This is a genomic window from Nocardia sp. NPDC004654 (assembly GCF_040609595.1).
Taxonomy (GTDB): Bacteria; Actinomycetota; Actinomycetes; order Mycobacteriales; family Mycobacteriaceae; genus Nocardia.
Map to the genome: position 1 here is coordinate 575,695 of NZ_JBEXKI010000001.1, position 55,771 is coordinate 631,465.

Annotated in this window: 54 protein-coding genes (2 of these 54 running past the window's edge); 29 read left to right on the forward strand and 25 right to left on the reverse strand. The window is 67.9% G+C overall.

All coding sequences use genetic code 11. From position 1 onward, the window contains the following. Positions 1 to 927 carry the 5' portion of a transglycosylase domain-containing protein gene (locus ABZV58_RS02560; protein ID WP_354999007.1) on the reverse strand. It extends 1,260 nt beyond the left edge of the window, so 927 of the gene's 2,187 nt are visible here — the first part of the coding sequence; the start codon lies at positions 925 to 927; its stop codon lies beyond the left edge, outside the window. Between the two features lie 808 nt (positions 928 to 1,735). Continuing rightward, positions 1,736 to 2,155, reverse strand: a complete 420-nt coding sequence (locus ABZV58_RS02565) for a DUF5318 domain-containing protein (protein ID WP_162272772.1) — start codon at positions 2,153 to 2,155, stop codon at positions 1,736 to 1,738. A 148-nt stretch (positions 2,156 to 2,303) separates the two neighbouring features. On the opposite strand from ABZV58_RS02565, the gene ABZV58_RS02570 reads away from it, so the two are divergent. From ABZV58_RS02570 to ABZV58_RS02595, 6 genes are all read left to right on the forward strand, one after another. Further along, entirely contained in the window at positions 2,304 to 3,380 is a 1,077-nt protein-coding gene (locus ABZV58_RS02570; RefSeq protein WP_354998410.1) for a DUF1707 domain-containing protein, read from the forward strand. Next, positions 3,377 to 4,165: a DUF1707 domain-containing protein gene (locus ABZV58_RS02575; RefSeq protein ID WP_354998411.1), complete on the forward strand. Its 789-nt coding sequence runs from the start codon at positions 3,377 to 3,379 to the stop codon at positions 4,163 to 4,165. Before ABZV58_RS02570 ends, ABZV58_RS02575 begins: the two co-directional genes overlap by 4 nt. Before the next feature lie 114 nt (positions 4,166 to 4,279). After that, positions 4,280 to 4,837, forward strand: a complete 558-nt coding sequence (locus tag ABZV58_RS02580; protein WP_067786837.1) for a PadR family transcriptional regulator — start codon at positions 4,280 to 4,282, stop codon at positions 4,835 to 4,837. Then, positions 4,830 to 5,930, forward strand: a complete 1,101-nt coding sequence (locus tag ABZV58_RS02585) for an inositol-3-phosphate synthase (protein ID WP_354998412.1) — start codon at positions 4,830 to 4,832, stop codon at positions 5,928 to 5,930. Before ABZV58_RS02580 ends, ABZV58_RS02585 begins: the two co-directional genes overlap by 8 nt. A 180-nt stretch (positions 5,931 to 6,110) precedes the next feature. Then, a complete protein-coding gene (sigJ, locus tag ABZV58_RS02590; RefSeq protein ID WP_354998413.1) occupies positions 6,111 to 7,052 on the forward strand; it encodes an RNA polymerase sigma factor SigJ in 942 nt (313 codons plus the stop codon). 81 nt (positions 7,053 to 7,133) lie between these two features. Continuing rightward, complete coding sequence (locus ABZV58_RS02595; protein ID WP_354998414.1) at positions 7,134 to 8,318, forward strand: FAD-dependent oxidoreductase; 1,185 nt, start codon at positions 7,134 to 7,136, stop codon at positions 8,316 to 8,318. Positions 8,319 to 8,435: 117 nt separating this feature from the next. Here ABZV58_RS02595 and ABZV58_RS02600 read toward each other — a convergent pair whose 3' ends face one another. Further along, positions 8,436 to 9,101 (reverse strand): TetR/AcrR family transcriptional regulator, encoded by a 666-nt coding sequence (locus ABZV58_RS02600; RefSeq protein ID WP_354998415.1) that lies wholly within the window; start codon positions 9,099 to 9,101, stop codon positions 8,436 to 8,438. Positions 9,102 to 9,181: 80 nt separating this feature from the next. Here ABZV58_RS02600 and ABZV58_RS02605 point away from each other — a divergent pair, with 80 nt between their 5' ends. Continuing rightward, entirely contained in the window at positions 9,182 to 9,676 is a 495-nt protein-coding gene (locus ABZV58_RS02605) for a DUF3237 domain-containing protein (protein WP_354998416.1), read from the forward strand. A 99-nt stretch (positions 9,677 to 9,775) separates the two neighbouring features. On the opposite strand, the gene ABZV58_RS02610 is transcribed toward ABZV58_RS02605, so the two are convergent. The 6 genes from ABZV58_RS02610 to ABZV58_RS02635 form a co-directional block, all read right to left on the reverse strand. Further along, positions 9,776 to 10,201, reverse strand: a complete 426-nt coding sequence (locus ABZV58_RS02610) for a GyrI-like domain-containing protein (protein WP_067786841.1) — start codon at positions 10,199 to 10,201, stop codon at positions 9,776 to 9,778. Between the two features lie 9 nt (positions 10,202 to 10,210). Beyond that, positions 10,211 to 10,792: a GyrI-like domain-containing protein gene (locus ABZV58_RS02615; RefSeq protein ID WP_354998417.1), complete on the reverse strand. Its 582-nt coding sequence runs from the start codon at positions 10,790 to 10,792 to the stop codon at positions 10,211 to 10,213. Positions 10,793 to 10,967: 175 nt separating this feature from the next. After that, complete coding sequence (locus ABZV58_RS02620; RefSeq protein WP_354998418.1) at positions 10,968 to 13,250, reverse strand: transglycosylase domain-containing protein; 2,283 nt, start codon at positions 13,248 to 13,250, stop codon at positions 10,968 to 10,970. A gap of 395 nt (positions 13,251 to 13,645) precedes the next feature. After that, positions 13,646 to 14,515 (reverse strand): carbohydrate ABC transporter permease, encoded by an 870-nt coding sequence (locus tag ABZV58_RS02625; RefSeq protein ID WP_354999008.1) that lies wholly within the window; start codon positions 14,513 to 14,515, stop codon positions 13,646 to 13,648. Positions 14,516 to 14,559: 44 nt separating this feature from the next. Then, positions 14,560 to 15,516, reverse strand: a complete 957-nt coding sequence (locus tag ABZV58_RS02630; RefSeq protein WP_354999009.1) for a sugar ABC transporter permease — start codon at positions 15,514 to 15,516, stop codon at positions 14,560 to 14,562. Positions 15,517 to 15,639: 123 nt separating this feature from the next. Next, on the reverse strand, positions 15,640 to 16,941 hold the full coding sequence (locus ABZV58_RS02635; RefSeq protein WP_354998419.1) for an ABC transporter substrate-binding protein: 1,302 nt from the start codon (positions 16,939 to 16,941) through the stop codon (positions 15,640 to 15,642). A 517-nt stretch (positions 16,942 to 17,458) separates the two neighbouring features. On the opposite strand from ABZV58_RS02635, the gene ABZV58_RS02640 reads away from it, so the two are divergent. Next, positions 17,459 to 18,304, forward strand: coding sequence for a DUF2786 domain-containing protein (locus ABZV58_RS02640; protein ID WP_354998420.1), 846 nt, complete (start codon positions 17,459 to 17,461; stop codon positions 18,302 to 18,304). Positions 18,305 to 18,431: 127 nt separating this feature from the next. Further along, positions 18,432 to 18,944, forward strand: coding sequence for a TIGR04338 family metallohydrolase (locus ABZV58_RS02645; protein ID WP_354998421.1), 513 nt, complete (start codon positions 18,432 to 18,434; stop codon positions 18,942 to 18,944). Positions 18,945 to 19,095: 151 nt separating this feature from the next. Here ABZV58_RS02645 and ABZV58_RS02650 read toward each other — a convergent pair whose 3' ends face one another. Further along, positions 19,096 to 20,067 (reverse strand): o-succinylbenzoate synthase, encoded by a 972-nt coding sequence (locus ABZV58_RS02650; RefSeq protein ID WP_354998422.1) that lies wholly within the window; start codon positions 20,065 to 20,067, stop codon positions 19,096 to 19,098. Between the two features lie 129 nt (positions 20,068 to 20,196). Here ABZV58_RS02650 and ABZV58_RS02655 point away from each other — a divergent pair, with 129 nt between their 5' ends. After that, on the forward strand, positions 20,197 to 20,499 hold the full coding sequence (locus ABZV58_RS02655) for a hypothetical protein (protein WP_354998423.1): 303 nt from the start codon (positions 20,197 to 20,199) through the stop codon (positions 20,497 to 20,499). Positions 20,500 to 20,572: 73 nt separating this feature from the next. Here the strand turns inward: ABZV58_RS02655 and ABZV58_RS02660 are convergent, their stop codons facing one another. Next, positions 20,573 to 21,742, reverse strand: coding sequence for a thiolase family protein (locus ABZV58_RS02660; RefSeq protein ID WP_354998424.1), 1,170 nt, complete (start codon positions 21,740 to 21,742; stop codon positions 20,573 to 20,575). Positions 21,743 to 21,852: 110 nt separating this feature from the next. On the opposite strand from ABZV58_RS02660, the gene ABZV58_RS02665 reads away from it, so the two are divergent. After that, positions 21,853 to 22,356 carry a helix-turn-helix domain-containing protein gene (locus ABZV58_RS02665; protein ID WP_354998425.1) on the forward strand — a complete coding sequence of 168 codons (504 nt, stop codon included), beginning with the start codon at positions 21,853 to 21,855 and terminating at the stop codon, positions 22,354 to 22,356. Positions 22,357 to 22,518: 162 nt separating this feature from the next. Here ABZV58_RS02665 and ugpC read toward each other — a convergent pair whose 3' ends face one another. Beyond that, the gene (gene ugpC, locus ABZV58_RS02670) at positions 22,519 to 23,610 is read right to left on the reverse strand and encodes a sn-glycerol-3-phosphate ABC transporter ATP-binding protein UgpC (protein ID WP_354998426.1); all 1,092 of its coding nucleotides are present in this window, start codon (positions 23,608 to 23,610) and stop codon (positions 22,519 to 22,521) included. 437 nt (positions 23,611 to 24,047) lie between these two features. Between ugpC and ABZV58_RS02675 the strand changes: the two genes are divergently transcribed. The 5 genes from ABZV58_RS02675 (at position 24,048) to ABZV58_RS02695 (ending at position 27,286) form a co-directional block, all read left to right on the forward strand. Beyond that, a complete protein-coding gene (locus ABZV58_RS02675; RefSeq protein WP_354998427.1) occupies positions 24,048 to 24,383 on the forward strand; it encodes a hypothetical protein in 336 nt (111 codons plus the stop codon). A gap of 164 nt (positions 24,384 to 24,547) precedes the next feature. Then, entirely contained in the window at positions 24,548 to 24,970 is a 423-nt protein-coding gene (locus tag ABZV58_RS02680) for an Imm1 family immunity protein (RefSeq protein ID WP_354999010.1), read from the forward strand. A 198-nt stretch (positions 24,971 to 25,168) separates the two neighbouring features. Continuing rightward, positions 25,169 to 25,507, forward strand: coding sequence for a hypothetical protein (locus ABZV58_RS02685; RefSeq protein WP_354998428.1), 339 nt, complete (start codon positions 25,169 to 25,171; stop codon positions 25,505 to 25,507). 160 nt (positions 25,508 to 25,667) lie between these two features. Further along, complete coding sequence (locus tag ABZV58_RS02690) at positions 25,668 to 26,087, forward strand: hypothetical protein (protein ID WP_354998429.1); 420 nt, start codon at positions 25,668 to 25,670, stop codon at positions 26,085 to 26,087. Between the two features lie 404 nt (positions 26,088 to 26,491). After that, a complete protein-coding gene (locus ABZV58_RS02695) occupies positions 26,492 to 27,286 on the forward strand; it encodes an LLM class F420-dependent oxidoreductase (protein WP_354998430.1) in 795 nt (264 codons plus the stop codon). Between the two features lie 18 nt (positions 27,287 to 27,304). Here ABZV58_RS02695 and ABZV58_RS02700 read toward each other — a convergent pair whose 3' ends face one another. Then, positions 27,305 to 28,561, reverse strand: coding sequence for a cytochrome P450 (locus ABZV58_RS02700; RefSeq protein WP_354998431.1), 1,257 nt, complete (start codon positions 28,559 to 28,561; stop codon positions 27,305 to 27,307). A 392-nt stretch (positions 28,562 to 28,953) separates the two neighbouring features. On the opposite strand from ABZV58_RS02700, the gene ABZV58_RS02705 reads away from it, so the two are divergent. The 3 genes from ABZV58_RS02705 (at position 28,954) to ABZV58_RS02715 (ending at position 31,985) form a co-directional block, all read left to right on the forward strand. After that, positions 28,954 to 30,747 carry an ABC transporter substrate-binding protein/permease gene (locus tag ABZV58_RS02705; protein WP_354998432.1) on the forward strand — a complete coding sequence of 598 codons (1,794 nt, stop codon included), beginning with the start codon at positions 28,954 to 28,956 and terminating at the stop codon, positions 30,745 to 30,747. A 3-nt stretch (positions 30,748 to 30,750) separates the two neighbouring features. Then, positions 30,751 to 31,476 carry an amino acid ABC transporter ATP-binding protein gene (locus tag ABZV58_RS02710; RefSeq protein WP_354998433.1) on the forward strand — a complete coding sequence of 242 codons (726 nt, stop codon included), beginning with the start codon at positions 30,751 to 30,753 and terminating at the stop codon, positions 31,474 to 31,476. A gap of 212 nt (positions 31,477 to 31,688) precedes the next feature. Beyond that, complete coding sequence (locus ABZV58_RS02715) at positions 31,689 to 31,985, forward strand: hypothetical protein (protein WP_354998434.1); 297 nt, start codon at positions 31,689 to 31,691, stop codon at positions 31,983 to 31,985. A gap of 81 nt (positions 31,986 to 32,066) precedes the next feature. Here ABZV58_RS02715 and ABZV58_RS02720 read toward each other — a convergent pair whose 3' ends face one another. The 4 genes from ABZV58_RS02720 to ABZV58_RS02735 form a co-directional block, all read right to left on the reverse strand. After that, a complete protein-coding gene (locus ABZV58_RS02720; RefSeq protein ID WP_354998435.1) occupies positions 32,067 to 33,329 on the reverse strand; it encodes a hypothetical protein in 1,263 nt (420 codons plus the stop codon). 163 nt (positions 33,330 to 33,492) lie between these two features. After that, positions 33,493 to 35,004 (reverse strand): tetratricopeptide repeat protein, encoded by a 1,512-nt coding sequence (locus ABZV58_RS02725; RefSeq protein WP_354998436.1) that lies wholly within the window; start codon positions 35,002 to 35,004, stop codon positions 33,493 to 33,495. Beyond that, positions 35,004 to 35,996 (reverse strand): hypothetical protein, encoded by a 993-nt coding sequence (locus ABZV58_RS02730; RefSeq protein ID WP_354998437.1) that lies wholly within the window; start codon positions 35,994 to 35,996, stop codon positions 35,004 to 35,006. The genes ABZV58_RS02725 and ABZV58_RS02730 overlap by 1 nt, the downstream gene beginning before the upstream one ends. Beyond that, complete coding sequence (locus ABZV58_RS02735) at positions 35,996 to 37,726, reverse strand: hypothetical protein (RefSeq protein WP_354998438.1); 1,731 nt, start codon at positions 37,724 to 37,726, stop codon at positions 35,996 to 35,998. The genes ABZV58_RS02730 and ABZV58_RS02735 overlap by 1 nt, the downstream gene beginning before the upstream one ends. Before the next feature lie 134 nt (positions 37,727 to 37,860). On the opposite strand from ABZV58_RS02735, the gene ABZV58_RS02740 reads away from it, so the two are divergent. The 3 genes from ABZV58_RS02740 (at position 37,861) to ABZV58_RS02750 (ending at position 41,479) form a co-directional block, all read left to right on the forward strand. Further along, positions 37,861 to 38,397: a lipoprotein LpqH gene (locus ABZV58_RS02740; RefSeq protein ID WP_354998439.1), complete on the forward strand. Its 537-nt coding sequence runs from the start codon at positions 37,861 to 37,863 to the stop codon at positions 38,395 to 38,397. A gap of 125 nt (positions 38,398 to 38,522) precedes the next feature. After that, positions 38,523 to 39,326 (forward strand): hypothetical protein, encoded by an 804-nt coding sequence (locus ABZV58_RS02745; RefSeq protein ID WP_354998440.1) that lies wholly within the window; start codon positions 38,523 to 38,525, stop codon positions 39,324 to 39,326. Between the two features lie 86 nt (positions 39,327 to 39,412). After that, entirely contained in the window at positions 39,413 to 41,479 is a 2,067-nt protein-coding gene (locus tag ABZV58_RS02750; RefSeq protein ID WP_354998441.1) for a PhoX family phosphatase, read from the forward strand. A gap of 87 nt (positions 41,480 to 41,566) precedes the next feature. On the opposite strand, the gene ABZV58_RS02755 is transcribed toward ABZV58_RS02750, so the two are convergent. Next, on the reverse strand, positions 41,567 to 42,292 hold the full coding sequence (locus tag ABZV58_RS02755; protein WP_354998442.1) for a glycoside hydrolase family 25 protein: 726 nt from the start codon (positions 42,290 to 42,292) through the stop codon (positions 41,567 to 41,569). Positions 42,293 to 42,392: 100 nt separating this feature from the next. Between ABZV58_RS02755 and ABZV58_RS02760 the strand changes: the two genes are divergently transcribed. After that, positions 42,393 to 42,650 (forward strand): hypothetical protein, encoded by a 258-nt coding sequence (locus ABZV58_RS02760; protein ID WP_354998443.1) that lies wholly within the window; start codon positions 42,393 to 42,395, stop codon positions 42,648 to 42,650. Beyond that, the gene (locus ABZV58_RS02765; protein ID WP_354998444.1) at positions 42,647 to 43,072 is read left to right on the forward strand and encodes a hypothetical protein; all 426 of its coding nucleotides are present in this window, start codon (positions 42,647 to 42,649) and stop codon (positions 43,070 to 43,072) included. Before ABZV58_RS02760 ends, ABZV58_RS02765 begins: the two co-directional genes overlap by 4 nt. A gap of 61 nt (positions 43,073 to 43,133) precedes the next feature. On the opposite strand, the gene ABZV58_RS02770 is transcribed toward ABZV58_RS02765, so the two are convergent. Beyond that, on the reverse strand, positions 43,134 to 44,471 hold the full coding sequence (locus ABZV58_RS02770) for a glycogen debranching protein (protein ID WP_354998445.1): 1,338 nt from the start codon (positions 44,469 to 44,471) through the stop codon (positions 43,134 to 43,136). 206 nt (positions 44,472 to 44,677) lie between these two features. On the opposite strand from ABZV58_RS02770, the gene ABZV58_RS02775 reads away from it, so the two are divergent. Further along, positions 44,678 to 45,379, forward strand: coding sequence for an SDR family oxidoreductase (locus ABZV58_RS02775; protein WP_354999011.1), 702 nt, complete (start codon positions 44,678 to 44,680; stop codon positions 45,377 to 45,379). A gap of 173 nt (positions 45,380 to 45,552) precedes the next feature. Here ABZV58_RS02775 and leuS read toward each other — a convergent pair whose 3' ends face one another. After that, a complete protein-coding gene (gene leuS, locus ABZV58_RS02780; RefSeq protein ID WP_354998446.1) occupies positions 45,553 to 48,399 on the reverse strand; it encodes a leucine--tRNA ligase in 2,847 nt (948 codons plus the stop codon). A 114-nt stretch (positions 48,400 to 48,513) separates the two neighbouring features. Here leuS and ABZV58_RS02785 point away from each other — a divergent pair, with 114 nt between their 5' ends. Beyond that, positions 48,514 to 48,921, forward strand: coding sequence for an SdpI family protein (locus ABZV58_RS02785; protein WP_354998447.1), 408 nt, complete (start codon positions 48,514 to 48,516; stop codon positions 48,919 to 48,921). A gap of 72 nt (positions 48,922 to 48,993) precedes the next feature. After that, entirely contained in the window at positions 48,994 to 49,254 is a 261-nt protein-coding gene (locus ABZV58_RS02790) for a hypothetical protein (RefSeq protein ID WP_354998448.1), read from the forward strand. A 350-nt stretch (positions 49,255 to 49,604) separates the two neighbouring features. Here the strand turns inward: ABZV58_RS02790 and ABZV58_RS02795 are convergent, their stop codons facing one another. The 5 genes from ABZV58_RS02795 to ABZV58_RS02815 are packed head-to-tail and all read right to left on the reverse strand — an operon-like array spanning position 49,605 to position 54,444. Continuing rightward, a complete protein-coding gene (locus ABZV58_RS02795; RefSeq protein ID WP_354998449.1) occupies positions 49,605 to 49,991 on the reverse strand; it encodes a cupin domain-containing protein in 387 nt (128 codons plus the stop codon). Positions 49,992 to 50,034: 43 nt separating this feature from the next. Continuing rightward, on the reverse strand, positions 50,035 to 51,069 hold the full coding sequence (locus ABZV58_RS02800) for an aminotransferase class I/II-fold pyridoxal phosphate-dependent enzyme (RefSeq protein ID WP_354998450.1): 1,035 nt from the start codon (positions 51,067 to 51,069) through the stop codon (positions 50,035 to 50,037). Then, positions 51,066 to 52,109 (reverse strand): 3-oxoacyl-[acyl-carrier-protein] synthase III C-terminal domain-containing protein, encoded by a 1,044-nt coding sequence (locus tag ABZV58_RS02805; RefSeq protein ID WP_354998451.1) that lies wholly within the window; start codon positions 52,107 to 52,109, stop codon positions 51,066 to 51,068. The genes ABZV58_RS02800 and ABZV58_RS02805 overlap by 4 nt, the downstream gene beginning before the upstream one ends. Positions 52,110 to 52,117: 8 nt before the next feature. Next, positions 52,118 to 52,777, reverse strand: coding sequence for an SRPBCC family protein (locus ABZV58_RS02810; RefSeq protein WP_354998452.1), 660 nt, complete (start codon positions 52,775 to 52,777; stop codon positions 52,118 to 52,120). Then, positions 52,774 to 54,444: a thiamine pyrophosphate-binding protein gene (locus ABZV58_RS02815; protein ID WP_354998453.1), complete on the reverse strand. Its 1,671-nt coding sequence runs from the start codon at positions 54,442 to 54,444 to the stop codon at positions 52,774 to 52,776. Before ABZV58_RS02815 ends, ABZV58_RS02810 begins: the two co-directional genes overlap by 4 nt. Positions 54,445 to 54,606: 162 nt before the next feature. Between ABZV58_RS02815 and ABZV58_RS02820 the strand changes: the two genes are divergently transcribed. Together ABZV58_RS02820 and ABZV58_RS02825 are read left to right on the forward strand one after the other, a co-directional pair. Beyond that, positions 54,607 to 55,122: an EXLDI protein gene (locus ABZV58_RS02820; protein ID WP_354998454.1), complete on the forward strand. Its 516-nt coding sequence runs from the start codon at positions 54,607 to 54,609 to the stop codon at positions 55,120 to 55,122. A 133-nt stretch (positions 55,123 to 55,255) separates the two neighbouring features. Then, positions 55,256 to 55,771, forward strand: partial view of an ATP-binding cassette domain-containing protein gene (locus tag ABZV58_RS02825; protein WP_354998455.1) — the 5' portion only. 462 nt of this gene lie beyond the right edge of the window; the window shows 516 of its 978 coding nt (coding positions 1–516); it begins with the start codon at positions 55,256 to 55,258; the stop codon falls past the right edge of the window.

Below are 55,771 nucleotides of genomic sequence, written 5' to 3' on the forward strand. Positions count from 1 at the left end.
GGTCCGCAGCTGCTCGGGCTCGCCCTGCATCTTGCTCGTCGCGGCGTCGACCGCGGCCTGCTGCGCCTTCGGATCGATGGTCGTGGTGATCTGCAGACCCGCGGTGTTGAGCTGCTGCTCGCTGATGCCCGCCTCCGAGAGCTCCTCGAGCACTCGGGTCTTGATCAGGCCCTCGGGACCGGAATCCAGCGTCTTGTCCTGGGTCTGCGCGACGGGGGTCACCTGCGGGTACTGCATGCCCTGCCGGTCAGCGGGCTTCAGGTTGCCGCCGTCGACCATGCCGTCGAGCACGTAGTTCCAGCGCGTCTTGGCGCCCTCCGGGTTCTTCTCCGGATCGAGCAGCGACGGCAGCTGAATGGTGGCGGCGAGCACCGCGCCCTCGGCGACGGTCAGATCCTGGACCGGCTTGCCGAAGTAGGCCTTGGACGCCGCGTCGATGCCGTACGCGCCGCGACCGAAGTAGATGGTGTTCAGGTAGGCGGCGAGGATCTCGTCCTTGCTCCACTGCCGCGCCATCTTCGCCGAGATGACCAGCTCGTGCATCTTTCGGGTGAGCGAGCGTTCGTCACCGACCAGCGCGTTCTTCACGTACTGCTGGGTGATCGTCGAACCACCGCCCGCGCTCTCCTTGCCCATGACGTTGTCGCGGGCCGCGCGCACGAAGCCGGAGATCGAGAAGCCGGGGTTGGTGTAGAAATCCCGGTCCTCGGCCGCGATGACCGCGTTGCGCACGTGCGGCGGGATCTGCTCGATGGTCACGTCGGTGCGGTTGCCCTGCGGCGGAACCACCTTGCTCAGCACCGTGCTGCCGTCGCTGGCGTAGATCATCGCGACCTGGTTGGTCTTCAGGTCGCCGGGCTGCGGCACCGACACCGTGCTGTAGGCGACGAGGAAGACGGCGCTCGGCACCACGATGGCCAGGGCCATGCACACGTAGAGGGTCCGGCGGATCAGCTTCCACGGAATCCGCTTCGCACCGGGTCGCTTGCCCGCCCCGCCGGAACCACCGTCACCGCCGCCGTTGCGGCGCGGCGGCGGGCCCGAGGGCGGCTGACCCGACTGGGCGCGGCGCTCCCCGGTGACGGGACCGTTCGGACGACGATCGCGGTCGATCGCGGGCCGCTGGCCGGTGTTCGGCCGCGCGCCGCCCGCGGGACGGACGGCGGCGCTCGGACCGGACCGCCGGTCGCGCTCGGCGACCGCCTCGCTCAGCGAGCTGGGTCGCGGCGCGCCCTGCGGATTCTGGCCGGGCCGCTGAATGCGCTGGGTCGCGCCCGCGGCGCCACCGGGCGGCTGCGGACGACCCTCCGGCGGACGACCCTCCGGCGGACGACCCTGCGGGGGACGACCTTGCGGAGGACGGCCCTGGGGCGGCGGGCCGGGACGGTGCGGCGGCTGCTGACCGCGCGCGCCACCGTTGGGTCCACCCTGCGGACCGCCGGGACGCGGGCCGCCCTGCGGGCCACCCGGGCGCGGACCGCCCGGGGGCGGCAGCGGACGGAAACCGGGCGGCGGCGCTTGGCGCTGGCCTGGTGACGGGTTCGGAGCCGGTTGTGAACTTCGCTGAGTACGGCCGCCGTGCGGTTCATCGCCGTAGGGGGAAGTCTCGTAAGGCGAATTCACTGACAAGATCTCCATAACTCGTATCGGTCAGGCTGGCTCGGTGCGGTCACGGGCACCGCAGCGGACACGTGTGGGCTCCGCATGTCACCCAACGGGCAGATGACCAGGCACATCACTCGGCGGCGGTACGTCGGTTCGCTCGGGTACCCGTACGGCGACGCGTGGGCGCCGGGGCGTTGCCGAGCACGTAGGACTGCACCAGATGATTCCAGCTGCAGCTGCGGCATACCTCGACGACATGAACCGAGAACTCCTCGCGAGTCTCGGCGAGGCGCGTGAGCTCCTCGGGTGTGCGAGCCGAACCAGCCACCGGTCCTAGGCCGTCGCCGTAGACCCAGGATACGAGGGTGAGCTGTTCTTTCCGGCAGATAGGGCACGTGACCTCGCTCCCCCGACCGTGGAACTTCGCCGCACGCAGGAGATAGGGATTTGCATCACACACCTCGGCGACATCGACCCGGCCCGCATAGACGTCAGCCAGCAGCGACCGGCGCCGGAGCGCGTAGTCGACCACCTGCCGCTGAATTCGCACGCCAACCAGAGTAGCGGGGCGCGGGCGCGAGCGCCTCGGTCCACCGGGCTTATCTAGGCCGCGCGGGGCATTGGTTCGGGCGGCGCACCGGCCTTCGTCGATAGGGATTTCGCCGGTGGCGAGGGTCGGGGCCGTCTACGATTCGGTGGTGTCCACCGGGAATGACGGGCGCATGCGAGCGCGAGACATCGATCGAGTCCATGCGTGCGGGGTGTTGGACGCGGCCTATGCGGAGGGGCAGCTCGGGGGTGAGGAGTATCGCGAGCGAACGGCCAAGGCATCCGCGGCGAAAACACTCGGTGAGCTGGCGCGTTTGACGTCCGATCTCCAGGTCCCGGCGGCCGCGCGAGATCTGACGCCACGCGGCGTGTCACGGAAACCGTTGGGACGTGGTCGATCCCGTGCGGGTTACGCCGGTCACACCCGGGCGCGAAATGTCGATCGCGCCAACACCGTTCGGGCGCTGGACAGCGCACTCGGCGACGGGCAGCTCAGCGCCGAGGAACACGAGGCGGCGACCGAACTCGCCTCGGAGGCGAAAACGCTCGCTGAGTTGGCGGAATTGGTCGCGGATCTGCAGCGCGCCGCCGCGCCGTCGCCCACTCCGCCGCGGTCGCGCCGTCGGCTCTTGTTCCGGGTCGCCGTAGGTGTCACGGCGGTGCTCGGCGTGTGGGCGGGTTACGTCGCCGCGGGACGCGACGATGCCGGGGTGACGGCGACGTCTCGCCAGACGCTCGATCCGAATTCGGTGCAGCCCTTGGTGCTGCCGACGCCCGAACTCGACACGGTCGCGGGCATGACGCTGTTCCGCGACCGGTATCGCGAGAAGTTCGGCGACACCATCGTCGACGAACTCGCGCTGCACCAGAATTTCGCCTCGGTGCAGCGGGTCGCGCCGGAGGGCCCGCGGTGGTCCGTCGACTGGGACTACTGGGGCGGATTCGAGCGGCGGCACGACACCGTCACGACGCGCGATCCCGACACCCGGACGGTGGACCTGGCCGTTCTCGATGTCGCGGCGATCGGCAAGGTGCTCGCCGACGCGCCCGGGTTGACCAAGGTGCCCGACGGCGTCGTCGACTCGATCGACGTCTCCGCCGACGATTCCGGCACGGCGCCGGGTCGGCCGCTGGTCGAGATTCGAGTGAAGAACGAGCGCGGCCAGTACGGTCGCGTCGTGCTCACGCCCGCGGGCGAGGTGCTGAAGGTCTGGGAGGTCCGATGAACCGGGGCGGGATGGCGTCGAACACCGCTCGGCTGCGGGCCCGCGACACCGATCGCGCCGATGTGTGCGGTCTGCTCGACGCGGCACTCGCCGACGGCCAGCTCACCGAGCAGGAGCACACCGCCCGCACCAAGGCGGCGATGAAGGCGCAGTCGTTCGGCGAGCTGGACAAGCTGATCGCCGACCTGCAGATCCCCGGCGACCTGGTCGACGCGCCGGTCGTGCGTGGCGGACGCCGCCGCGGGTGGTGGTTGCCCGCGGCGATCTTGCTCGCGGCCGCGCTGTTCGGCGCGCTCGTCGGCTGCGTCGGCCGCGGCGGGGCCGATCGCGTCGCCGCCGATCCGCTGCCGGACCTGACCACCGGCCCCGGCCTGGCCTACTTCATCGATCGGTACCGCGCCGAGTTCGGCGACACGGTCGTCGACGATCTCACCGTGTATCCGCGGTACGCGATCTTCTATCGCAACGTGAACAACAGGTCCCAGTACTTCCACTTCGACGGCGATTTCGACGCGTCGAGCAGTTCGCAGGCGCGCAAGCTCGACACTCCGACCGTCGACCTCGCCACCATCGACCTCCCGGTCGTCTCCCGGCTGCTCGCGGGGGCCCCGCAGTCGTTGCTGCTGCCTGGCAGTCCCATCTCGCACGTGAGCATCGAGCGCGAAGCCGAGAAGAACGCCCAGCCGCGCTTGCAGATCTTCGTCCGCAACGAGGTCGACGAGAGCGGCTTCATGACCGTGCTGTTCGACGGCGAACCGTTGGAAGTCCGCCCGCCCGGTCGCTGACCTGCGCACACACCGCATGTATCGACCATCGCTGTGCCCGGTTATATCGGCGCGATATACTCGGAAGTCGCATCTATTGGTTAGGTCTGCACAACAGTCAGGGGGTGACGCCCGATGCTCGAGCTGGCAATTCTCGGGCTGCTCCTCGAAGCGCCCATGCACGGTTACGAGCTGCGCAAGCGGCTGACGGGTCTGCTCGGGCCGTTTCGTGCCTTCTCCTACGGGTCGCTCTATCCGACGCTGCGGCGCATGCAGGCGGACGGGCTGATCGCGGAGGAGAACGTCGCGGGCGTCACCATGCGCCGCGCGCGACGGGTCTATCAGCTGACCCCGGCAGGGCGGGAGCGTTTCACCGAGCTCCTCGCCGACACCGGACCGCAGAACTACACCGACGACGGCTTCGGCGTCCACCTGGCGTTCTTCAGTCGCACTCCCGCGGAAGCGCGGATGCGAATCCTGGAGGGCAGGCGCCGGCAGGTCGAGGAGCGCCGAGAGGGATTGCGGGAAGCGATCAAACGGGCCAGCGGGTCGCTGGATCGCTACACCCGCCAGCTCCACCAACTCGGTCTGGAATCAAGCGAGCGCGAAGTGCGCTGGCTCAACGAGTTGATTGCGGCGGAGCAATCAACGAAGGCGGCACCACAGAAAGAGGGAACCATCGGCCATGAGTGACATCAATACGGCTGAGAACGCCACCGAAGTTCGCGTGGCCATCGTGGGCGTGGGCAACTGCGCCTCCTCCTTGGTCCAGGGCGTGCAGTACTACAAGGACGCGGACGAGACCTCGACCGTGCCCGGTCTGATGCACGTCAAGTTCGGCCGGTACCACGTCCGCGACGTCAAGTTCGTCGCCGCGTTCGACGTGGACGCCAAGAAGGTCGGCTTCGACCTTGCCGAGGCGATCTTCGCCAGCGAGAACAACACCATCAAGATCTCCGACGTGCCCCCGACCGACGTGGTCGTGCAGCGCGGCCCGACGCTCGACGGCATCGGCAAGTACTACGCGCAGACCATCGAGCTCTCCGAGGCCGAGCCGGTCGACGTGGTGCAGGCCCTGAAGGACGCGAAGGTCGACGTCCTGGTGTCCTACCTGCCGGTGGGCTCGGAAGAGGCGGACAAGTTCTACGCCCAGTGCGCCATCGACGCGGGCGTCGCCTTCGTCAACGCGCTCCCGGTGTTCATCGCCTCCGACCCCGTGTGGGCGCAGAAGTTCGTGGACGCGGGCGTCCCGATCGTCGGCGACGACATCAAGAGCCAGGTCGGCGCGACCATCACCCACCGCGTGATGGCCAAGCTGTTCGAGGACCGCGGCGTGCAGCTCGACCGCACCATGCAGCTCAACGTCGGCGGCAACATGGACTTCAAGAACATGCTCGAGCGCGAGCGCCTGGAGTCCAAGAAGATCTCCAAGACGCAGGCCGTCACCAGCAACCTGAAGAAGGAACTGGGCGCCAACGACGTGCACATCGGCCCGTCCGACCACGTCGGCTGGCTCGACGACCGCAAGTGGGCCTACGTGCGCCTCGAGGGTCGCGCCTTCGGCGACGTGCCGTTGAATCTGGAGTACAAGCTCGAGGTGTGGGACTCGCCCAACTCCGCGGGCATCATCATCGACGCGGTGCGCGCGGCCAAGATCGCCAAGGACCGCGGCATCGGCGGACCTGTCATCCCGGCCTCGGCCTACCTGATGAAGTCCCCGCCGAAGCAGCTCGCGGACGACGTCGCCCGCGCCCAGCTGGAAGCGTTCATCATCGACGCGGAGTAAGTCCTACTCGTCGACGCGGGAAGCCGGTCGGAGAACCACTCTCCGACCGGCTTCGCCGTTTCCGGGAGTCGTTGTGTCGCAGTCGAACTCCGCGGAGAGGTCGCATAGTGCGTGCCCGGATTCGAAGGTCCGGCCGGGCGCGGGTGGACGTGCCCGGTACGCATGGCCGACGATGGCGGCATGTTGCTCACGCGCGAGGCCGATCTGTTCGAAGGCTCCAGGGCCCGCCTGGAAGCGATCGCCTATCGCCTGCTCGGCTCGGCCAGTGATGCCGAGGACGCGGTGCAGGAGACGTACCTGCGCTGGCAGGCCGCCGACCGCGAGTACGTGGAGACGCCCGAGGCGTGGCTGACCAAGGTGCTCACCAATCTCTGCCTCAACCAGCTCAGCTCGGCCCGCGCCCGCCGGGAAACCTATGTGGGGCAATGGCTTCCGGAGCCGGTGCTGGCGGGCGGCTCGATGCTTGGTCCGGCCGACACCGTGGAGCAGCGGGAATCGGTATCGATCGCCATGCTCACGCTCATGGAGCGGCTCACCGCCAAGGAGCGCGTGGTGTACGTGCTGCGCGAGGCCTTCGGCTACCCGCACCAAGAGATCGCCGGTTTGCTCGACATCACCGAAGCCAACTGCCAGCAGGTCTATCGTCGTGCCAAACAGCACCTTTCGATGGAGCGGTCGCGCATCGAGGTCGACGAGGCCGCCGCTCGACGGATCGTCGAGGAATTCCTGGCCGCAGCGGTCAGTGGACGGACCGAGACGCTGGTGGCACTGCTCACCGACGATGCCTCCATCCTCGGCGACGGCGGCGGATTCATCGCGACGCTGAGCCGGCCGCTTCTCGGCGCGGAGCGCATCGCGCGGTTCGTGCGTCTCGCGATCAAGCCCTCGAACGGTACGTGGGACAAGCTCGGCGGCAAGCCCGAGATGTTCGCGGCCATCGCCAACGGCATGCCCGCGCTGGTGCTGGTGTCGGAGGATCGGGTCGTCGGCATCGTGGTCCTGCATGTCACCGTCGACGGCATCGCCGCCGTGCACGCCCACGTCAACCCCGACAAGCTGGCACATGCCAACCGCCAGTGGGCCGCCTACGCGCCGGGAGCGCCGCTGCCCGAACTGTGGTGACCCACATCACAGTCGGTAGTTGTCAGCATTCGTAGCCCTGTCCGGTTCAGGTATCGAACCCACCGAGACAGGAGCAAAACCATGAAGCACCGCATCGTCGTCCTCGGAGCCGGGTACGCCGGAGCCATCACCGCCGGCCGCCTGGCCAAGCGGCTACACCGCGACGACATCGAGATCACCCTGGTCAATGCCGATCCCGATTTCGTCGAACGGATCCGCCTGCACCAGCTCGCCGCCGGTCAGGACCTGCCTGCCCGCCCGCTGCGGAAGGTGTTCGCGGGCACCGGTGTTCAGGTGCGAATCGCGTGGGTCGATTCGGTCGACGCGGATCGCAAGACCGTCGGGCTGATCGGCGAGAACGGCGCCGAGACGCTGCCCTACGACACCCTGGTCTACGCCCTGGGCAGCACCATCGCCGATTTCGGCGTGCCCGGCGTCGCCGAGCACGCTCACAATGTGGCGAGCAAGCCGGCCGCACTGCGGTTGCGGGAGCGCCTGAACGAGTTGGTGGCGGGCGAGACCGTGCTGATCGTGGGCGGCGGCCTGACCAGCATCGAGGCCGCGACCGAGATCGCCGAAGCGCGCCCGGATCTGAAGGTCGCCGTGGCGGCGCGCGGCGGCGTCGGCGACTGGCTCGACGAGAAGGCGCAGACCCACCTGCGCGCCTCTTTCGAGCGTTTCGGCATCACCGTGCACGAACACGCCGACGTCACCCGCGTCACCGGGGACGGCGTGGTCACCAGATCGGGTGCGGAGATTCCGGCCCGGATGACCGTCTGGACAGCGGGTTTCGCCGCGCACCCGATCGCGGCCGCCAGCACGCTCACCGTCTCCGAGGCCGGGCGCATCGTCGTCGACGCCACCCTGCGCTCGGTCTCGCACCCGGACGTCTACGCCGTCGGCGATGCCGCGCACGCCGCCGGAGTGGGCGGCAAGACGCTGCGCATGGGCTGCGCCACCGCCTCCCCGATGGCCTGGCTGGGCGCCGATGCCATTGCCGCCCGGCTGACCGGACGTGCGGTCCCGGACGCCCCGATCGGTTACAACAGCCAGTGCATCAGCCTCGGCCGCCACGATGCCATCGTGCAGAAGGTGACCAAGGAGGATCAGCCGACCTCGAAGGTCGACGTCGGCCGCAAGGGCGCGCGCGTGAAGGAGCTGATCTGCAAGGGCGCCGCGTGGAGCGTCAACCACCCGACCCTGATGGTGCCGAGCAGGCGTCGCCGCCTGGTCGTGACCGCCGCGGCTCAGGACGCGACGGTCTGAGCACGCGGGTGCGGACTGCACAGGTCCGCTTCGGCCTCAGGGAAGCCGGTCGGAGATCAACTCTGCGGCCGGCTTGCCGTTTCCGGTAGCCGTTGTGCCGCAGCGAATTCCGCGAGATCAGCGTGGGGGCGCGAGGAACCCTTCGACTACCCGGCGCACCTTGTGCGCGGCGTCCGCGTCGCCGAGGCGCATCGCCGTGTTCGCGGCGCACAGCACCGCGTCGATCTGGAAGGCGGCGAAATCGGCGTCGAGCTCGGCGATCTCGCCCGCGTCCGCTGCGATGCGCAGCTCGCTCGCGAGCAGATCGACCCACGCCGTCTGATCGCGCACGAGCGCGTTTCGGACCGGGCCCGGCCTGCTGTCGAAATCGGCGATGTTGGCCGCTCGGAAACAGCCACCGGGGAAGAGCGGTGCCGTGGCGTAATCGATCCAGTGTTCGATCAGCGCGCGCAGTCGCGCCGTACCGTGCGCCGCGCCGCGGGCCGGTCGCACGACCGCGTCGACGAATTGCTCTCGCGCGCTGTCGATCGCGGCGAGTTGCAGGTTCTCCTTGGTGCCGAACAGTGTCTGGACACCGCTTTTACTGAGCCCTAGATCGGTGGCGAGCCTGCCGAGGCTGAGTCCGTTGAGCCCTTCGAGGGAGGCGACGTCGACGGCATGGCGCGCGATCGTGCGTCTGGTCTGCGCGCCGCGCAGAAGGCGTTGATCGGTGATCACCGGCTCCGGTCGTTCCGGCGAACGGAAGTCGCCGCGTGCGCTGTGCTGCTGCTCGAGTTCGCTCATCGTCTTCATCATGCCATGTCTTGTTTAAACATACGATAGGTCGTACGTTTAAATTCATGACTACTCGCACAGGTGATGACATGAGGTCGGACGCGCGCTTGAAGGCCGTCGACGAGATCGCGACGACGCACCTCTTCGACATGGCGGTCGATTTGGCCCCACGGCTGACCATCGGTGACGGCCCGTTCGGCAAGCGCGTCTATTTCGGCGCGGCGGGCGGGTCGTTCTCGGGCCCCGCGCTACGCGGGGAGGTACTGCCCGGCGGCGGTGACTGGGCGTTGTTCCGTTCCGACGGAGGAATGTCGCTGGATGTCCGGCTGACACTCCGCACGGATGACGGCGCTTTGGTGCACATGACCTACGGAGGTCGCTGGATCGTCCCGGCCGAACTGCGCGCGGACATCGCCGACCCGGTCAAGAGTCGTCAGGTCGACCCTGCCGAGTACTACTGGCGCACGGCCCCCATGTTCGAGACCGGCGCGAAGGAGTACGCCTGGTTGAACGACATCGTCTGCGTCGGCTCGGGATACCTGATCGAGGGTGGGGTCGCGTACCAGGTCTCACGGGTGCTGTGAGGTGCGGCCGACACGGTGAGAGGTGTCGGCTGGACTACGCGAGCGGCGTGCCCCGACCCGATCGAGACGGGCCGCGGACACGCCGCGTCGAAGCCGGACTCAGTCCAGCGATACGTAGACCTCGACCGAGGTCGGGCCGGTGTAGCGCTCGATCTCGGCGGTGTGGGAGCGGGTGATGATGCCCGCGCTCTCGGCCTTGGCGACCTGCGCCCACGCGGTGCGCAGCAGGTCGTAGGGCTTGTCGGAGACGACGAACTTCGCGTAGCGGCCGTGCGGGATGCGGGTCACGACGTCGCCTTGGTCCAAATCGTCCAGCGAGGCGACCTCGTAGCCGAGGACGGCGACGGCGTGGTCGTTCTGGCCGATGTAGGCCGCGACGCGCGGCACGTTCTTCTCCCTGGCGAGGTAGCGGTCCCAGGTGAAATTCACCAGGTCCAGGTCGCGGGCGGCCACCTCACGGCCGGCCAGCGGGATGGTCAGTCCGGCGACCAAACCTTCATCCAAGGTGACGATCTCGAAATCCACTGCTTTGTCCTACCCGTCGCTCGGTTCGTCGGCCAGCGCCACGAAGACTTCGGCGGTGCGGTCGTCGGGATAGTGCTCCCAATCGCCGGAATAGGAGCGCACGAGTCGGCCCGCCGCCTCGGCATCCCATACCGCCCGCCAAATGCTGACGATCGTATCGCCGAGATCGTCGCCGCTCGCGATGAAACGGGCGAAGCGACCGGCGGGCACCCTGGCCAGCACATCGCCGGGCAGCAGGTCGTCGAGGCTGCGGCAGCGGTAGCCCACGATGTGGGTCAGATACGAATTGATCTCCGGCGCGTGGTCGACATAGGCGGTGGTCGGGGGCCCGGGTAGGCGGCGCGAGAGGATGCGTTTCCACGCTTCCTCCACCTTCGCGCGGCGTGGCCCCTCGACCGCGAGCGCCGGGCTGCGAAGTACTGTGCCCGCCACCAGCGTCTCGGGACGGTCAACGACATTGAAATCCACCGGCGTAGCCCCTATGTCTAGTCTGTTTTCAATTGGCGGCGCTTCCGGGCCCCTGTAGTTGGTCCGCAGGCTACCGCCTTTCGGCCGGTCGCTCGCGCCGCTGCCGTCGTCGCTCGAGCGCATATCCTTCCGCATCGTCGCCGTGGGACGGGCGTCGCCCCATGTTCACCTCGGCGCCGCTCGGTCGCGCTCTCACTCTGGCAAAACGATGCTGCCATGTCATGCGTTCCCCGGAGGCACGCTAGGTCACAAGATCGACTCGAGATGGGTTCGGTCACAGTTACCTGGCCGGGGCGGGTCAGCCGGGCACCGGAACGCTCAGTCCGGGGAAGATCTCGACCTGCCGCGGCTCCGGTGGCGCGGGCGGGATGACGATCGACGGCTCCTGCGGTTGTTGTTGCGGCTGAGCAGGATTCGGGTTCAAGATGTCGTAGGGATTGCCCGAGGGCTGCTGCTGGTTCCCACCCGCCGGACCGCCCGCGGGTGCGATCGGGAACTGCTCGATCGGCGTGCCCGCGAGCGCCTCGTCCATCATCTGCTTCCAGATGTCGGCGGGCAGACCCGAACCGTAGATGTCGGCGCCGCGCGCGGTGTGAATCGGCTGCGACTGCTCGCTGCCGATCCACACCGCGGTGGACAGCGAGGGCGTGAACCCGATCATCCAGGCGTCTTTGTTCTGGTCGGACTGGCCCAACTGGGTCGTGCCGGTCTTCGCGGCCGACGGTCGATTGCCCGCCAGCGCGTGCCCGTTGGAATAGGCGGCGATCGGCATCATCGCGGCGATGGTGTTCTCCGCGATGGTCGGCTTTATCCGCTGCTCCCCCGGCGGCAGCTGCTCGCCGACCTGCTGCTCGGGCGCGCCGCGATCGAGCAGCACCCGCCCGTCACCGGTCTCCACCCGCTGCACGAAGTAGGGCTGGTGGTACATGCCCGAGGCCGCGATGGTCGCGTAGGCCGAGGCCATGTCGATCGGGCGCACCAGATATTGCCCGAGCACGATGCCGTTGAGCGGAGGGCCGCCGTCCTCGGTGAGGGTCTTGCCCGCCACGCCGGGGATCTCCTCCGGGATGCCCGCCTGGTGCGCGGCGTCGGCGATCGACTGCGGCCCGCCGAGCATCGACATGGTCAGCCGGTAGAAGCTGGTGTTCAGCGAGCGCTTCAGCGATTCGGCCATGCTGCACTTGCCGCAGGATTCGCCGTCGACGTTGGTGATCCTGGTGCCGCGATCGGTCACCGGCGAGCTGTCCAGCACGCGGGTGAGCGGGATGCTCTGCTGCTGCGCGGCGATGACGGCGAAGACCTTGAACGCCGACCCCGTCTGCAGCGGCGCCTGCGCGAAGTCGTAGCCGATGCCATCCTCGCCGCCGTAGTAGGCGCGCACCGCGCCGGACCGCGGATCGATCGAGACCACCGCGGCGCGCAAGTGCGGCGGCTGCGGGCCGAGCCGGTCGTGCACGGCGGTGAGCGCGGCCTGCTGGGCCTTGGCGTCGATGGTGGTGGTGATCCGCAGTGCGCCGGTGTTGAGCTCGCGCTCGCTGACGCCGGACGCGCGCAGTTCGCGAAGCACCTGGGTGCGGATCAAGCCCTCGGGGCCGCGGGCGGCGTTGGCGTCGGGGATATCGGTGATCGGCAGGATCGTCGGGAAGACGGTGGCGTCCCGGTGGCCCGGCGCGAGCACGCCCATCTCGACCATGCCGTCGACCACGTACTGCCAGCGCGCCTTCAATTCCGGCAGGTGCGTCTCCGGATCCAAAATCGACGGCGTGCGGATGAGGGCGGCCAGCACCGCGCCCTCGGCGAGCGTCAGCTGCGCGGGCTGCTTGCCGAAATACGCCCTCGACGCCGCGGCGATACCGTAGGAGCCGCGCCCGTAGTAGATGGTGTTGAGGTAGGCGGCGAGGATGTCGTCCTTGCTCCACTGCCGTGCCATCTTGGCCGCGATGATCAGCTCGCGCATCTTGCGGGTGAGGGTGCGTTCCGAGCCGAGGAAGGCGTTCTTCACGTACTGCTGGGTGATGGTCGAGCCGCCGCCCGCGTCCTCCTTGCCCAACAGGTTGTCCCGGCCCGCGCGCAGGAAGCCCGACGTCGAATAGCCGGGGTTGGTGTAGAAATCGCGATCCTCCGCGGAGAGCACCGCGTCGCGCACCGGTTCGGGCACCTCGGAGAGCGGCACCGGACTCCGATTGCCGTCCGGCGGAACCACTTTGGCGATCACCGTGCTGCCGTCCGAGGCCAGGATGGTGGCGATCTGATTGGTCTGCACCGCGGCCGGATCGGGGATCTCGGCGCTCCAGTACACCAGCACGAACAGCAGCGAGGGTACCGCGACGAACAGGATGAACAGGGCGAGCGCGAGCCGACGGAGACGTTCGGCGCGGCTGCGCGGCGGCCGGTCGGGATCCGTCGCCGGCGTCGGTTTGGCGGTGGGCCGGGATGGTTTGGGCGCCAGCGCTTTCCGCTCGCGGGGCGGCGGTGTTCTACGTCGTTCCCGGAAGCCCGCGATGGAGGCGTGTGCCGCCTGCGATGGTTTGCCCCCGGCACCGCGCTTGCCGCGTCGCTTGCCGAACGAGCTCACGATCATCTCCTCCCGGAGCGTCGGTCGAACCCACCTGCACTGACAACGATCGCCGAACCGAACTATGACCGGACTTTACCCCGCCCACGCGGTTCGATGCCGCACACAGTCCACAGCATTCCGCTTCTTAGACAAAGTAACCCGAATTCCACAGGCCAACCGCGGCCCGCGAACCCCCGCGACTCAGCTCTTGATCCCGCCCGCAATCAAACGTCTGAACCTGCCAACCCAACGAAACAATCCAGCCCTAGCAGCCCCGTCGGGAGCGAGCCTGACGAGCGACCGTTCGCGGCCGTCTCGCTTCCCAGCGCTCGAAGCGCATGCGCCGAAGGCGCGAGTCTCGAGCGCTGGGAAGCGAGACATGAAGGCCGCGAACACGCGCGCGCCAGCGCGCCAACAACTCAGCTCTTGACGCCGCCTGCGGTCAGACCCGAGATGATGCGGCGCTGGAACAGCAGCACCATGATCACCAGCGGAATCGTGACGATCGTGCCCGCCGCCATGATCGCGGCGTAGGGCTGCACGAGCGGGTTGTTGCCGGAGAAGCGGGCGATCGCGACGGTCACCGGCTCGGTCTGGTCGCTGGAGAGCAGCCGGGCGAGCAGGTACTCGTTCACCGCGGCGATGAAAGCCAGGATGGCGGTGGTGAACACGGCGGGCGCGGCCAGCGGCAGCATGACGAGGCGGAACGCCTGCATCTTGCTCGCGCCGTCGATGCGGGCCGCCTCTTCCAACTCCCACGGCAGTTCGGTGAAGAACGAGGCGAGGATGTAGACGGTCATCGGCAGCACGAACGAGATGTTCGGGATGATCATCGCCTGGTATTCGCCGATCCAGCCCAGGTTGGTGAACAGCTGGAACAGCGGCGTCACCAGCACGACCACCGGGAACATCGAGGCGCTGAGGATCAGCCCGGCCACCACGTACTTGCCGCGGAAGGTCAGCCTGGCCAGCGCGTACGCGGCGAAGATGCCGATCACCAGCGCGATCGCCGTGGTGCACGCGCCGATGATCACGCTGTTGATCAGCGCCTTGCCGAAGTCGTTGCCGCGGCTGGTGTCGAACGCGTTGCGGAAGTTTTCCAGCGTGACGTGCGTCGGCCACGGCGTGTTGTCGAACTGGTAGACCGGATCGCGGAATGCGGTGACGGCCATCCAGTAGAACGGACCGAGCCCCCACACCAGCACGACGAGCACGCCGAGGTAGATGCGCGCCGATCCGAGCCGCTTGGTCCACGGTGCGCGCCGGACGGTGGTCGGTTCGGTCGCCATCGGCGCGCCTCCTGTCTCGCGGGTGCGCACCTGATCACTCGTCGTCATGCGCGCACCTTCCCCTCGCGCTGGGCCTCCTGAGTGCGAACGGCGTTGGCGCCGAGGATCTTCACCAGCACGAAGGCCACCGCGAAGATCAGCAGGAAGGTGATGGTGGACAGGGCGGCCGCGCTGTTCGGACCCTGGCGCACCTGGTCGACGACCAGGATCGAGACCGTGCGGGTCGACGGGTTGCCCAGCGTCATGATGGCGGGCAGGTCGAACATGCGCAGCGCGTCCATGGTGCGGAACAGGATCGCCACCAGCAGTGCGGGTTTGAGCAGCGGCAGGGTGATCTGGGTGAACCGCTGCCAGGCCGAGGCGCCGTCGACCTTGGCCGCCTCGTACACGTCGTTCGGGATCACCTGCAGACCGGCGAGCAGCAGCAGCGCCATGAACGGCGTCGTCTTCCACACGTCGGCGGCGATCACCGCGAACCGCGCGGCCCACGGATCCGAGGTCCACAGGATGTGCGTGCCGAGCACCCGGTTCACCACGCCGTCGTACTGGAACATGAACTCCCACAACCGCGCAGTGACCGCGGTCGGGATCGCCCAGGGGATCAGCACCGCCGCGCGCAGCAGCGCCCGGCCCTTGAAGCTCTTGCCCATGACGATCGCCATGGCGAGGCCGATGGCCGCCTCCAGCGCCACCGTGATCACGGTGAAGAACAGCGTGACGCCGATGGCCATCCAGAACTGCGAACCCAGATTGCCGGTGGGGCAGGCGATGGTCTCGCCGGTCGGCAGACTGCACTGCTGCAGCAGCCAGTGCGTGTAGTTCGAGAATCCGGCGTTGCCGCCTTCCACGAACATGCCCGTGCTCGGGTCGAGCCCGGAGTCCTTCTGGAAGGACATGTACAGCGCGCGGAACACCGGATAGCCGATGACCACCGCCAGCGCGACCAGCACCGGCGCGACGAACACCCAGGCTTTGCCGGAACGGCGCAGCTCCCAGGCCAGGCTCGCACCGAAACCGCGTTTGCGCGGAAGGAATTCGTCGCTCGGCACGCGTGTGGCCGCTCCCGAAGGATCCGACACCGTTATCTCTCTCCTACGGGTAGGTCGGGTCCGTTGCGCAATCGATTACGATCCCGCGGTCTCGATGCCCTTTTGCATCCCCACGATCGCGTCGTCGACGGACTTGTTTCCGGTCAGGGCAGCATAGGCGTTGTCCTGGATGGCCTTGGACACCGCCGGGTAGAACGGGGTTACCGGGCGCGGCACCGCGCTGGCGATCGATTCCTTGAGCGCGGGCAGGTACGGCATCTTGGCGATCAGCGCCGGGTCGTCGTACATCGAGGCGCGCACCGAGGGCAGGGCGCCCGAGGCGATGATGTGCTGAGCGTCTTCGCTGATCAGGAAGCGCAGGAAGTCGAGCGCGGTGGCCTTGTTCTTGGAGAAGGCGCTGATGGCCGCGTTGTAGCCGCCGAGCGTCGAGGCGCCGACCCCGTTCTCGCCGGGCAGCGGCGCGACCGCGAACTTGTCCTTGACCAGCGAGGATTCGGCGCCCGCGTCACCGAAGGTGGACGGCCACGCGCGCAGGAACATCAGCTTGCCCTGAGTGAAGGCGTTGGCCGATTCCGGCTCCTTGAAGGTGATGGCCTCTTTCGGGATGTCGCCGTTGTTGTAGGCGGTGACCAGGGTGTTCAGACCGGCGCGCGCCTGCGGGCTGTCCACCGTCGGCGTCTTGCCGTCCGCGCCGACGAAGGTGCCGCCGAAACCGTTGATCACCTCGGAGGTGTTCACCGTCAGGCCCTCGTAGGGCGCGAACTGTCCGGCGTAGCAGCCGATGTTGTTGTCGCGGGCGATCTGGCACTGGCCGAGCATCTCGCCCCAGGTCTTCGGCGGGTTCGGGACCAGATCCTTGCGGTAGAACAGCAGACCGCCGTTGGTGTTGCGCGGCGCGGCGTACAGCGTGTTGTTGTAGGTGGCGCTGGCGACCGGCGGGGAGAGCAGCGTCGAGGTGTCGATGGCGAAGGAGTCCTTCAGCGGCTGGATCCAGCCCTTGGCGGCGAACTCCGCGGTCCACGGCACGTCGAGGGCGACCACGTCGTAGTTGGACTGCTTGGAGCGCATGTGCTCGACCAGGTCGTCGTACTGCTGCGAGGCGTCGTTCGACTGCTCCTTGAACGTCACCTGCTCGTCGGGATGCGAGGCGTTCCAGCGCTCGATGAGCTGCTTGACCACACCGGTCTCGGTGGTGTCCTTGCCCTCGACGTAGGTGATCGGGCCGCGGCCGGTGAGGTTCTGGCTCGTCGGGTTGCCGCCACTGTCGCTGGAGCACGCGCTGGTGAAGGTCGCCGTCAGCAGCGCCACCGAGGCGGCCGCCAGCGCAGCCCTCGGTACGAGCGACGAACGTAGGGACGACACCTTCTTCAAAGCCATCGCGAACACTCCATGGGTACGACGTGAGCAGCAGCACACCCTGCCGGTTGCACAACGGAAGATACATGGTGTTCACCCGCCACGCCCGAAGAGCGGTCCAGATGCGCAGGTCTTGGAGGATGTCGGGGCGGTGCTGTGCGGCTGTGCGTGGCCGCCGTGTCCGGCTGCGCGGCTCGGAAGATGCCGAGCTCACGTTCGCGTTGCGGAGACAGCCCGTGGGGCGAGCGTGGCTGGTCCGTCGGGCGGCCGAAGTGCGCGGGGCAGGCGGCGGGCTCCGGCGGGTGCGGGGGAGCGGCTGGCCCGTGGGCAGGGGTGGGCGGCGGATTCTGGCGGGTGTGGCGGGCCGGTGTGCAGGGGTGCGCGGTGGGTTCTGGCGAGCACAGCGGGACGCAGTAGCCGACCTGGACCCGGGATGGACGGCGGGCTTTGGCGGGTACGGCGGGACGCGGTGGCTGACTCGCATGCGGGGTGGGCGGCGGGCGGACGGTGTCGGGGTCCGCGGTTACTCTGGCTGCCGATGACTTCGCCGAATGCGGTTCCCGATCGGATGCTCACACGCATCGGCGGTCTGCTGCGCAAGGCCGAGGCCACCGACAACGAGCACGAGGCGGAGGCGTTCCTCGCCGCGGCGCAGCGGCTGGCCACCCGTTCCTCGATCGATCTCGCGGTGGCGCGGGCGCACATCGCCGGGCGCGAGCGCAGACCGACGCCGGTGCAGCGGGTCATCCCGATCGGCGAGCCGGGTAAGAAAGGGCTGCGCACCTACGTGCAGCTGTTCGTCGCGATCGCGCACGCCAATGACGTGCGCTGCGATGTTGCCCGCACCTCCACCCAGGTCTACGCCTACGGCTTCGACACCGACATCGACACCTGCGAGGCGCTCTACGCCAGCCTGCTCGTCCAGATGGTGCGCGCGTCCGACTACTACATAAAAACGGGGCAGTACCGTTCGGCGACCGTCGAGAAGGTCGTCAGCGAAAAGCGCTGGGGCCGCACGGTAAAGCGCCGCGTCCAAGCCCCGGCGGCGCCGGTGACCGCCCGGCTGAACTTCCAGATGGCCTTCGCCGCGCGCATCGGCCGCCGGCTCGCCGAGGTGAAATCGGAAGTGGAAGCCGAAGCGGTGGCGCCGGAGACCGCAGCCGCCGGAACCGCGCTCGCCCTGCGCGACAAAGAACTCGAACTCGCCGACTTCTACACCAGCACCTCGGAGGCTCGCGGAACGTGGCGCGGTCCGCAGGCGTCGGCCGGGCACTCGGCAGCCGCCCGGCGCGCTGGTGATCGCGCTGGCCAGGCGGCGCGGTTGGGGACGTCGACGGAATTGGGTGGGGTGCGTGGGCAGTTGTCCTCGGGCGCGGGAGGGTGATTCGTCCGGTGGCATCGGGCAAGCGCTGGAACGTACGAAGTAGGGGAGGTTTCGGCTCGACCCAGGACTGGCGTAGCGGAGGCGTGGACCATCGGGTGGGGTGTAGGCGGCGACGGGTTCCGCGGCGATGAGTGTGCGAGATGTGCAGCGCGCCAAGGTTTACGACGCCGAGCAGCTGGTTCGCGGGATGTTCGATCGGGCCGACGAGCACGGCAACCGAACGGTCGAGCTCTACGGCTCGCACATCACGCTACCCATCGAACGCCGTTTCGCCTCGGTCGCGTCGGTCCAGACCTATGCTGAGAAAGTGCTCGCCCTCAATTGGGTTCGGGCCCAATGGGATAGAGCCGAGGTGCCGGTTCGGGTGCGGTCGCGTGCCGGAGCGACCGCCGCTCACTACGAAGCGGCCGACGCGGTCCTCGCGGTGCCGCTGCACACCGGCGGCACCGCGTGGGCTCTGCGCGAACTGGTCGTGCTGCACGAACTCGCCCACCATCTGGAACCCGCCGCCGACAAAGTCCCCCCCCACGGCCCCGAATTCTGCACCCGTTACCTCGAACTGGTGGACGGCATCATCGGCCCCGAAGCGGCCCTAGTGCTGCGAACCGCAATGCTCAGCTGCGGCGTTCGATTCGGCTGAGCGGGCGGCGTCCGCAATCGACGGTAGTGAAATGGTTGCTTTCGGGGCCGCCGAAACCGCCTTTTCTCGCGCGTCAGATCCGTTCGACTACGCTCGATAGAGGAATGGTGGTCTTGATGGCCAGTGTCGTAGAAGGGCCGAGTAGGGTTCGTCAGGGGAGCAAAGCGCGGACGCGCTCGTAACGGGCGTGCCACCAAGCGACTCGCTCGGGGTCGGGGTGGCGGTAGCGGTCTACAAGGTCGGGGTCCGGTGTAAAGGGGGCGCGCGGGACGGGGAGGAAACCGTCCACCGGGCGTAGGGATTCGGTTACAACATCGCCCTCGAAGAGGGAGAGCGTGCCGAGTCCGCAAGCGAAGTCGAGTTCGGGCAGCGCACCGGCGAGCGCCAGCTGCGCACCCAGGCCGACGCTGGTCTCGAGTGCGGAAGACACCACGCAAGGCAGTCCAGCTGCCGCCGCGACCTCGAGCGCGCGCCGGACGCCGCCCAGCGGTGTGCATTTCAACACCGCGACGTCGGCCGCGCCCGCCACGGCGACGCGCAGCGGGTCCTCCGCGCGCCGGATGGATTCGTCGGCGGCGATGCGCACGTCGACCTTCCTGCGCACCGCGGCGAGTTCCTCGATGGTGCGGCAGGGTTGCTCCACGTATTCCAAACCGCCTGCGGCGCGGTCGATTCGCGCGATATGCGCGATCGCGGTGTCTACATCCCACACCGCGTTGGCGTCCACCCGAATCCCGCCGCCCGGCCCGAGGGCGTCGCGGACCGCCTCGACCCGTGCCAGATCTTCGGCGAGCGAATCCGGGTGGTCGGCGACCTTCACCTTCGCCGTGCGGCATCCCGACGTACTGACGATCCCATGCGCTCGCTCCGGATCGACCGCGGGCACCGTGCAATTGATCGGAATCCGCTCCCGCACCGGCTCCGGCCAACCGGCCGTCACCTGCTCCAATGCCGTGGCCAGCCAGCCCGCCGCCTCCCGGTCGTCGTACTCGGGAAACGGGCAGAACTCCCCCCAGCCCAGCGGCCCGGGAATCAACATCCCCTCCCGCACGGTGATCCCGCGAAACCGCGTGCGCAGCGGAATCGCGTAGACGACGGGCTCGGGAAAGGTGGCGGCAGTCATCGCTCGCCAGGGTACGGGCGTCGGCGTCGCGGATATCGACCGGCAAGCCGGTCGGCACGGCAAGCGATGACCTTCGCGCGATTGTCCAGGCACCTGTGCGGGCACCCTGGACGTATGAGCTCGGCGTCGGTGAGGCAACTGGGAGACCTGGTGCGTGCCGCCCTCGCCACCTTGATCGCCCTCGGAGTCGGCTGGGCAGCAGCACTTCTCGTCCCGCTGTACGACTTCCTCGTAGACGAGGAACAGCGGTATCTACCGGTCGCCTACGCGCTCGCCTGGACGGGCATCGCCGCGGCGGGTACAGCGGCCGCGGCGATGGTCGTCTCGAAGTTGCGCAGCAGCAGGCCCATTGGATGGGCGCCACTGGTAGCGGTCCCGTTGGTCGTCGAGTCTGGGTTACTCGGATGCCTCGTCGCACTCGTGGTCGGCTAGATCCTGGCTCCGACCAGCTCGTCCACCAATCGTGCGGAGAGTGGGCGCCCGGCGGAACCGGGCGCCCACTCGCTCACAACCGCTCGAGAATGGTCGCGTTCGCGAGCCCACCTGCCTCGCACATCGTCTGCAACCCGTACCGCGCCCCGCGATCACGCATGGCGTGCACCAGTGTCGTCATCAGCCGGGCTCCCGAGGCGCCCAACGGATGACCGAGCGCGATCGCCCCACCGTTGACGTTCACCTTCGACATATCCGCCCCGGTGTCCTGCGCCCACGCGAGCACCACCGGCGAGAACGCCTCGTTGATCTCGACGAGGTCGATATCGGAGAGCTGAAGACCGGCCCGCTGCAACACCTTTCGGGTCGCCGGGATCACCGCCGTGAGCATCATGAGCGGGTCGTCGCCCGCGACTGCGAAGCTGTGCAGGCGGGCCAGCGGGCGCAGGCCGAGCTGCTCGGCGCGTTCGCTGGTCATGATCAGCACCGCGGCGCTGCCGTCGCTGACCTGGCTGGCGCTCGCGGCAGTGATCTGCCAGCCGATCTGCGGGAAGCGTTCGGCCATGGCGGGGTCGTAGTAGGCGGGTCGCAGTCCGGCGAGGGTGTCGAGGGTGCTGCCGACGCGGATGCCCTCGTCGGTTTCCAGTCCGTTGATCGGCGCGAGTTCGGCGGCGAACAGGCCGTTCTTCGTTGCCCGGGCGGCCTTTTCGTGGCTCGTCAGCGCGAATTCGTCGAGCTGGGTGCGGGTGAGTCCCCACTTCGCGGCAATGAGTTCCGCGCTGATCCCTTGCGGTACAAGACCTTCCGGATAGCGTTCGGCGAACGCCACACCCGAGACGTCCTCGGAACCGACGAGGTTGGCGCCCATCGGAATTCGGCCCATCGACTCGACGCCTGCGGCGACCACGATGTCGTACGCGCCAGCCATCACGCCCTGCGCGGCGAAGTGGATGGCCTGCTGGCTGCTGCCACACTGCCGGTCCACCGTTGTCGCGGGCACCGATTCGGGGTAGCCCGCGGCCAGCGCCGCCCGCCGCGTCACATTCGCGCCCTGCTCGCCGACCTGCGTGACCACACCGCCGATCACGTCATCGATCAGCGCGGGATCGATACCGCTGCGCTCGACCACCGCGCGCAGGCTGTGCGCGAGCAGGTCCACCGCGTGCACGTCGTGCAACGCCCCATTCGGTTTCCCCCTGCCGATCGGCGTACGCACCGCTTCGACGATCACCGCGTCTCTCATGGTGGATCCTTCCTGTGACCGGGGCTTCTTCACCCTGGCTCCATCGTCTTATAGTCAGGTTAACGCCTGGATATAGTCGACTCAAGCCAGTAATCGCTATGATGTGCGTCATGGCAGCCGTGATGGAAGGACCCTTGGCCGATCTCAGCTCGTGGCAGGCCGTCGACTGCTCGATCGCGAAGGCGATGGACCTCGTCGGCACGCGCTCGGCCGTCCTGATCCTGCGCGAGGCCTACTACGGAACCCGGCGCTTCGACGGTTTCGCCGCCCGGGTCGGCATCACCGACGCGGCCGCCGCCGCCCAGCTGCGCAAACTCACCGCGGCGGGCTTGCTCGCCAAGCAGCCGTACCAGGAAGAAGGCAAACGCACCCGCCACGAATACGTGCTGACCCCCATGGGCCGCGACCTGCTTCCCGCCGTCTTGGCGCTGATGCAATGGGGCGACGCCTATTTGCAGCCGGGACCGGCCCCCTTGCTGCTGGTGGAGGAGGCGACGGGCGCGCCGGTCCGCGTCGAGGTGCGCAGCGCGACAGGCAAGGAAATCGAACTGGAGGAACTCGGAATCCGAGTGAACGAGGACTACCTCCGGAAGCGGCGCGAACGCTCGGAGTAGGACCGTGATTCGGCCCATCGGAGGACGCGCCGCGTCGGGCACCGGAACCGAGGTGGAATCCGACCGGAGAGAAAGGCGGCTGTCGAAGATCGATAAGCCCCCCAGACCAGCGCAACCGCCATTTCTCCACCGACGGAAGAGAAATGGCGGTTGCCCCGGAACTCAGTTCAGGCGACGCCCGTCGGCCGCGGAGAAGAAGTACGTGTGCTCCGGCGAGGTCGACAGCTTCAGGCGGGTGCCCTTGGCGGGCGGGTTGCGCCAATCCGCCCGCGCCACAATGGTTTCCCCGGCACCGTTGATCTGCCCCTCGGCGATGGTGCGGCCGTAGATGTAAGCGTCGGAGCCGAGCTCCTCCACCACGTCCACTTCCATCTCGATGCCTTTGCCGAGTCCGTTGCCGAGCTCGAAGTGTTCGGGGCGGATGCCGACCACGACCTTGCCCTCGGCGGCGTCGGACACCGAACGCGGCACCGGCAGCGCGTGCCCGCCCAGCGCCACCGCGCCGTCGGACACCGGCAGCGTGAACATGTTCATGGCGGGCGAGCCCATGAAACCGGCGACGAACGCGTTGGCCGGATCCCGGTACAGGTCGCGCGGGGTCGCGCACTGCTGGAGCAGGCCGTCCTTGAGCACCGCGACGCGATCGCCCATGGTCATCGCCTCGACCTGGTCGTGGGTGACGTACACCGTCGTGGTGCCGAGCCGCCGCTGCAACTGCGCGATCTGGGTGCGGGTCTGCACGCGCAGCTTGGCGTCCAGGTTCGACAGCGGTTCGTCCATCAGGAACACCTGCGGCTGGCGCACGATCGCCCGGCCCATCGCCACGCGCTGCCGCTGACCGCCGGACAGCGCCTTCGGCTTGCGGTCCAGGTAGGGCTCGAGGTCGAGCAGCTTGGCCGCCTCCAGCACGCGCTGGTCCTTCTCGGCCTTGGCGACCTTGGCCAGCTTGAGCGCGAAGCCCATGTTCTCGGCGACCGTCATGTGCGGGTAGAGCGCGTAGTTCTGGAACACCATCGCGATGTCGCGTTCCTTCGGCTCCGCGTGGGTGACGTCGTTCGCGCCGATCAGGATGCGCCCGCCGTTCACCTCCTCCAGCCCCGCGAGCATCCGCAGCGAGGTCGACTTCCCACAGCCGGACGGACCGACCAGCACCAGGAACTCGCCGTCGGCGATCTCCAGATTCAGCTCGTCGACGGCCGGTTTGGTCGCGCCGGGATAGAGGCGGGTAGCCCGCTCGAAGGTCACCGTAGCCACGGCAGATCACATCCCTTCACCGGCAGGAACGTGCCGGACGATCCGAGTAGAGGGGTCACCGTCGCATGCGGACGGTCCGGACGATGGTATCGGTCGCTCGATCTCACCGCAGCCGAGTCCGGTGCGCGGGCGTCCCGATTCGTCGAGGAACCGCTCGCGAGTTCGGCGCTTTCCCACCAGGGGTGAGACGAGCAGTAACCGATGGTCCGCCGCTATCGGCGGGCGGGAACCGGCTCGTCGTCGACCAACCGCAGCCGACGGGCCAGATCCGACACGAACACCCGTTCCGGATCCGCCGCGTCGCGCAGACGCCGAGCCAGGGCAATCCCCCTTCTCAGCTGATCCGATAGTGCGCCAGCGGCACGAATGCAAGGCGGACAGTAGGATCGACGCTGGGCGCGCCGCGAGCCGGTGTCCCGGGAAGTTGGGGGACGCATATGACCGGGCAGGACGAGCAGCCTTGGAAGTCTTCGGTAACCGGTGCACTTCCGTCGTACGAATGGCACACCATGGATGTCGCCGCGTATGAAGCCGTGCTGGATCTCATCAATTCGGCTGTCGGCGCGTACAGCGCGCGTATCTCGGCGGAGTACAAGAAGCAAGAGCCGGACCGAGCGGTAATCGATGCGGCACTGGCGGCGCAGAAGCTGCTCGCGGACGAGAGGCGGAATCTCCGTTCGGACGATCGAGCGCGAGTCGACGAAGCCGGACGCTACTACCGACGGCTGATAGAAGACATCAGAAACGGTCGTGCTTTTGGGAGCGGGGAATGATCTCTGTGGTCAACGCTGCGCAGTGGATACGGGTCATGGGCGAGGACTACCGATTTGGAGGAGGGCAACCGCCAACTCATGATCCGCTCCGCCGGACCTGCCGTGGTGGCGCCAATGTTTACTCGGGTATCGCACGATAGGCACGTCAGAATCGATTGGTGACTATGCCCTATTCCGTAGAATTCGGGTTCTTGCCGGAGCATCGTGAAACGCCCGTTGTCGCACGCTCAGGAGACGAGTTGGCGGCCATCGTCGACTACTTGATTCAAGCAGCTGATCCAACTCGAAATTTTGGCTCGATATTCGTAATCGGTTCGGGCGGGATTCATGTCGCAAATGTAGGAGTCGGTGTCGATCTGAATACCGGCTTCGGTACGCTGGTTGTATGGGGGAGTGGTGGGCAGTTCTGTTCTTGTGGTGACTCGCTCGACGACTCGATGGTTTCTTATTATGAGGTTGCACATGAGAGAAGATTTCCGGGGAAGTCTCGCGTCGCTCCGGAAATTCTTAGGAAGGGCTTGACGGCCATATACTCGGACCCTGAGAAATTGCCTGCAGGGTTGTCATGGTTTCCCTGGGGTGAATAAGTTGATTCGATCCGCCCGGTGTCGGCATTTTCCGGATGTTCCGATTCTGCTCGCGTTCTGCACGTTGATGGGGTCGATCTAGTGAGGGTGAAGGGTGGTAGGGTGACACGGAATGTAGACGGATTGACCCAAGAGGATCCGAGAACCATTTGTTTTGTTCTGACGTGCCTGTTTTGTCGAGCTATAAGTCTCGACGAAATGAAACAGTGGTCCCTGCATGTAGTGATGTCGAATCGGGTGGAGGATATCCCGCCGTATATCTTCGAGTTGGTCGAATATGAAGGTTCATTAGCTGGTGTTGTTCGTACTATCGGGTTTTCCCCGGATGACGGTGCGGTTTCGCTCATCGAGCCGGCAATCTATGGTATCGCGTTCCAGAGGGGAGTTGATGTCTACGATCCGCCGATAACCAGGAGGGCTGCCGAAGTCGCAATTCGAAGCCACCCCGAGGTTCTCGGCGAGTTCTTCGATACCTTTCCTTTCATTACTCCGTTCGGCTCGAGTCGAAGTATGTCCGGATCGACCGACGTGTCGTAACTTCGCTCGGATCGGAGTCGCTCACCGTGCACAGCTCCGAACGGTGCGGAATTCGGGTGCACTTGGAGTATCCGATCCCTTCCGAGGTAACGTTGCGGCTGGGGAGGAAGCATTCCCTCCATTGAGGGTGCTGGCTAGGGGTTAGGAACGTTGGTGTCCCATGGGTAAGATGGTAGACATTGATTTTCAATTCGAACATCCGATTCGAGTATCGGTACTTCTGGATGCTGTTGCGAAAAGCGGTATGACGCTCGATTCGGGCGGCAGTGTGAATTTTCATCTGACCGACGATTTCGAATGGGAGTCGAGGACCTTCGACGATATCGACACTGTTCTGGAGAATATTTGCCGGCACCACGACCGTGGGGAGACAGTCGGGCTTTCGGCGCATTTCATCGACTCCGAGTTCGGTGGTAGTTTTCTGGTGCCCCCGAAGGCGATGACAGTAACGTTCATACTCGACGCTGATCGGGCCCTTCTCGATTCTGGGCGGATCACCGACTTCAGCTGGTATCTGCGCCGACTCGGGCCACCTTTCCTGGAGATTGGACTGGCCGGTTTGGAATGTCACGATCTTTGAAATGAAGCGACGGAAGCTACCGAGTGCGGGCTACCCGGCCGGACCTCGAACCAGTGTCAATCCGAATTCCGTATTCGGGCGGGCTCGAGGTCCGTCCTGGTTGCCAAGTAATCCTTGTTGCGAGGTAACTGGCCAGGGGGCCTTGTCGAGCAGGCTCGCTAGCCGGATCGTCTTGTGGCACAGAGTGTTTGTGCCCCAGCCGAACTATGACCAGCAGAGCGATCCCGGCATGCGCGACTTGTGGCCGATGTCGACCACCACCTCTCAAGTCGCTTCGAGCAGCGCCTGGGGTTCGCGCCGAACATTGCGACCGGGTGCGGCGGAGCCGGTCGATCTCATGATGATGCGGCCGCACGCCGGTAGCCTCGATCGCGGAGACCAGCGAGCGACGAGGAGGGCCTGAGATGAGTCGACCGGTTCGGATCGGAGTTCAGCTGCAGCCGCAGCACGCGCCCAAGTACGGGTTGATTCGCGATGCCGTGTTGCGGGCCGAAGACGCCGGTGTAGACGTCGTGTTCAACTGGGATCATTTCTATCCGCTCAGCGGCGACCCGGTCGGCGCGCACTTCGAGTGCTGGACGATGCTGGCGGCGTTCGCGGAGCAGACCGAGCGGGTGGAGATCGGCGCGTTGGTCACCGGCGGCGGGTACCGGAATCCGGAACTGCTGGCGGATATGGCGCGGACCGTCGATCACATCAGCGACGGCAGGCTGATCCTCGGCATCGGCGCGGGTTGGTTCCAGAAGGACTACAACGAGTACGGCTACGAATTCGGCACGGCGGGAAGCCGTTTGGATCTGCTGAAGGAGAGCATGGCCCGGCTCACCGCGCGGCTGAAGAAGCTGAACCCGCAGCCGGTCCGCGAGATCCCGATCCTGATCGGCGGCGGTGGCGAGCGGAAGACGTTGCGCCTGGTCGCCGAGTACGCCGACATCTGGCACAGCTTCGCCGACCTCGCGGGACTGAAGCACAAGAACCAGGTGCTCGCGCAGCACGCCGCCGCCATCGGCGCCGACGTGTCCCGTATCGAGCGCTCGGTGCCGTGGCCAGGCGCGGAGCAGGCGCCGAAGTTCGTCGAGGCCGGGGTCGGGCTCTTCACCGTCGGTGTGAGCGGCCCAGGCTACGACCTCGGCGAACTCGAGCAGGCCATCCGCTGGCGCGACGAAGTGAACCCGGAACAGGTCAGCGGACTGGCCTGAGTCCGGGTTCCACCGCGGTCAGTTCGCCGAATACCGAAGCTCACCGGCCGCTGCCCCCTCGACGGGCAGCGACAGGCGGACCGGCAGCGCGGCCAGGCCGCGGATCAGCAGGCTCTTGCGCCAGCTGAGTTCGGCGAAATCGCCGTCGAGCGACATCGCGGGAATCCGGTCGAGCAGCCGGGTGAGCGCGATGGTGGCCTCCATCCTGGCCAGCGCCGCGCCGACGCAGTAGTGGATGCCGTGGCCGAAGGCGATGTGCCGGTTGTCGGTGCGGGCGGGCTCGAAGCCGTCCGGGTCCGGATATCGCCGCGGGTCGCGGTTGGCCGCCGCGAGGGAGATCATGACGAACTCGCCCGCGTCGATGTCCCGACCGCCCAACGTGATCGGCGCGGTGGTGAACCTGGCCGTCGCCAGATGCACCGGACCCTGGCAGCGCAGGATCTCCTCGACGAAGGCCGGGACGCCGATCGGGTCCGCGCGCAGCCGTTCGGCGGTGGCCGGATCGCGCAGCAGCTCGAGCACCGCGTTGCCGATCAGGTTGACGGTGGTCTCGTGTCCGGCGGCCAGTAGCAGAAACAGCATCGAGATGAGTTCTTGCTGATCGAGCCGATCCCCGTCATCCTTGGCGACGATCAGCTCGGAGAGCAGGTCTTCGCGGGGGTTGTCGGTGCGCACGGCGATCAGTTCGGTGAGATAGGTGAAGAAGCTGATCCCGGCGCTGGTCCGCTCCTCGACGCTGGCCGACTCGTTCACCACGATCTCCGTCCAAGCGCGGAAGTCGTCCTTGTCGTCGTCCGCCACGCCGAGCAGCTCGCAGATCACCATGATCGGCAGCGGGAACGCGTAGTCGTCGAGGAGGTCGGCGGATTCCTTGACGCTCAGCTCGTCGAGCAGCGAGTCCGCGATCGCGGTGATACGGGGGCCGAGGTCACGCACCGCGCGGCTGGCGAACGCCTTCGCCACCAGGCTGCGCAGCCGGGTGTGCTGCGGAGGATCGGCGAAGAGCATGTTCTCGTTGACAGCGCCCGCGAACTTCTCGGCTCCGCCGTTCTTGGCGATGGCCGCCTGGCCTTCCGGCGAGGTGACGCGTTTGCTGAGATTCGGCTCGACGAAGGCCTGTTTGGCGACGTTCTGGTCGACGACCAGCCAGCTCAGCACTCCGTCCAAGCGGACGCGGTGGATGGGACCGCGTTCGCGCAACCTCCGGTAGACGGCATGCGGGTCCTGGTAGAAGTCGTCGTCGGTCAGCTCGATGATCTCGTTGGCGGCCGTCACGAGGCGCCCCAGGTCCTCGACGCGGAGCCCGCCGAAGCCGAACGTGAATCCAGGTAGTTCACTAGCCCTGTTTCCTTTCGAGGTCGAACGGTTCTGATTCAGTCCCGACACAGTCTCGAGAAGCGGTAACAGCGGTGATCGCTCGCTGTCCGATCGTGGTGGTGCCGAGGCGAAGTCGGCCGCCTGCTGCATCGGTGGAACGTCGAGCAGTTTCGATCGGTGTGAACAATGAACAAGCCACGGGACCAAGTGCACCGACGAAATGTCCGCGTACCCGGGGCAAATTCCCGAGGGATTCTCGCACAGCCGTGCGTTTCCGCCCCGAGTGACCCTCGTCGCGTCGGCCGCGCTTAACTGTGGGTTTGCGGTGCATCCCCGCTATGGTCTGGAACATGGCTGGTCTGCCCGCTGCACGGCGTCGTGCCCTGATCACCTTGCTACTGCTCGCCGTGGGCCTGACTGTGGCAGGCTGTGGTTCCGGCGACGATTCCGCCGACACCAGGGACCTCTGCGCGCCGCCGGGACTGAGCGCGGCGTCCGCGGCACCGACGAACCTCGCCTCATCCGCCACCGCGGGGCCGGACCGCTACACCACCGCGAACACGGTTCCGCTGGAATCCATCGATGTGACCGAGCTCGGGCTGATCACGCCCGGCACGCTCAGCGTCGGCACGCTCTCGGACGCGCCGCCGAGCATCTGCGTGAACTCCGCCGGGACCTTCACCGGTTTCGACAACGAGCTGTTGCGCGCGGTAGCCGCGAAACTCGGTCTGCGGGTGCAGTTCTCGGGCACCGAGTTCTCCGGACTGCTCGCGCAAGTCGCGGGCGCGCGCTTCGACGTCGGCTCGTCCAACATCACCACCACCGACGCCCGCCGTGAACTGGTCGGCTTCACCAACGGGTACGACTTCGGCTACTTCGCCCTCGTGGTCGCCGACGGCAGCCCGATCAGGAGCTTCGCGGATCTGGGGCCGGGCACCCGCATCGCCGTCGTGCAGGGCACGGTGCAGGACGACTACGTGGTCAACACCCTGCGCCTGGACCCGGTGAAGTTCCCGGACTACAACACCGCCTACGCCAACCTGAAGACCGGTCAGGTCGACGCCTGGGTCGCGCCCTCGGCGCAGGCCGAAGGCGCGATCAAACCCGGCGACGGCACCTCGGTGGTCCAGAACGCCTTCAGCCTGGACAATTTCGCCGCCTGGGCGGTGAGCAAGAACAACAAACCGCTGACCGACGCGCTCAACAGCGGCTTGGACGCGGTGATCGCGGACGGCACCTACGCCCGCCTCTACAGCGACTGGGTGCCGAGGCAGCTGCCGCCGGGCTGGAAGCCCGGTTCCAAGGCCGCGCCGACGCCGCAGCTGCCCGACTTCGCCGCGCTGGCCGCGGAGAATCGGACGGAAGAGAGCCAGGAGCAGAACGCGCCGAAGTCGACCTTGCAGCAGTTGCGGGAGACGTTCTTCGATTGGTCGTTGTACCGCAAGGCTTTTCCCGACCTGATCAAGACCGGTCTGCCGAATACCCTGATCCTGGCGCTCGTTTCGGGCGCGCTCGGCACCGTGATCGGCATGCTGCTCGCCGTCGCCGGAATCTCCCGAACGCGCTGGTTGCGTTGGCCCGCACGGGTTTACACCGACATCTTCCGCGGACTTCCCGCCGTCGTGATCATCCTGCTCATCGGCCTTGGCATCGGGCCGGTGGCGCGCAACATCACCGGCAACAATCCGTACTGGCTCGGCGCGGTCGCGCTGGCGCTGCTCGCCTCGGCCTACATCGGCGAGATCTTCCGCTCCGGAATCCAATCCGTGGAGGCTGGGCAGCTGGAGGCGGCGCGCGCCATTGGTTTCGGCTACCGGCAGGCGATGACGCTGGTGGTGATCCCGCAGGGCGTGCGCCGAGTGCTGCCCGCGCTGATGAACCAATTCATCGCGCTCATCAAGGATTCCTCGCTGATCTACTTCCTCGGCCTGCTGGCCAGCCAGCGCGAACTGTTCGCGGTGGGCCGAGATCTCAACGCGCAGACCGGAAATCTCTCGCCGCTCGTCGCCGCGGGTCTGATGTATCTGGTGCTGACCATCCCGCTCACGCACCTCGTCAACTACATCGACCACCGGATGCGCACCGGCAGGCCGGACCAGCCGATCGACGAGCTGGAGCAGGCCACCATCACCGAAGGGCGCTGAACCATGAGTGCATCTCTGACCGGAACCGGCCTGCACCTGACCCTCGGCCGCAACCACGTGCTGCGCGGTATCGATATCCACGTCGACGCGGGCACGACCACCACTGTCATCGGGCCGTCGGGCTCCGGCAAATCGACCCTGCTCCGGGTGCTCAACCGGCTGCACGAGCCCGACCGCGGTGACGTGCTGCTGGACGGGAAGTCGGTGCTGCGGGAGGACCCGGACCGGCTGCGCCAGCGCATCGGCATGGTGTTCCAGCACTTCAACCTGTTCCCGCACAAGACGGTCGCGGACAACATCGCGCTCGGGCCGCGCAAGCTGCGCGGCCTGTCGAAGGACGCGGCGCGGGCGCTGGCGATCGAGCAGCTCGAGATCGTCGGGCTGGCCGACAAGGCCGACACGCGTCCGGGAAACCTCTCCGGCGGCCAGCAGCAGCGGGTCGCGATCGCCCGCGCGCTGGCCATGCGGCCGGAGATCATGTTCTTCGACGAGGCCACCTCGGCACTGGATCCCGAGCTGGTCAAGGGCGTGCTCGGACTGATGAGCGAGCTGGCCTCGGGCGGCATGTCGATGATCGTGGTGACGCACGAGATGGGGTTCGCGCGCAGCGTCTCGGACAAGGTGGTCTTCATGGACCAGGGACAGGTGGTTGAGACCGGCGCGCCGGAGGCGTTGTTCGACGCGGCCGAGACGCCGCGGTTGCGAAAGTTTCTGTCGCAGGTGCTGTGAGCAGCCGCCGCTGTTCGCCGCGGGCCCGCCGTCCTTCGGCGACGCTCCCCGGGGTGCGGTGCTTCGGCGGAATCTGTGGCCCGATAAGCCGCCCTGCTCGCGCATCGAGCGGTCCCCGCAGCGCACGCTCGGCAACCGCTATTCATGCGTAAGTGTTAATGTGTTCTTGTTCACAGATACACCTGTCCATCACGATGGAAGAAGGCTTTCTGATGACTGCGGCACACTCCGAGCACACCGGCCACGCGCATACCCACTGCGAGGGCTGCGGCCATGTCGCCGTCCCGCACGGCGACCACATCGACTACGTCCACGACGGCCACCTGCACCGCGCCCACGACGGCCACTTCGACGAATGCGAACCCTCCGGTCACACCGAAGCCGCGAACCACGACCACGTGCACGGTGAAGGCTGCGGCCACGTCGCCGTTCCCCACGGCGACCACATCGACTACATCCACGACGGCCACCGCCACGCGCCCCACAACGGTCACTACGACGAACACTGACCCCCGGCCGGTCCGCCTAGCCCCTGCTCCAATCCTCAACGCCTCCGCATACCGCTCGAGCATCGCTTCGAGCGGGTGGGGTCAGGTGTGGAAGGTGGCTATTGCGGACCAGAGGAGGGGGGAGTGGTGGATGGCGCCGGTTTCGCGCCAGGTGGTGAGGCGGGTGCGGTGCCAGGTGGTGAGGGGGAGTAGGGGGTTGGGGTGGTCGTGGGCGGTGTCGATGGCGCGGATGAGGTCTTGTAGCGGGGTGGCGGTGGTGGCGCCCGCGAGGCGTTGGAAGGCCAGGTCGGTGGGGAGTGGCCAGCGGGTGGCGGTGACGAGTTCGGCGCCGCCGTTGATCATGGCGGCGATGAGGCCGAGCGCTTCGGTGAAGCGGAGGTCGCCGCCGCTTTCGCAGGCGATCAGGGCGACCCGGCTCGGAATCGGCCAAAGGTCCGGCCCCGCAACCGGTTCTGGGTCCAGGGTGTGCGTGCCGAGCAGGAGGTCCTTGGCGGAGAGCGGGCGGTGCGCGCGCAGCGGTTCGGCGAAACCGGTGGTGTCTGCGGTGCAGGCCAGGTGTAGTTCGGCGTTCTCGCTCTGACCGGATTCCGGGGTCGCGGCCGTGACGTGACCGACGTAGATCAGCCGCGAAGCCCCCGCGCGGAGCGTTTCGGAGAGCCACGCGCGATCCAAGTCGGTGCGTCGGAAGACTTCCACGGGATCTGCCACCACAGGCCGGAGGCGTTGCCCCGCAATGTGTTCGGCGACGCGCTCGGCCAGCGGGCCGGTGCCGTCCATCCGCCCGAGGACCGAACCGAGGGCGGAGTCGGCACGAAAACCCGGCACCCGCGGATCGAGGACCGCCACCACGGGCAGCTCATGGTCGGTGGCCCAAGAGCGCGCGCGACGATCCGGCGCGTGCACTACACCGGCGGGCGCGAGCAGGCTGACGTCGGCGAAATCGACGAGCCGCAAGGCGGGATCGGGCGCGATGATCTCCCACGGCACCTGCGCCACCCGCGGCGAGGGTTGCAGCCGGATGTGCGGACGGACTCCGCGCGTGTACAGCCCGTGCAACTGCTCCGCGAGGCCGTACGGCAGCAGCGCCCGAGAAAGCGACTGTGCGAGTGCGTATTCCGCATCGGGCGAGGCGAAGGCTCCGGCCGTGAGGGCGTGCTCGAGCCCGCCGGGCACGGTGGGGTTCGGCAGCGCGTCGGTCAGCGCCCGCACGGCCTCCGTGATCGGATCACCCGGCAGCATCGCGGCGCCGCGCGGCGCGGAATCGTCCTCCCACCGCCAGGACATGTAGACGTCACCGGCATCGGCCATCCGTACTACGACCGTCGGTTGGTCGGATGTCGTCATGGTCGAGCCCCATGGCCCTCGCGCCGTGCTGACCCAGGCCGCCGACCAGTCGCGCCGCGAGTCCACCGCACCCGCGCGCGGAAGTCCGACCATGCGCCGCGACCCGCCGCCGATCCGGCCTGCGTGGTCGCTGCCATCGACCGGGCCTCGTCTCTCGGTTCACTCATACCGCCAGCACCCGTCCCTCCCGTACCGCGCGCCCATAACGCCCCTCGGCGGCGGCGATGTACTCGGCGAGCGCGATGTGCCCGTCGGGCGCGACTGCCAACCGTGGCGGTGGCGCTACTCGCAAACCCGCCGCGGCGGCGACCTTGGCCAACGCCGATCCGAGTTGGAGCGCGGAATCACCTACCGACGGGGAAGTCTCGATCGGCGACAGCGGTTCGAGCGGAAGCTGGGGACGGGGTTGGTGGTCCGTCGCCTCGACATCCAAGGTGGTTCCAGCGCATTGCGTTTCGATGAGATCCGCGATGAGCGGTCCGTCGCCGCAGAGGTAGGCGAATCGGAACGCCAAACGCATGGCCGGGTCGGCGATCTCGCGATTCCACTGGGCGCGCTGGTTGCCGTTTGGCAGCGTGTATCGCACGGCGTCGATGGCGATCGCCGCGGGCACGGCGACATCGCGCGCCAGCGCCAGCAGCTCGGGTGTCGGCGAGTCCACGCTGTCGATGAGCGCCTCCAGCAGCACGGCGTGCCAGAAATCGACCTGCGCGCAGTGCAATCCGAGGCCGCGCGAGGCGTACGCGTCGAACGCGGCGGCGAGCAACTGCTGCCCCTCGTCGACACGGAACCCTTTGAACGCCACCGTCGCGAGGCGGGTCTGCACCGCGGCGACGTCCAGCGCCGCGCCGGACGCCTCGAAGCAGGCCAGGCTGCGCCGGTACAGCGCCTCGGCCTGTTCGTCGTCGCGTTGTTCGGCGACGAATCCCATGATCCTGAGCCCGACTCCGGCGCGATACTCGAGTCCGGCCTGTTCGAAGTACTCCTGGCTCGCCCGCAGCGGCTCCTCCGCCGCCTCGAACCGGTCGACCCTGGTGTACAGCGTCGCGAGATTCTGCTGGGTTTCCGCCACCGCGTTGCGGTCGCCCGCCGCCTCGAACGCGGCCAGCGCTTGTTCGGCGAAGTCGATGCCGAGTTCCCTGCGTCCGGTCTCGAAGTACGCGCCCGCCAGGTTCATCAGCGGATGACCGGCGAGGTGCGGCGCGAAAAGCTTCGCGACGTCGAGTGTTTCAGTGGCGAGTTCGATGACGCGCACCCATTGGGCCCGGTGGAACGCGACCGCCGTCAGCGAGAGCAGGCACGGCACGCGCAGCGCTCCGAATTCGGGATTGTCCGCGAGCAGCGCCCTGGCCTGCTCGAGCGCCGCTTGCGCGTCGTCGAGTTCGCCGAGGTGCTGGAGCGCTTGCGAGTAGTTGACGAGCGTAGACGCGCGCTTCTCGACGGCGTCCTCGGGAATCTCCGCCAGCGCCGACCGGAATCGGACCACCGCGCCCGCGTGGTCGCCGAGCTCGTCGCACATGCTCGCCGCGTTCACCAGCGCGCTGACCCGCACGCCGTCGGAGGTGGTGCTTACCGCGTGCTCGAAGATGCGCAGCGCCTCCGCGACCTCACCACGCTGATAGGCGGCGGCCCCCTCGTAGAGCAGTTCCAGGCCTGGCGGCGCTTCGTCACTCATCAGAAGTCCGAATCCGTTGCGGCGGCGCTGGTCTCCGCGAGCAGCGCGTCTTCGTCGCCAGCCCCGGCACGGCCGAGCCGAGCGATCGCGAAATCGCGAATACGTTGCCGCTCTTCGCGTTCAGCAGCGCCCAGCTCCGCAGGGCCCACGCCGGGAACGTAGACCCGCACCGCGGCGACTTCGTCCGACGAAACCGACGCCGCACCCTGCCAGGTGTCGCCGAACAGCTCGAGTTCCGTGTCGACCACACCTGCCGCGGTGTCGAGTGACGCACGTGGTCGCAAATGCGCGGGCGCGGTGATCAGTTGGGGAGCGGCCACCGCTCGAACCCGCACGAGCGTCGCGCCCTCGGCCCTGGTCAACTCCCAGGACACCGCGCGTTCGGAGGCATCGACCAAGCCGGGCGGGCAACGCCGCCAATCCCACCCGCTGCTGCCTCGCCCGAAGACCAGCTCGCCGTGCCGTGCACCCGGCCCGGCGGCCAGCGCGTAATCCGCTGCCCGGCCGAGCGCGGCGGAGGCTGCGGTCACCGGCTCGAAGTGCGCGTCTACGCCGTCCACCAGCGACTCGCATTCTTCGGTGAGCGTAGCGATCTCGGTATCGAGCAAGCCCTGATCGAGTGCCGGAATTCCGTCGATGGTGGACGCGGGCCACCATCGGGCCGCCCAGTGCGCGTAGGCCAGCCGCCTGGCCCGGGTCACCAGGGCGGGTAGCGCGGGCTCGGCCGGGAGTTCACCGGTTCGCTTGTCGGCGACGGTCAGTGCGACGCGTTCGCCGTAAACGGCCCACAACCATTCCTGCGCGACGTCGGGGTCGTGCAGCACGGCAGCCGGTACCTGTTCGTCGGCAAGCAGGCTCCAGCTGAGATGGCCGCCGAGCACCTCCAATACCAGGGTGTCCAGCGCGGGCGCGTCATCCAAAACCGTTGGCGCGCCACGAGTAGCGACGGTCCAGATTCCATTCGACTGTTCGCGCACGAGCACCGCGTTCATCAGCTCGCCCTCGATTCCGTCGAACCGAACTCTCCCGCGACCGCATTCGCGCTCAGCGCGTTCTTCACCTTGGTGCGGTGATCGAGGATGACCGAGCGGGCCACGCCATCCAGCAGATCCCACAGCTCATCGGGTTCTTCCACCGGAGCCGCGCGAACATCGCGTCCGTGCAACCGAACCCAGAGCCGTCGCAGGTAGGGCCGCCACGGTGTGCGGAGTTCCGCGGCGATCTGCGCTAGCGGACCGCTCGCTTCCCCGGCCTCGTGCACCGTCAGCCGCCGCGCTTGCAGCACATAGGCTTCCCGCCGCCAGCGGTTGTTGATCGCCTGATGCGCCGCAGTTTCGCGGGCTACCCGACCCGGTGCTACGACCTGCCAGGCACCGCGTGCGGTGTCCGCTGCGCCGCTGGCGTCCTGCCGCGTGCTGTCTGCCGCGCTACCCCGATCCGCCTCAGCGACGCTCCGCGCACCGCCGGGATCCGGCCGGGTTACGTCGTTCGCGCCACTGTGTTCCGCCCGCGTTGTGTCCCTTGCGCCACCTCGATCCGGCCGCGTGGAGTATGCCGCGCCACTGTGATCCGTATGGGAGGCGTCTGCTGCGCTGCCGCGTTCCACTGGCGGGGCGCCCGCCGCATGGTCGCGATCGGGCCGCATGATGTGCGCTGCGCCGCCGCGCCCCGACCGTTCGGCCATCGCCACGCCGCCCCGGTCCTCCGCCCGTGCCGCGTCGGCCAAATGGCGCACCCGCCCGACGCTCTCGCCCGACATCACGCCGAACGGCGAAAGCCCCAAGGCCAGCGCGGCTCCGGTAGCAGCAGCCACCCGCAGCGTCTCGTCCAGCAGCGCCCACGGCGCACAACTGCGGGCGATCTCGTCGGTGACCAGCTCCGGAATCGGCGGTAGCTCAGCGCGTTCGCTCGATGCCTGCAACACCGTGAAGACCCGTTCGTAGATCGTGCGGTCGAACGGCAGCCCCAGATCCGCCTTGGATGCCGACGCGCCGAGCGCGGGCGGGTGCGGCAGTGGGTGTGCGGTGAGCCCGAGTTCGTTCGCGCTGTCGCCGGATGCCCTGTGCCAGAGGTCGATACCGGAATGGGTGCCCGCGTGCGCCGCGACGAGGCGGTTCAGTTCTGGCTGACCGTCACCGGTCACCCGACTGTTCGCGCACGTGTCGAGCAGCTCCTCGAACGCCGCGGTGTGGTCACCGCCGACCGCCCCCACCGGACGCCGCCGCCAGGCGATCTCGATCAACCCGCCCAACTCCCGAGCCGTCTCCGCGTCGGTGAGATGGTCCTTGAGCGCCTGCGTGGTTCGGCCCGCCGCGAATTCGTGGATATCGCGTAGCGCGGCCTCCGCGGACTGCCGGTCTCGCACCGGATCCGGGTGCCCCGCGGTCGTCGCGAGCTCGAAACAGCGCTGGAAGTAGAGATCCTGGGGATTGCCCTCGGTGATGCGCAGCGCGCGGCGGACCTGTTTGAGCAGCGTGAACCAGGCGGCGGTGGCGCGCAGCACGTCGGCGGCGGCGTATATCCGGGTGGCGAGCAGCGTCGCGCCGTCCGCGGTCAGGATCGCGCCCGCGCAACTCGGATGCTGCACGGGCCGGATGACCAGCGGGTCGAGCACGAGTTTGACGGTACGGCGCAGCGGTCCACCCTGTGGGCCGCTGAGTGCTTCGACACCGTCGAGCTTGCGCCACACCTCGTCGAGCACCATGGCGCGCGGTCGTCGCATTCGACCAGGTTAACGGACCTGTGGTCGGTTCGGGCCGCCGAAACCTGGGATCGGTAGGCGGCGCGCGATTCCTACCTTTCTCACAACGGCCTACACGGGGCCGGACCAACCGAGACAGACAGGAACAGATCACCATGAACGCCAAGAACTTCCGCATCGGCACCGCCGCCCTCGCCGCCCTCGCGCTCACCGGCTTCCTCACCGCCTGCGGTGACGACTCCACGAAGAGCTCGCCCGCGACCTCGCAGCAGACCACCGCCGCCGCACCCGCGGGGCCGGCCTCCGGCAAGTCCGCGGCGCTGGTCGACGGCAAGGCGCTGAACGGCACGTTCGACACCACCTGCGCCAAGCAGGGCGACACCCTGGCCCTCGCGCTGACCGACAACAACAACGCCACCTACGGCCAGCTGTCGGTCAGCGCCACCATCACCGGCGACACCGTGCAGGCCGTCGGCATCGCGGGCAGCCAGGGCGGCTCCTCGGGTCTGCCCTACGCGGTCGGTTACGGCAACGGCCAGCCGGGCGGTTCGGCGAAGCTCGTGAAGGACGGCAACACCTTCAAGGTGACCGGCGAGGGCGTCGGCGCTCCCGACCTGACCAACCCGCTCGCGGGCCCCTCGACCTCGACCTTCGACATCACCTTCGCCTGCTCGACCATCGTCGGCGCCTGACGGTCCGACTGCTCGGCTCCCCGTCGTCCCGCGAGCCCGGCGCCACCGAGGGGTGCGCCAGGACGGGACGACGGGGTGGCCCGGAACTCGGAACGTCCGACCGACCAAAATCCAAGGAGCACACCATGGCAACCAAACTGCGCGCCGCCGCGATCGTCTTCGGCCTCGCCGCGATCGGCCTCTACCTCTGGCAGGGCCTCACCTACGAACCGAGCAGCCCGTGGGAGCCCGGCTTCACGGCCTGGCTCAACGGCTTCATCGCCCTGCCGATCGTCGCGTTCACCCTTGTGGTGATGGTCTTCGCCTTCACGGGTGAGGGCATCATGTCCGCCTTCACCGGCCTCAACACCACGGAATTTCGCGGCGGGCTGCTCGGCATCGGCACCGTGAAGTCGTTCCGGCAGACCGGGTTGACCGTCAACGACCAGCCGCAGATCCGCATCGAATTCAGCGTCGAGGGCGTGGACGGCAAGGTCTTCGACTCCGCCGCGAAGATGATCGTGCCGCTCACCGAACTGGCCCTGCTGCGCCCCGGCGTCGTGCTGCCAGTGCGCTACCTGCCGGACCGCACCGACAAGGTCGAGGTCGATCTCTCCGGCGACAGCGTCGAGGCGCAGCGGGTGATGAACGAATCCATGATTCGCAAGGGCTTCACCACCAAGGCCAAGCTGGACATCGCGGCGCGCGGCATCGCGGCGCAGGCGGTGGTGCAGTCGCTGTCGGTGCCCGGCGAGATTCGGGACGGCTACTCCAAGGTGGTGATCGGGCTCGCCGTCACCAGGCCCGACGGCAGCACCTTCCGCACCAGCGCCGAGAAGTTCCTGCCACCGGCCAGCGTGGGTAACGTGCAGGTGGGCAGGATCGTGCAGGTGCACTACCTGCCGGAGAACGAGCAGGAGGTGGTCATCGCGGTTCCGGTGAACGCCTGAGACGTGGTCGGCTGTTCACCTGGGTGTTTCCTGGGAATAGCCTGCGACGTTTACCGTGCGGCCGACAGCCCAGAGCAGGAGTGATCGTGACCTTGAAACCACTCGCCCTCTTCGTGCAGCACGACGGCCGCTCCGCGCGCGCCGCCGTGACCTGCGAGTACAAATGCGCCAACGCGTGCTTCCACGAGACGCCCAACACCTCGGGCGGCGAGTACTTCGGCGACATCGTCAGCTCACTGAACCGGCGTGGGCTGATCAAGGGCGGCGCGGCCGCGGTTCTCGCGGTCGGCGCCGCCTCCGCGCTCGCGGCCTGCGGCGACGACGAGGCCGCAGGCTCCACCGGAACCACCCCGGCCGGCCCGCCCGGCACCGGAACCAACTTCACCGCGGTCGCGCCCAACAAGGAAGACGCCGTCGTCGTACCGGAGGGCTACGAGCAGTCGGTCGTGATCCGTTGGGGCGACCCGATTTTCGCCGACGCTCCCGCCTTCGACTTCGACCGGCAGACCGCCGCCGCGCAGGCCGAGCAGTTCGGCTACAACAACGACTTCGCGGCCCTGCTGCCCATCGAGGGCCAGGCCAACAGCTACCTGCTCGTGGTCAACCACGAGTACACCACCGCGCCGCACATGTTCCGCGGCTACGACAAAGCGAACCCTTCACCCGAGCAGCTCGCCATCACCATGGCTGCGCACGGCCTGACCGTCGTCGAGGTCGAGGGCGAGTCCGGCACCGGCAAGCTGACGCCGGTCTTCGGCAAGTACAACCGCCGCATCACTGCCACGACCGAGTTCACCCTCACCGGCCCCGCCGCGGGCAGCGAGTTCGTGAAGACCTCCGCCGACCCGACGGGCACCAAGGTGCTCGGCACCTTCGCCAACTGCGCGGGCGGCGTAACACCGTGGGGCACCGTGCTTTCCGGCGAGGAGAACTTCCACGGCTACTTCGCCAACGGCGACAAGCCCGCGGGCGGTGACGCCGCTGTCGCGCGCGCCAAGCGCTACGGTTTCGCCGCGGGCGCGACGGCCAACCTCTGGGAGCGGGCCGACAAGCGCTTCGACTTGGCCCAGGAACCCAACGAGGCCAACCGATTCGGCTACGTCGTCGAGATCGACCCGTGGGACCCGAACTCGACGCCGGTCAAGCACTCGGCCATGGGCAGGCTCAAGCACGAGGGCGCGAACATCTACGTCACCAAGGGCGGCGACGTCGTCTCCTACACCGGCGACGACGAACGGTTCGACTACATGTACAAATTCGTGTCGTCCCGCAAGGTGCAGTCCGGCACCGGCGCGGCGAGCAGGCGGCACAACATGACCATCCTCGACGCGGGGACGCTGTACGTCGCCAAGCTCACCGGTGACCACGCGGACAAGATCGACGGCACCGGAGCCAAGCCGTCGGACAAGGGCTTCACCGGTAAGGGGCAGTGGATTCCGCTGCTGGAGACGAATGCCGAGGGCAAGGGCAAGTCGCTGGTCGACGGCATGACCGCCGAAGAGGTCGCGGTGTTCACCCGGCTCGCGGCCGACAAGGTCGGCGCCACGAAGATGGACCGTCCGGAGGACTTCGAGGCCAACCCCTACACCGGCAAGGTGTACGTCGCGCTGACCAACAACGACAACCGCGGCAAGGAGGGCAAGGCGGGCGCCGACGAGGCGAATCCGCGCAACCTCAACAAGAACGGCCAGGTTCTGGAGATCGACGACGATCACACCGGCACCGAGTTCACCTGGTCGCTGCTGCTGGTCTGCGGTGACCCGAACGCGGCGGACACCTACTACGCCGGGTTCGACAAGACCAAGGTGAGCCCGATCTCCTGCCCGGACAACCTGGCCTTCGACCCGTACGGCAACCTGTGGATCTCCACCGACGGCAATGCGTTGAAGTCCAACGACGGTCTCTTCTCGGTGGTGCTGGACGGCGCGAATCGCGGTGAGACCAAACAGTTCTTGACCGTGCCGCGCGGCGCGGAGACTTGCGGTCCGATCGTCACCGAGTCGCGGGTGATCGTGTGCGTGCAGCACCCGGGCGAGTCCGACGACGCCACCCCCGAGAACCCGTTCTCGCACTGGCCCGACGGGGGTTCCGCGCAGCCGCGGCCGTCCGTCGCGGTGGTGTGGAAGAAGGACGGCGGCCGGATCGGCGTGTAATCCGCTCTGTCGCAGAACTTTCGGTACTGCGACAGCCGGAGACTCTTCGCCCCCAGCCGGATCGGACGGCTGGGGGCGTTCTCTCGTTCAGCCACCCATATTGGCGAATCGGGCGAAATCCCCTTGGGCGCCGCTGTATACGTTCAGATCGGTGCGGCCCGCGATACCGGGGATGCTGCCGCTGTCGGTGGTCTGCCAGAACGTCCAGGTCGGCCAGCCGCCGGGGACCTCGGGTTGTGGGTTGTCGCGGTAGTCGGCGATCCACAGCGGATAGCGGGTGAACTCGCTGGTATTCGCCATCGCGGTCTTCCAGAAGTTCGGATAGGTGTAGATGATCGGCACCCGGCCGGTCAGCACCTGCACCGTGTTCAGATAGCGGTGCGTCCAGTTGATCAGCGCCGCGGGGGAAAGACCGCCGGAGTGCTCGAGATCGAGCACCGGCGGCAGGTCCAGCGGACCGTTCTGCCCGAGCACCGTCGCCGCGTAGAGCACGGCCTGCGGTTCCGGCGGCAGCTGCGGTCGCGCGTAGTGGTACGTGCCGCGCGCGATGCCCGCCGCCCGCATCAAAAGACTGTCCGGAACGAAGTAGGGATTGATGTAGCTCAGGCCCTCGGTCGCCTTGACCATGGCGAAGTCGTGGCCGGACCGTTTGACCGCGAACCAGTCGATCAACCGGCCGTCGATGTGCTGCCAGGACGAGACGTCCGGCCCGACCGGCGCGGCCGCCGTCTGCCCGGTCGCCGAAAGGATGCTGCCCACCACGATCGTGGACAACGCAAGACTGCGGGTCGTTCTCCAACGAGTGCTGTCCATGCCCTTCGACCTTAGGCGGCCGCCTCGTCTTCGTTCACCCGCCGCGCCGTGGTCCAATCGCAGGAGAGAATACCTCGAGTATGGGGGGTATACTCAAAGTATGAACGGGCCTACCACGGTAAAGGTGTCCAGCGAGACACGGGATCGTCTAGCTGCTCTCGCCGCGAAGGGCGAGACGATGGAGGAGGCGATCCTGAAGCTGATCGACTCCTACGAACACGTCAAGACGCGGCAACGGCTCGCGTGGGAAGCGCGTCTGGCTCGGGCGGAAGCCAATCCGGTCGCGGTGGCATGGGCGGAGCAGACCGTGGCGGACCTGGTCGAACGCGCCGAGCAGCGACAGGCGGGCCGCCGGTGACGGGATACGTGTTCGACGACACCATTCTCGACGCGTACGGCCATGGCAGCGACAACGTCGCTCGCTTGATCGCGGGCCTCGATGGTCGGCAGATCAGAATGGCGGTCCCGGCGATCACGCTCGCGGTGGCGCAGGCGGCGCTCTCGGACGAGCAGTGCGACGACATCGACGGCGTCATAGACAGCCTCGAGCACGTGCAGCTCGACCCTCTCGTGCACACCGATCAAATCACCGAGTTGTCCCGTGTGATCGGAGTCTGCGGCAGTCCACCCGATTCCGCTGCCGCGCACGCGATCTACGTGTCGAAGCGTCTCGACTGGCCGATCGTGACCGTCGACCGTAAGCGGTGGGCGGTGCTCGAGGAAGGCTTGCCGTGGCCGCTCGAGCTGGTCGAACTCGCTGAGCCAGAGCAGGCGAACTAGATGGAGGCCGAGGCTGTCCGTCGTAGCCGGCCGGGGCAGACAGCGCGCGCCGCCGGTGTCCTCAGCCGAGCCAGTCCAGGACCGAGGCGGCGGTCCACGACTGCTGCATGCTGCCGAGCGGTTCGCCGGTGAAGGGTTCGTAGTACTCCGCGAAGCTGCCGTCGCTGGCCTGCCGCAGCCCCTCGGCGCGCAGCATGAAGGCGCGTTCGGCCCAGCCGCGGCGGGCGAAGACCCAGGAGAACAGCCAGCTCATCACCGGCCACACCGGGCCGCGCCAGTATTCGCGCGGCCGGAAGTCCTTGGAGACCGGAGAGGTCGAGGGCGGCAGCGCGTAGCGCAGGTCCGGGTGGCCGCAGTAGCGCGGGCCCTCGAACAGGCGAAGCAGGCTGCGTTCGGTGTCGCGCGGCAGGCCGCCGCACAGCAGCGGAGCGAAGACCGCCAAGGTGTCGGTATCGATCCAGCGCTGGAGGCGCACGTCGAAGTCGCGGGCCGCGCCGGTCCGCGCGTCGGCGGTGGCGACGACGCCCGCGCGGAAGCGCTCGGCCCACGCGTAGAGATCACGCACGTCGGCGTGCGGCTGTCTGTATTCTTCGCCGATGTTGGCGAGCACCTCGCAGGCCAGGGCGAAGACCGCGGTGACGAACACGTCCTGCACGGCGAAGCTCATGGTCGAGGCCAGTTGGTAGTCGTCGTATCCGGCCCGACGCATCTGCTCGACCAGCCAGAGGTACCTGTCGTACTCGCGGTCGGTGGGACGCTGCGTCGGATCGGAGACGACGAGCACGTCCTCGCGGCGGTAGGCGGGCAGGTCGCCGGGGACGACGTGCTCGTAGGCGCGGTCCCAGCGCGGCGAGTTGTCCATGCCGGACTCCCAGCCGTGGTACAGCGTGATCCGGCCGTTCTCCTTCGGATCCCTGGCGTGCGCGAGCCAGCGATGCCAACGCACCAGATCCGGCCAGCGGCGGTTGAGGAATTCCTCGGCGACGGCCCTGGTGCTCCGGCCGTGGCGCCGGGAGTGATCGAGGATGCGCTGCACGGCGATGGCGTGCACCGGCGGCTGGGTGATGCCGGAGGTGTCCGGTCCGTCGGGCGCGTTGGCGGCCAGCTTGCGGCACTCCCAGCGGGCCGGGCCGGGGAAGTAGCCGTCCACGCCGTTGGCGAACACGATGTGCGGGATCATCCCGTTCTTCCACTGCGCCGAGAGCAGCGTGTCCAGCTCGACGACGGCGCGCTCGACGCTGAGCGGCGCGAGTCCGACCGCGACGAACGCCGCGTCCCAGCTCCACATGTGCGGATACAGGCGCGGCGCGGCGCTGGTCATCGTGCCCAGGTCGTTGCCCCGCAGCAGGTAGGCGGCGCGCGCCGCGAGCTGAGTTGGGGTGAAACCCGGATGTGCCATCCCCCTATTCTGCGATCCGACGCGCAGATATGCCCGATCAGCGGCGGTGGGTTGCGTCGCAGCGCGGCGCACCGGGTGTTCGGCGGATCTCACTCTCGCATGCCCCGTCTGTGGAGATTGTTACCGACGTATGCGTGCATCGCTACGAATCGGCGCAGTGCTACGGATTCGAGGTCGGTTTCGGCGCGCCGACTACGGTGGGGCGCATGAACACCGCCGTCACCAGCACACCGAAGCCGACCGCGTTGATCACCGGAGCCAGCCGCGGGCTCGGTGCGGCCATCGCCCGCGAACTCGCGCCGGGACACGAGCTGCTGCTCGGCGCGCGCTCGAAAGACGCGCTGCGCGACATCCTCACCGAGCTGCCGGAGGCGGCGGCGTGGCCGGTGGAGCTCACCGATTACGAGGCCGTCGCCGCGGCGGTCGGCGCGGTCGAACGGCTGGACGTGCTCGTGCACAACGCCGGGATCGCCGATCTCGGCACCATCGCGGAGTCTTCGGTGGAGCAGTGGCGAAACACCTTGGAGGCCAACCTCATCGCCGTCGCCGAACTGACCAGGCTGCTGCTTCCCGCGTTGCGCGCGTCGAACGGCCATGTGGTGCTGATCAATTCGGGCGCCGGGTTGCGGGCCAACGCTGGCTGGGCTTCCTACGCGGCGAGCAAGTTCGGGTTGCGCGCCTTCGCCGACGCGCTGCGCCTCGAGGAACCCGCGCTGCGCGTGACCTCGATCTTCCCCGGCCGCATCGACACCGACATGCAGCGGGAGATCACCGCGAACGAGGGCCGCGAGTACCGGCCGGAGGAGTTCTTGACCCCCGAGACGGTCGCGGCGGCGGTGCGGCACGCCGTCGAGACACCGCGCGATGCGCACCCGACCGAAATCGTGCTGCGGCCCATCGCCCGCTGAACCGACACGGTTCGGTGGGCGGTGTGCCTCCCCGCCGTCGGCGCGGCTTGCGCGGCCGCAGCTGACGACCGACGGTGACCGTCAGCCGCCACCCCGGCCGTACGCCGCGGACATCCGACCGAAGGTGACATTCGGCCGGTCCGCCGGGCTCGGGGTCACCTTCGGTCGGGAGATCAGGCGACGATGTTGACCAGGCGGCCGGGCACCACGATCAGCTTGCGCGGCGCGGCGCCGTTCAGCAGGGCGGCGATCTTCTCGTCGGCCAGCGCGGCCGCCTCGATGGCGGCGTTGTCGGCGTCGGCGGGGACCTGAATCCGGCTGCGCACCTTGCCGTTCACTTGGATCGGGTACTCGACCGTGTCCTCGACCAGCAGCGCGGGATCCGCGACCGGGAACGGCCCGTGCGCCAGGGAAACGCTGTGGCCCAACCGTTCCCACAGCTCCTCGGCGATGTGCGGGGAGAGCGGGGCCAGCATCAGCACCAGCGGCTCCACCGCCGAGCGCGGTGCGCCGTCCGGGTAGTTCTTGGTCAGGTGGTTGGTCAGCTCGATGAGCTTCGCGCCCGCCGTGTTGTCGCGCAACGCGGCGAGATCCTCGTCGACGCCCGCGATCGTCTTGTGCGTCAGGCGCAGCGTCTCCTCCGACGGCGCGTCCTCGGTGACGCGCAGCGCGCCCGTCTCCTCGTCGACCACCAGACGCCAGACCCGCTGCAGGAACCGGTGCGCGCCGACGACGTCCTTGGTCGCCCACGGCCGCGAGGTGTCCAGGGGACCCATCGACATCTCGTAGAAGCGGAAGGTGTCGGCGCCGTACAGATCGCACATCTCGTCCGGAGAGATGGCGTTCTTCAACGACTTTCCGATCTTGCCGTACTCCTGGAACACCTCGATCTCGACGCCGGTCGCGTCCGTCCAGAAGAACTTGCCGTCGCGCTCGACGATCTCGGCGGCGGGCACGTACGCGCCGCGCTCGTCGGTGTAGGCGTGCGCCTGGATGTAGCCCTGGTTGAACAGCCGCCGGTACGGCTCGCTGCTGCTCACGTCGCCCAGGTCGAAGAGCACCTTCTGCCAGAAGCGCGCGTACAGCAGGTGCAGCACCGCGTGCTCCACGCCGCCGACGTACAGATCGACGCCGCCCGGATCGCTCGGGCCGTGCTCCGCGGTGCGCGGACCCAGCCAGTACTGCTCGTTCTCCTTGGCGCAGAACGCCTCCGGGTTGGTCGGGTCGGCGTAGCGCAGCTGGTACCAGGAGCTGCCCGCCCAGTTCGGCATGACGTTGGTGTCGCGCCGGTACTTCTTCGGCCCGTCGCCCAGATCCAGCTCGACGTGCACCCAGTCGGTGGCCTTGGCCAGCGGCGGGGAGGGCTCGGAGCTCGCGTCGTCCGGATCGAAGGTAACCGGAGCGAAGTCGTCCAGCTCCGGAAGCCGCACGGGCAGCATGGATTCCGGCAGCGCGTGCGGTGCGCCCTGCTCGTCGTAGACGATCGGGAACGGCTCGCCCCAGTAGCGCTGGCGGGCGAACAGCCAGTCGCGCAGCTTGTACTGGATGGTGCCGGTGCCGTGGCCGTCGGCCTCCAGCCTGCCGATGACGGTCGCCTTGGCCTCCTCGACCGAAAGACCGTTCAGGTAATCGGAGTTCACCAGCTCGCCCTCGCCCGAATGGGCGCCGTTGGCGACGTCGCCGCCGGAGATGACCTCCACGATCGGCAGGCCGAAGGCGGTGGCGAATTCGTGGTCGCGGTGATCGTGGCCGGGCACCGCCATGATCGCGCCGGTGCCGTAGCCGATCAGCACGTAGTCGGCGATGAAGATCGGGATCCGTTGTCCGTTCACCGGATTGGTGGCGTACGCGCCCAGGAAGACGCCGGTCTTCTCCTTGTTCTCCTGGCGCTCCAGATCCGACTTGGCGGCGATGGCCTTGCGGTAGGCGGCGACGGCGTCGGCGGGAGTCGCCGCGCTCTCGTTGGTCCAGCGCGGGTCGGTGTTCTCCGGCCACTGCGCCGCCGTCAGCCGGTCGACCAGCTCGTGTTCGGGGGCCAGCACCATGTAGGTCGCGCCGAACAGGGTGTCGGGGCGGGTGGTGAACACCTCGATCTGGCCCGCGTCCGAATCGAACTTCACCTGCGCGCCGCGCGAACGACCGATCCAGTTGCGCTGCATGGCCTTCACGTTCTCCGGCCAGTCCAGCAGATCCAGGTCGTCGACCAGCCGGTCCGAATAGGCGGTGATGCGCATCATCCACTGCCACAGGCGCTTACGGAAGACCGGGAAGTTGCCGCGCTCGCTGCGGCCCTCGGCCGTGACCTCCTCGTTGGACAGCACGGTGCCCAGACCGGGACACCAGTTGACCATCGAATCGGTCTGGTACACCAGGCGATACGAGTCGATCACCGCGGCGCGCTCGGCGGCGGTCATGGTGGCCCAGTCCTTGCCGTCGGGCGCGGGACGCGCGCCGGAGGCGAACTGTTCCTCCAGGTCCGCGATGGGGCGCGCACGGCCGGTCTCCAGGTCGTACCAGGCGTTGTAGATGCGCAGGAAGATCCACTGCGTCCAGCGGTAGTACTCGGGATCGGTGGTCGCGAACGAGCGACGCCGGTCGTGGCCGAGACCCAGCCGGTCCAGCTGGCGCTGCATGGTGGCGATGTTGGACTCGGTGGTGTCGCGCGGGTGCGCGCCGGTCTGCACCGCGTACTGCTCGGCGGGCAGGCCGAAGGCGTCGTAGCCCAGCGCGTGCAGCACGTTGCGTCCGTGCATGCGGTGGTAGCGCGCGAACACGTCGGTCGCGATATAGCCCAGCGGGTGGCCTACGTGCAGGCCCGCGCCCGACGGGTACGGGAACATGTCCTGGACGAACAGCTTGTCCGCGGGAGTGTCCCCGGCGAGCGGGCCGGTCGGGTTCGGCGCGTGGAAGGTGCCACGCTCCACCCAGTTCTGCTGCCACCGGCGCTCGATGCGGCCCGCGAGGTCAGCGTTGTACCGGTGCTGGGGTACATCGCTATCGGTTGCACGACTGTCCTGCACGGTCCTGCCTTCTTGTTCTCGCCGATCCTGGACAAACTTCGTATTACAGGGTAGAACGTGCGGTCCGAGGGACCGAAAATCGGGCGGCGCGAGTCCGTGCGCTAGCCTGCATAGGTGTTCGTAGTCGCTCTCGTCCTGTTCGTGTTGGCCGCCGTAGCCATCGCGACCGGCGTGCTCGGACTGATCGGCAAGCTCCCGCCCAACCGCTTCGTCGGTGTGCACACCGAAGCCGCGCTGACCTCCGAAGAGACCTTCCGCATCGCGAACCGCGTCGCCGCCCCGACCTCGGTCGCCGCGGGCGCGCTGCTGTTCGCCGGTGGTCTGGTCGCCTTCGCCGCGGGCGGTGTCGTGGCTCTCGTCGTGGGCGGCGCCACGGCCGTCATCGCCCTGTTCACCCTGGGTGCGGGCGCGAACGCCGCGGGCGAGGCGATCGCCGCTCTCGTGCCAGCGAAGGACATCGGCGGCTGCGGCCAGTCCTGCGGCGCGTGCTCCCTGCGCGACGCCTGCCAGCCCGCGAGCTGATCCACTTCTCGAGCCCCTCCCTGCGCGTACCCTGAGCTTCATCAGCGGGCGATTCGCCTTCGGAGGGGTTTTATGTTCTTCGTCCTGGCGACGATCGTCGCCGTCCTCGGCTTCGCCATCCTCGACTTCTACGGTCTCGCGGTGGCGGGCGTCATCTTCGCGATCGCCGCGGTGTTCGCGGTGATCGGTGTCGTCCAGATCAAGCGCAACGCGGCTCGGCCGAGGGGGCGGTGGTGGGCTGGTGACAGCGGCGGCTCGGACGACGGCGGCGGCTGCGGGGGCGGTGGTGGCTGCGGTGGAGGCGGCTGTGGTGGCGGAGGCGGAGGCGATTGAGCGCTGCCTGCCGCATCGCGATGCGGTTGTCGCGGACAAGGGCGGGGCGGTTGCGGCGGGCGGAGTGAAGCTCGGTCGCCCACCCTTACCCACCTCGTCGCGACACCGCGGCAGGGGTAAAGGCTGGGGAGCCGCGGCAAGTGCGGGTGGCTTCACCTACTTCGGCGATGGCGGCGGCAGTGACGGTCGGTGCGGCGGCTGCGGCGGCGGCAGCAGCTGTAGTGGTGGCAGCGGCTGCGGCGGAGGCGGCGGGGGTTGCGGCGGCGGTAGCTGACATCTGCGCCCCAGCAGGGTTCGGCCCGAGACGCCGGTGGGCGAGTAGCTGCCCATTTCTCTCCCGTCGATTCGGGTCAGTCGATGCCCGGGGGTGGTGGGATGCTGCGGGAGAGTGGGCTGTCCTTGGGGTTGAGGTAGAGGACGAAGAGAGTGACCGGGGCGGGGCCGAGGTTGCGGGCGACGTGGGGATACTCGGGACCACTTGGTTCACGGAACATTCGGCCGCGGTGGTAGATGACACGGGCGCCGTCGGGGCCGGGGTGGTCGAGGGTGCCGCGGGCGACCAGGACGAAGAGGGTGCCGTCGTGGTAGTGCCAGCCACTGGTGCCGCCGGGAGCGATCACTGTCTGGCGCAGGAGGATGTCGCGGCCTGCGATGGTGAAGCGCGCGAGTACTCGGCTCGCGGTGCCCGACGCGGGCGCGGCGTTGGGCGCCAGAGCGGGCAGACGTGGGATTCGCACCCACCCATCGAACCATCCGTTCGGGAGGCGTTCCGGACGTTGGTCAACGCAATCCCGCGACGGCCGCCAACACCGCCCGTCCCGCCTCCCGATCGCCGACGGCGATGCGTGCACTCCCGTCCGGGTAGACCTTCGCCGCGATACCCGCCCGCCGCAACGCCGTCGCCACCCCCGGCCCGGGGAGGTAGAGGAAGTTGGCGTGGCTGCGGGGGACGGTGTGGCCGCAGGCGAGCAGTGCGTTGCGCAACGCCTCGCGTTCGGCGGTGATGAGCCGGATCCGGGCCTCGAGTTCCGGTTCGGCGGCGTAGGACGCGGACACGGCGGCGACGGCGGAGGCGGAGACGCCGAAGGGAAGTTGCAGTCGTCGCACGCGTTCGACGAGTTCGCGCCGCCCGTACGCGTATCCGATGCGTAGCCCCGCGAGTCCATAGGCCTTCGAGAACGTCCGCAGCACAAGGAGATTCGGATACTTCCGCAGCAGTGCGAGCGTGTCCGTCCGCTCGGCGGGCCCGAGGAACTCGGCGTACGCCTCGTCCAGCACGACCGTCACCCGGTGCGGCACGGCGCTCAGGAAGGACTTCAGTTCACCGATGGGCACGACGGTGCCGGTGGGGTTGTGCGGACGGCACACCACGACCAGCGCCGTCCGCTTGTCGATCGCCCGCCGCATCGCGGGAAGATCTTGATTGCCCGAGGCGTCCAACGGCACCGGAACCATATTCATCCCGAGCATCCCCGCGATGATCGGATACCCGTCGAAGGTCGGCGTGCCCGTGACGATCTCCGTGCCCTCGCCGGTGACGGCCTGGATGATCTGCATGGCGACTCCGGTCGCTCCGGACCCGACGACCACCTGGTCGCCGCGCACGCCGACGTGCCGCGCGATGATCTCGGGTAGCAGCCGAGGCAGGAACTCGGGATACCGATTCGCCTGCGCGAGAGCGCGATTCACCGCACGAAGCACGGAAGGCAGCGGCGGGAAGGGATTCTCGCTCAGCGAGAGGTCGAACCGCACCGGCCGCGATCGCCGACGGTGGTGTCGCGAGGAGCGGGTGTCCTCGGCGGACCCGATGTTCATCCCGCCGCGCCCCAGCGCACCGCCGCGGCGGCCGCGAAATCGCCCGCGTGCGCGAACGCGGACATCAGCACCACCGACCCGTTGCGCAGCCGCCCGGCCTGATTCTCCACGTCCAAGGTGACGGGAATACCTGCGGCGAACAGGTTTCCGCACCGGTCGAAGGTGTCGGGGTGCCGTTCCGCTGGCAGCTCGAGCGCGTCGTGCCAGTTGCGCAGGAACAGCCGGTTCGGTTGGTTGGTGACGAACGTGTCGATGTCGCGCCCCTTCACACCGATCCGATCGCACACCGCGAGCGCCACTTCCGGCACCAGCCGGTTGCCGCGCGCGAACACCTTGGTCACCTTGGATTCGGTGAAACTCACACAGGCCTGGCCGGGACCGGGTTCCCAGTACTTGCGCTCGCCGTTGGTGGTGAAATCCATGTCTCCGGCGAATTCCGGGTAGGTGCGGCATTCGATGTCGAGGATCGGCGCGCTGTCGTCCTTGACCAGCAGCCCGACACCGCAGCCGTCGCCGGGCACCGGCGCCTGCGCGAGTTTGCGAATCTCGGTCTGGGTGAACACCGGTCCCGCGCAGTTCTGGGCGACCGCGATGAGCGCGGTGCGAGCGTCGGTGGTCTGCAAGATCATTCGGGCCAGCGCCATCATGTGCACGAAGGCCGCGCAGCCGCCGTTGTGGATGTCGTAGACGACGCGCGGGCGAATACCGAGCCGCCTGGCGACCTCGGGCCCGCTGCCGAGCACCGGGTTGTCCGGCAACTGTGTGTGCGTGATCAGCACGTCGACGCTCGAAAGCTCCTGTGCCCCACGGCGTTGCCGCAGCGGCTCGACCGCGCGCTCGATCATGTCGACGGCGGTCTCGTCCCGTGCCACGTGGTGCCGACCGCGCGGGGCACGGAACATCACGTTCTTCGCCATCCGGTCCGAGCGCGCGAACTGGGTGAAGTACTCGGTATCGACGGGCGCACCCGGCAGGTAGGAGGACACGTCGACAAGGCTGACGGTCGGCAGCGACGAAGCGTCCGGATCGGTCGCGTACATGGCCGTCCTCACTTCATCCAGTCGGGTTTGATCGGCAAACCGTGCGCGGCCCGGCATTCACAGATCGCCTTGAGGTTGTCGAGCTCGAGCTGATGTCCAGCGGAGAACATCTCCCAGAAGTCGCCGACCCAGACCGGACGCCCGGCGGGCGCGGTCTCGGGATAGGGGTTCTCGTCGTAGAACGGGTGACGGCAATTCGTCCACAGCACAACCGAACCCGGCTTGTTCAGCACCACTTGCGCGTCGACGACCCGCATCAGGTAGACCATCCACAGGTGCCGCCCCTGATCCCACGCGCAGTGGTAGTCGACCGTCATCGCGTCCGGATTGGCCACCGTGCGGGTGTAGATCTTCGTGGAATCGCCGAGCCGGTCGTAGGCCAGCCACAGGCCCGGTTCCTCGGTTTCGGTGAATCCGCGCAGGCTGTAGGTCCATTCCTCCAGCGACCTAGTGTCGGCCAGGTACTCGTACACCTCGCGGGGCGGCGCGGCGACATAGCCCTGGACCGGGCAGAAGTCCCCGAAGATCTGGTCGTGCGGGTACACCGACCGCAGCATGTCCATGATGATCGGGGTGGTCTCGTCCTTGTCGGAGTTCTCGATCCGCAGCACGCCGGGTACGACGTCTTCCGGGATGTCGCTGAGCGCGGGCAGGGCGCTGGTCGTCACGGGGTCCTCCTGGAGTTCTCGAGTGTGGTGAGAAACGGTGTGAACGGGGGGATCTCGTCGGGGTCGCAGTCGATCGCGAGGAACGACGGCCCCGATGTCGCTAGGCAGCGGCCGAGCGCGTCGGCGAGTTCGGCCGGTGTGCGCACGGTGTAGGCGGGTATGCGGGGAAACATGGCGGCGATGCCGTCGCCGAGGAACGCGGGCTGGAACCTGTTGAAGCTGTAGCGATCTCGGTAGTAGAGCTGTTCGCGCGTGACGCACATGGCGTGCGCGTTGTTGTTCAGCACGACGAACGTGATCGGCAGCCGGTGTTCGACGGCGGTGTGCACCTCCATGCCGTGCATGTAGAAAGCCCCGTCGCCCGCGATCACCACGGTGCGACCGGGCCCGCGCCGGGCGAACGCGGCGCCGATGCCCGCGCCGAAGGCGTAGCCCATCCCGCCCATGCCGAGGGCGACGACGAACCGTCCGCCGCGCGGCACGCGCAGGTGGTGGACCACCGCGGCGCCGGTGTTGCCCGCGTCGGCGAAGACGTCGGTGCCCGCGGGCAGTGCCGCGTCGATGGTCTCGACGAGTTCTCGATAGCGCAGACCAGGCCCGTCGGCGGCCGGTACCTGGAGCGGTGTCAGGGCGGCTGCGTCCGGAGTCGCATGCGTTGCCCTTGCGGTGCAAGCGAATTCGTCGGCGAGTTCGCCGAGTGTGATCGACAGGTCGGTGCTCGTCGCGTGGATCGTCGGCGGGTACGGCGGGGCGATGCCGACGCTGGCCACGGTGAGGTCGCCGAGCAGGTCGTCGAGCCCGGCGCGCGCGGTGACGGGTAGGCGGGTGCCGATCACCAGGCAGAGCGCGGCCGATCGGAGGTCCGCGGTGAGTTCGGGGTGGCCCATGCTGCCCGCGACGCCGCAGAATCCGGGATCGAAGTTGTCGTAGACGTCCTTGGCGTCCGGGGCGACACCGACCGTGGCGTCCAGAGCCGTAGCGAGGCGGGCCAATTCGTCGCGTGCGTCGTCGCGGGCGACTTGATCTCCCGCGATGATCACGATCTTTCCCGTGCTGCGCGCCGCGACGAGCGCGGCGCGCACCGCGGTGAGCCCGCTCGCATCGCGACGGTGCGAGCGGGGCGGCAACCGGAACGGCGGGACCGTGTCGAGCCCGGCCTGCTGCACATCCTTGGGCAGCAGCAGGACGGCAGGCCCACCGCGCCGGGCGGCGGCCACTGCCCTGACCACACTGTCGGGCAGCTGGGCCGCCGTTTCCACACGGGCGCAGTACCGGCTGACGGAGCCGAACAGGCGGACCGCATCGATCGCGCCCGCACGCCCGCTGGAGTCCTGGAACGCCCCTCGGCCCTCCAGCGCCGTCGGCGGCTGACCGACGAGCGCCAGCACCGGCACCCTGGACGCATACGATTCGGCCAGTCCGGCAACGAGATTCATCGCACCGCCGCCGGATGTCGCGGCGACGACGCCGAATCCCGCGGTGACCCTGGCGTATCCGTCGGCCATGGTGGCCGCGGAGAATTCGTGCTTGGCCACCACGCCGGTGACCTCGGAGTCGAACAGCGCGTCGTAGAGGTCTTCGATATTGGCGCCGTCGACCCCGAAGATATGCCGCACACCGAGTGTCGAAACCGCCCGAACCAGATAGTCCACGACCCTGTCCGGCATGGATGCTCCTTCCCCGGATGCGGGACACAGTGGGTGCGCCCGGCCGATCGCATACCTCGTACACGAGGAATACGAGATGCCCCGCCGCGCGGTTCAAATCGAACGGCCGAGCCGGTGGGGAAGAGCCTTGCGTGTACGTATACATCTACGTATAGTGAGTTCATGCCCAACAAGACCATCTACGTAGCCGACGACGATCTACCGCTGTTCCAGCGCGCCCAGGAGCTGGTGGGCGGCAATCTGTCCGGCGCGGTGACCACGGCGCTGCGCCGTTTCATCGAGCTGGAAGAGGGGCGCCAAGAAGGGTACGAGGAAGTGGTCCTCCGGGTCGGCCACAACGGTGTCCGGCAGGTGCGTTTCGCCGGATCCCTGCTCGGCGAGTGGCGCGACGTCAACGACACGCGATCGGAGCACGTACGGGTCTTCCGGTCGCGCAAGGGCAAGTTCGTGCTGCACGCGCAGTACTCGAACTGGTCCGAACTTCCCACCGACACCAACATTTTCAAGGACTGGAGGCAGTGGCGGCGGATCACCGGCATCGGTGATCAGGACTGGGGCGATTTCGTCATGGAGATCGCCGACACGCTCGACGAGCTGAAGGACAAGATGCCCGCCAAGCTCTACGAGCGCGTGGCCTACATCGCCGACCGCCCGCATATCGAGGATCTCGACATCTAGGTCGCGCGAAAAGCGCTCCGCGACAACCGAACAGCGCGTTCTAAAAAGCGACACCGCACCGCGATTGGGCGGCGGTGCGGGTGAAACATGCACTTATTCGCATTGAGTAATGAATTTTGACGAAAGGACCACCATGATCAACGGTCATCGTGCGCCGGCGATCTCGGCGTTCGGCCTGTGCAAATCGTACGGCGAGCAAGTGGTGCTCGACGGCATCGATCTCACCGTGCCGGAAGGGACCATCTTCTCCCTGCTCGGGCCGAACGGCGCGGGCAAGACCACGACCGTGCAGATCCTCACCACGCTGATCGGCGCGGACTCCGGCGAAATCCGGGTGGGAGGTTACGATCTCGCCGCCGAGCGCAACGAGGTGCGCTCGGTGATCGGGGTGACCGGACAGTTCTCGGCGGTGGACGAACTGCTGACCGGCCGGGAGAACCTGCTGCTCATGGCGGATCTGCACCATTTGCCGCGGCGGGATGGCAAACGTCTGGCCGACGATCTGCTGGCCCGCTTCGACCTGGTCGAGGCTGCCGACAAGACGGCCGCGACCTACTCCGGCGGCATGGTCCGGCGACTCGACCTGGCGATGACGCTGGTCGGCGACCCGCGCGTCATCTTCCTGGACGAACCGACGACCGGTCTCGAC

What these genes read in the sequence shown, in the direction of transcription:
- ABZV58_RS02635 (WP_354998419.1), bottom strand. Translation starts at nt 16,941, where the DNA reads ATGGCTTTGAAGAAGGTGTCGTCCCTACGTTCGTCGCTCGTACCGAGG.
- ABZV58_RS02800 (WP_354998450.1), bottom strand. Translation starts at nt 51,069, where the DNA reads ATGAACATCGGGTCCGCCGAGGACACCCGCTCCTCGCGACACCACCGT.
- ABZV58_RS02690 (WP_354998429.1), top strand. Translation starts at nt 25,668, where the DNA reads ATGGGTAAGATGGTAGACATTGATTTTCAATTCGAACATCCGATTCGA.
- ABZV58_RS02680 (WP_354999010.1), top strand. Translation starts at nt 24,548, where the DNA reads ATGCCCTATTCCGTAGAATTCGGGTTCTTGCCGGAGCATCGTGAAACG.
- ABZV58_RS02660 (WP_354998424.1), bottom strand. Translation starts at nt 21,742, where the DNA reads ATGAGAGACGCGGTGATCGTCGAAGCGGTGCGTACGCCGATCGGCAGG.
- sigJ (WP_354998413.1), top strand. Translation starts at nt 6,111, where the DNA reads ATGTTGCTCACGCGCGAGGCCGATCTGTTCGAAGGCTCCAGGGCCCGC.
- ABZV58_RS02615 (WP_354998417.1), bottom strand. Translation starts at nt 10,792, where the DNA reads ATGCGCTCGAGCGACGACGGCAGCGGCGCGAGCGACCGGCCGAAAGGC.
- ABZV58_RS02580 (WP_067786837.1), top strand. Translation starts at nt 4,280, where the DNA reads ATGCTCGAGCTGGCAATTCTCGGGCTGCTCCTCGAAGCGCCCATGCAC.
- ABZV58_RS02740 (WP_354998439.1), top strand. Translation starts at nt 37,861, where the DNA reads ATGAACGCCAAGAACTTCCGCATCGGCACCGCCGCCCTCGCCGCCCTC.
- ABZV58_RS02805 (WP_354998451.1), bottom strand. Translation starts at nt 52,109, where the DNA reads ATGTACGCGACCGATCCGGACGCTTCGTCGCTGCCGACCGTCAGCCTT.
- ABZV58_RS02820 (WP_354998454.1), top strand. Translation starts at nt 54,607, where the DNA reads ATGCCCAACAAGACCATCTACGTAGCCGACGACGATCTACCGCTGTTC.
- ABZV58_RS02645 (WP_354998421.1), top strand. Translation starts at nt 18,432, where the DNA reads ATGAGTGTGCGAGATGTGCAGCGCGCCAAGGTTTACGACGCCGAGCAG.
- ABZV58_RS02575 (WP_354998411.1), top strand. Translation starts at nt 3,377, where the DNA reads ATGAACCGGGGCGGGATGGCGTCGAACACCGCTCGGCTGCGGGCCCGC.
- ABZV58_RS02720 (WP_354998435.1), bottom strand. Translation starts at nt 33,329, where the DNA reads ATGACGACATCCGACCAACCGACGGTCGTAGTACGGATGGCCGATGCC.
- ABZV58_RS02775 (WP_354999011.1), top strand. Translation starts at nt 44,678, where the DNA reads ATGAACACCGCCGTCACCAGCACACCGAAGCCGACCGCGTTGATCACC.
- ABZV58_RS02745 (WP_354998440.1), top strand. Translation starts at nt 38,523, where the DNA reads ATGGCAACCAAACTGCGCGCCGCCGCGATCGTCTTCGGCCTCGCCGCG.
- ABZV58_RS02790 (WP_354998448.1), top strand. Translation starts at nt 48,994, where the DNA reads ATGTTCTTCGTCCTGGCGACGATCGTCGCCGTCCTCGGCTTCGCCATC.
- ABZV58_RS02665 (WP_354998425.1), top strand. Translation starts at nt 21,853, where the DNA reads ATGGCAGCCGTGATGGAAGGACCCTTGGCCGATCTCAGCTCGTGGCAG.
- ABZV58_RS02620 (WP_354998418.1), bottom strand. Translation starts at nt 13,250, where the DNA reads ATGATCGTGAGCTCGTTCGGCAAGCGACGCGGCAAGCGCGGTGCCGGG.
- ABZV58_RS02625 (WP_354999008.1), bottom strand. Translation starts at nt 14,515, where the DNA reads ATGGCGACCGAACCGACCACCGTCCGGCGCGCACCGTGGACCAAGCGG.
- ABZV58_RS02760 (WP_354998443.1), top strand. Translation starts at nt 42,393, where the DNA reads ATGAACGGGCCTACCACGGTAAAGGTGTCCAGCGAGACACGGGATCGT.
- ABZV58_RS02725 (WP_354998436.1), bottom strand. Translation starts at nt 35,004, where the DNA reads ATGAGTGACGAAGCGCCGCCAGGCCTGGAACTGCTCTACGAGGGGGCC.
- ABZV58_RS02650 (WP_354998422.1), bottom strand. Translation starts at nt 20,067, where the DNA reads ATGACTGCCGCCACCTTTCCCGAGCCCGTCGTCTACGCGATTCCGCTG.
- ABZV58_RS02715 (WP_354998434.1), top strand. Translation starts at nt 31,689, where the DNA reads ATGACTGCGGCACACTCCGAGCACACCGGCCACGCGCATACCCACTGC.
- ABZV58_RS02685 (WP_354998428.1), top strand. Translation starts at nt 25,169, where the DNA reads ATGAAACAGTGGTCCCTGCATGTAGTGATGTCGAATCGGGTGGAGGAT.
- ABZV58_RS02705 (WP_354998432.1), top strand. Translation starts at nt 28,954, where the DNA reads ATGGCTGGTCTGCCCGCTGCACGGCGTCGTGCCCTGATCACCTTGCTA.
- ABZV58_RS02770 (WP_354998445.1), bottom strand. Translation starts at nt 44,471, where the DNA reads ATGGCACATCCGGGTTTCACCCCAACTCAGCTCGCGGCGCGCGCCGCC.
- ABZV58_RS02735 (WP_354998438.1), bottom strand. Translation starts at nt 37,726, where the DNA reads ATGCGACGACCGCGCGCCATGGTGCTCGACGAGGTGTGGCGCAAGCTC.
- ABZV58_RS02600 (WP_354998415.1), bottom strand. Translation starts at nt 9,101, where the DNA reads ATGAGCGAACTCGAGCAGCAGCACAGCGCACGCGGCGACTTCCGTTCG.
- ABZV58_RS02695 (WP_354998430.1), top strand. Translation starts at nt 26,492, where the DNA reads ATGAGTCGACCGGTTCGGATCGGAGTTCAGCTGCAGCCGCAGCACGCG.
- ABZV58_RS02585 (WP_354998412.1), top strand. Translation starts at nt 4,830, where the DNA reads ATGAGTGACATCAATACGGCTGAGAACGCCACCGAAGTTCGCGTGGCC.
- ABZV58_RS02815 (WP_354998453.1), bottom strand. Translation starts at nt 54,444, where the DNA reads ATGCCGGACAGGGTCGTGGACTATCTGGTTCGGGCGGTTTCGACACTC.
- ABZV58_RS02605 (WP_354998416.1), top strand. Translation starts at nt 9,182, where the DNA reads ATGAGGTCGGACGCGCGCTTGAAGGCCGTCGACGAGATCGCGACGACG.
- ABZV58_RS02595 (WP_354998414.1), top strand. Translation starts at nt 7,134, where the DNA reads ATGAAGCACCGCATCGTCGTCCTCGGAGCCGGGTACGCCGGAGCCATC.
- ABZV58_RS02710 (WP_354998433.1), top strand. Translation starts at nt 30,751, where the DNA reads ATGAGTGCATCTCTGACCGGAACCGGCCTGCACCTGACCCTCGGCCGC.
- ABZV58_RS02730 (WP_354998437.1), bottom strand. Translation starts at nt 35,996, where the DNA reads ATGAACGCGGTGCTCGTGCGCGAACAGTCGAATGGAATCTGGACCGTC.
- ABZV58_RS02755 (WP_354998442.1), bottom strand. Translation starts at nt 42,292, where the DNA reads ATGGACAGCACTCGTTGGAGAACGACCCGCAGTCTTGCGTTGTCCACG.
- ABZV58_RS02675 (WP_354998427.1), top strand. Translation starts at nt 24,048, where the DNA reads ATGACCGGGCAGGACGAGCAGCCTTGGAAGTCTTCGGTAACCGGTGCA.
- ABZV58_RS02640 (WP_354998420.1), top strand. Translation starts at nt 17,459, where the DNA reads ATGACTTCGCCGAATGCGGTTCCCGATCGGATGCTCACACGCATCGGC.